Below are 48,954 nucleotides of genomic sequence, written 5' to 3' on the forward strand. Positions count from 1 at the left end.
GGGCGCGGTCGACGAGCGAGCGCAGGTCCCTGATGCCGGGCTCGATGCGCTGTTCCCCGGTCTCGTCCCCGTGGGCGGTGAACGCGTCCCAACGGCCCTCCGCCAGCTCGACCGTGCTCGGCAGCACGGCACGCGAGCGGTCGTGCCCGGTGGGCGTGAGCGGCAGCCGCATGACGTCCGCGGCCGTCTTCCCGCCGCGCCGCCGCAGTACGAGCACCGCGCCGGGCGACGCGTCACCCACGATGTCGAAGGTGACGCCGCCCGCGGAGTCCGCGATGCAGTCGGCGCGGGGCGGCTCCGTGCGGGTCGAGGTGCTGGTCATGCGGTCTGCCCTTTCCGGAGCACGGAGGCGGCCTTGTAGCGGAGGGAGTACGCCCCGTCGAAGACCGCTCCCCGTGAGCGGTACAGCGCGTTCTGGACCCGGCTGCGCGAGCGGCTGTTGGCGCCGCGCGAGAGGAGTCCGGTGAACAGCGCCTCATGGCGCTCGGCGATGTGCCCCGGATCGAAGCGGGCCGAGCTGTCGAGCGCGGCCGCTCCCATGGCGCGCCGCAGCTCGTCGTCGTTGATCAGCCCGAGGAGGGCGTCGGCGACCGCGTCGGAGTCCCCCACCGGTACCAGCCGCCCGTCGGATCCCTCATCGATGATCTCGCGCGGCCCGTGCGGGCAGTCCGTGGAGACCACCGGCAGCCCCGAGCGCATCGCTTCGACGATGGTCATGCCGAAGGACTCGTGGCTGGAGGTGACCGCCGCTATCGAGCCCTTGACCCACTCGGGCTCGATGGGGTTGGCCGGTCCCATCAGGAAGACGTGGTTGTGCAGCCCGAGTTCGCTGATGAGGGCGTGCAGGGCCTTCTTCTCGTTGCCGCTCGCGTCGCCGCTGCCGTATATGCGCAGCCGCCAGTCGGGGCGGGCGGCGACGACCTTCGCGAAGGCCTCGATCAGCAGGTCGTACCGCTTGACCTTGGTGAGCCGGCCGGCCGCGACGACCCATTTGGCGCTGGAGTCGGCCGGCGCGATGAGGGGCGCGGGCACGCTGTTCGGCACAGCCTCGACGCGTACACCGGGCAGCTTGAGCCGGGTTCGGTAGTCCTGGGCGTCGGCCTCGGTGACGGTGGTGATGGCATCGAGCAGGCCGTAACGGTGGCTCAGTTCGCGGCGCAGCCGGTAGCCGTGCCCGGCGAGGGTGAGGTGCTCCTGGCCGACTCGCACGGGGCCGCGCCTGGTCTGCCGGGTGATGTGCACGTTGAGTCCGGGGCGGGTGCCGACGACGACGTCCGCCTCCGTGGACTTCAGGTGCGTGGCGATACGGGCGTCGGTGAGCCGGCTGTACTGCTTGTGGCGCCCGTCGCCGACCGGGAACACCTTTGCCGGCTGCGTGAACCGCTCGTCGTCGCCGTCGTATCCGTGACTCTTCTTGCGCAGGTCGACCAGATAGTCCAGCCGTACCCCGGCGGGGGCGCCCATCGCGGGCTCGTCACGGTGGCGGAAGGCCGAGACGATCTCGACGTCGTGCTGCTCGGCCAGCGCCTGGGCGAGGTTGAAGGTCGTACGGATCGTGCCGCCGATGCCGTACGCGTTGTGGAGCAGGAAAGAGATGTGCATACGCCGACGCGACCCCCAGATCTTCCGCGGACGTGGTCTCTGTCCGCTTGCTTTCAGAAATGGACTGTACTGGTCGCAAACCGATCACCCCGGCTCGCATCGAATCGTTCCAATACGGTTGTGACATCGATAGCGCGAGCGGAGCAACCAAACTGCCGTTCTACGCATCAGGGCCGGTAGGGAAGTTGCGGAACGGTGAAGCAGTTGCCGTTCATGTCCCCGCCCTGCGTCACCCACCCCGCCCCGTCCCGCCACCGCGCCACCGACAGGCACGTGCGCCTGGTCTCGGGCGGCTCGGCCAGTCGCCTGAACGACACGGGAAGCAGCAGTCCGCGTGCGGTGTACGGCTCTTCGCGGTTCAGGTACGCCTCGACGCACGCGCGCGTGAGCTGCCGCCCGCACGACTTCGCCGCGTCCGCGAACCACATGGCGGCCGCCCAGCCCTCCAACTGCCACTGGGACAGCGGCCGGTCCTTGTTCTTCTCCCCCATCGCCTCCCGGAACTCCCGTACGGCCGGATGGCCTGCGTCCTCGTAGTTGCGGCTGGCCCCGGTGACCCACAGGGCGTTGCGGCAGCGTGGCGCGTTCCTGAAGTCCCGCGGAACGGCGGACGACCAGTTCTGCACATTGGTGACCTTCGCGGTGACCTCCACGCCCACGGCGTCCATCGCCTCGCACAGCTGGGCGTTGCCGTGCGTGTCCATCGCGTCGAAGACCAGGTCGACCCCCTGGTCCTTGAGGTCCGCCGCCACCGCCCGGAAGTTGGGCAGCGCGAAGTCCACCTGTTCGGTGACGACCCGGTAGCCCTCGTCCTTCAGCCCCTTGATGATCAGCCGGGCGTACGCCGCCGACGAGGCCTGGTTGTAGGCGACCACGGCGGCGGTGCGCGCGCCCTGCTCGCGCTTGAAGTAGCGGTAGACCTCGGTGCCGCCGTAGAGCGTGCCGTTCCAGCCCGGCTTCCCGCCGGTGCGCGGGGCATCACTGCCGTAGATCCCGTACAGGTGCGGGTAGGTGTCGTACGCCGGACCGATCGGCTGGCCACCGATGTCGGGGACGCCCGCGGCGGCGACCCGGGGCGCGCCCGCGTACTCCAGGGCGGTCGTCGCGACCAGCGCGAAGACCTTCCGCTCGTCGAGGAGCTTGTGCACGCAGTCGTTGTTGCCGACGCCGCTGCCGCCGTCGTCGCAGGTGAACACCTCGACCTTGCGGCCGTCGATGCCGCCGTCCGCGTTGAGTGCGTCGAAGTACGCCCGGGCGCCCTCCCCGGGCCCGCTGAAGGCCGAGCCGCCGACCGGGCTGGTGGCACTGCTGATGATGCCGATACGTACCGGCTCGGCCTCCCGTGCGGGCGGCGGGGCGCTCCGGCGGCCCTCGAAGTCACTCTCGGGCAGCCGGCTGCCGCAGGCGGCGCTCAGCAGGAGGAACGCCGCGAGCAGCAGGCTTTCAGCAGCCCGGCACAGCCGGCGCATTGCCGCTGAGCTGGACCAGCGCACACAGGGTCTTGACGGAGACCTTCCACACGTCGTCCTGGAGGACCGAGGTGCCCTTGCTGTTGGGCACGGCCGGCTGTCCGCCGACGAGCAGGTCGTACGTCACATCCGCCTCGGTGGCGGAGGTGAACTTCACGTCGGTGACTTTCGCGGAGGACCTGGCGGCGTTCGGGTCATTGGCGAAGGCCGTCAGCACGCGCCGCATCTGCTCGCCGTTCTGGAGCACCCTGACCTTGTCGTCCGTCGACGCCTTGGGGTCGAAGAACGTCCTCCAGTTCTTCTCGACCGCCGACCTGGCCGCGGTGAGGTCGCTGGGCTGGTTCTTGTCCGGGGTCACCGGAGGGCTGGTGGCCGGGGAACGCGCCGGCGCCTCTGGCGCGCCGTTGTCGTCACCGCAGGCCGCGGCGGCCGGTACCAGTATCAGCACTGCGGCGGCCGCCCATGCCGCAGTACGAGGGTGTCTGCCGAGGACCATCTGGCTCACCACCGGGTGTCCGACCGGGCCGTTCGCCCGATGCTTCCAGGGTCTGTCGCTTCAGGGCATAGTGCAACGTATCCGCCGCCAAGGACAGGCTCGTACCGACCCGTGAAGTCCTCGAGGGGGTCCCCGTGCCAAGGACGCGACCGCGCGACAGGCCACTGCTGTGGGCCGGCCTGACGGCCCTGGTCTGCGGTGCGGTGCTCTGCGTGATCGGCTGGTACGCGATCTCCGGCGAGCGCTTCGCCGAACGGCAGCTCCCGTACATCGCCTCCTGCACGGTGCCCGGCGCGGCGCTGATCGTCGCCGGCGCGGTGCTCCTCGCACGCGGCGACCGGGAGCCGGCGCCCACGGAGGAGGACACCGGCGGGGCGGAGCCGGTGGAAGTGTCCACGCCGCCGTCCCCGTCCGCCGAGGGCCCGCTGCTCCGAGTTCCCGGCGGGACACTCCTCCACCGGCCCGACTGCCCGCTCGTCACCGGCAAACCGGACGCCGCGCCACCGGAAGACCCGTCCGGCCTGAACCCCTGCCCCGTCTGCGAACCCCCTGCCCCCGAACCCCCCGCCGCCGAGGCCTGACACCGTGTCGTCTCTCACGTACGACCTCACGCTGGCGGGGCTCGCCGCCGGCAGCGCGGCGGCGCTCACCGGCATCGGACTGATCGTCACCTACCGGGCGACCGGCGTACTGAACCTGGCGCACGGCGCGATCGCCATGGTGTGCGCGTACGTGCTGCGCCAACTGGCGGTGGAATGGCACTGGCCGCTGCCCCTGGCGGCCGCCGTGACGCTGGTGGTCGTGGCACCCGGCCTCGGACTGCTCCTCGACCGGGCGGTGTTCCGGCCCCTGGCGGTCCTCGGCAGCGGTCCGGCGCAGACCCTGGTCGCGTCCATCGGCGTGTTCGTCCTGCTCGTCGGGGGCGCGGCGCTGGTGTGGGGCACCGGAGCCCGCGCGGACGCGCCCGTGCTGCTGGCCGGCGATCCCTGGGCGCAGCTGGCGACGGTAGTGGTACTGGCGGCCCTGGTGGACGCGGTGACCCGGTGGACGCGCTTCGGGCGCGAGCTGCGGGCGGTCGTCGACAACCGTCCGCTGGCCGCGCTGGGCGGGACGAACACGGACCGGGTCGCGGCGGCGGGCTGGGCGTTCGGCTCGTTCACGGCGGGCCTGACGGGCGTACTCCTGGCCCCGTACGTACGCCTGGACCCGTACGGTCTCCCCCTGCTCGTCGTCGAAGTGATCGCGGTGGCGGTGGTGGCGCGCATGCGGAGCCTGCCCGTCGCGGTGGGCGCGGCACTGGCGATCGGTGTCGCGCAGGCGCAACTGACGCGGGTGCACCCGCCGGCCGCCTGGGCCGAGCCGCTCGTCCAGGCGATCGGCGCGAACCTCTTCGTGGTGGCCCTGCTGATCGCGGCCCTGGCGGTGCCCACCACGGACGCCCGCGACGCGCTCCCCCGCCCTCCGGTGCCCGTCCTGCCGGCCGCACCGCCGGTCGCGTGGCTGGTGGCGGGGGTCCTCTTCCTCCTCCCTCTCGGCTTCGCGGGCTCGGATCTCCACACGTCCATCCAGGTCCCCGCACTGGCGGTGATCCTCCTCTCGCTGGTGGTCGTGACGGGCCGGGGCGGCCAGATCTCGCTGGGCCAGGCGGCGTACGCGGGCCTCGGCGCCCTCTTCACCGCCCTCCTGGCGGCGGGCCGCTTCCCCGGCCTGCCCGCCATGCCGGAACTCCCGGCCCTGGCCGTGGCGGTGGTGCTGGTGGCCCCGCTGGGCGTACTCCTCGGCTGGCCTGCGATCGGCCGCCGGGGCCTCGCACTGGCCCTGACCACACTGGCGTTCGGCGTCGCGGTGAGCCGCTTCGTCTTCGCGCAGCCGTACGCGACGTCCGGCCTCGGCCTGGCCCGCCCGGCCGGCTTCCATTCCGACCGCGTGTACTACGCCCTGGAACTGGCCCTGCTGGCCACCGCCCTGCTGGCCGTGGCCGCGCTGCGCCGGGGCCGCGCGGGCCGCGCGCTGGCGGCGATGCGCGACCACGAGACGGGCGCCTCGGCGGCGGGCGTTCCCGTCCCCACCCTGAAGCTCCTCACCTTCGTCACGGGCGCGGCGCTGGCCGCGCTGGGCGGCGGCATGCTGGGGATGGGCCTGCGCGCGTTCGACCCGGCGGCGTACGACCCGGTGCGCGCACTGCTGTGGTTCGCGGCGGTAGTGGTCCTGGGCGCCGACAACCTCCTGGGCGCGTGCGCGGCGGCGGCGCTGCTGGTGGGCCTGGACGCGGGGGCGCGGGGCGGCGCGGCGGCGGCGGTGATCGGCGTACTGGCGGTACTGCTGGGCCGCTATCCGCCGGCGGCAAGGCTTCCCGCAACGCGCCACCTTCCAGCCCCTCCGGCGTTTGAGGAGCGGGGTCTGGGGCGGAGCCCCAGTTCGGGAAGGGGCGGGTCGGGGAAAGTCCCGCGCAGCGGCACCAGAGCGGCCGCACCCCTCACCGCCCACGCCCTACGCCTCACCTACGGCGCGTACACCGCCCTGGACGGCGTAGACATCACCATCGAACCCGGCAGGGTGACCGCACTGATCGGCCCCAACGGAGCCGGCAAGAGCACCCTCTTCCACTGCCTGGCCGGCACCCTCCGCCCGGACTCCGGCCGCGTGGAGCTGAACGGCGCGGACATCACCCACACACCCCCGCACACCCGCACCCGCCTCGGCATCGCCCGTACCTTGCAGGACCTCGCCGTCTTCCCCTCCCTCACCGTCGAGGAGAACATCGCGCTCGGCGCCGAACAGGGCCACGTACGGACCGACCCCACCGCCCTGGAGTCCGTACTGCGCCTCCTGGACCTCGCGGGCCCCGTCCGCCACCACCCCGCAGCCGCCCTCCCCACCGGAACCCTGCGCCGCGTAGAGCTGGGCAGGGCGCTCGCGGGCCGCCCGCACACCCTCCTGCTCGACGAGCCCGCCGCCGGGCTCGACACGGCAGAGGCACAGCGACTGGCCCGGATCATGGCCGCGCTCGCGGCCGACGGCATGGCCGTGCTCGTCGTCGAGCACGACCTCGACCTGGTCGCGGACATCGCCCACACCGTGCACACCATGACGGCCGGACGCATCGAGGCAGCGGCCCCATGACCAACGCCATGGAACTGCGCCGCGCCCGCGTCCGCTACGGCCCCCTGGAGGCCCTCCACGGAGTGGACCTCCCCGTACCGGCGGGCGGCTCCCCGACCGTCCTCCTCGGCCGCAACGGCTCCGGCCGTACGACCGTCCTGCGCGCCCTCGCCGGAACCGTGCCCCTGGCCTCGGGCCAGGTCCTCTGGTACGGCAGGGACATCACCCGCCTGCGCCCCCACGACCGCGCCCGCCACGGCCTGTGCTTCGTACCGGACAGGCACGCCGTGTACGCGTCCCTCACCGTCGCGGAGAACCTGGAACTGGCGCTCCCTTCACCCGAAGGGGACATCGCACCGGCCCTCACCGCCTACCCGGCCCTGCGCGCCCTGCTCCCCCACCGCGCGGGCACCCTCTCCGGCGGCGAGCAGCGCATGCTGGCGGTCTCCCGCGCCTTCCTGTCCCGCGCCCGCGTGGTGCTCCTCGACGAACCCACCCAGGGCATGTCCCGGCCCGTGGCGGCCCGTACGTACGAACTGCTCGCCGCACTGGCACCGGCCACCACAGTCGTGACGGCGGAACAGAGAATGCCGCCCGCCCTGCTGAGCCGGACGACGACAGGCCCCGTCTTCGTGCATGAACTGCGCCGCGGCGCGGTGGTCTTCAGCGGAGAGGCATCAGAACTGCACCACGGCCCTACCCCTTCTTCGCAGCCGGAAGGACCAGCATGACGCCGGTGCGGATCCGGTCCGGGTCGCGGCCGATCACCAACGCGTTGGCCCGGTGGAGCGCCTTCCAGCCGCCCTTGACGCGATAGCGGCGGGCGATCGAGGCGAGCGTGTCCCCGGATTTCACGAAGTGGACCCGGCCGAAGAGCTTGTAGCGCTTGGAGCAGACGGGCCACGCCTTCCATCCCTGGGTGGCGAGCACCCTCTCCGCGACCTTGATCTGCTGCGCCCGGGTGGCGAGGTCGGCGCGCGGGGCGTACGCGAGCCCGCCGTGCTCCGCCCACGTCGCCTGCCAGAACTGCAGTCCGCCGTAGTAGCCGTTGCCGGTGTTGATGTGCCAGTCGCCGCTGCTCTCGCACTCGGCGAGGCAGTTCCAGGGCCACTCGGTGGCCGCGCAAGCACCGGCCGGCGGCGGTGGCGTGGCCCGCGCGCCCGCCGGACACAGAGCCAGCAGTACGGCGAGCAGGGCGACCGGCACGTAACGGGACCGACGGGATCGCGGCAGCGTGGGCATCGCGCCACGCTAGGCAGGCGCCCGGGCATCGGCTCACCTGCCGCGCGGCGGACCGGAAGAGCCCCACCCGGTCGGCCGACGGGGCAACGCCTGGGTCGCCCGTGCCGTTCGGTTCGATTCCGTTCCCTTCTTCGCGTGACCCCGGCCGCAGATCACCCGTTGTCTTCTTGACGAGCCGGGAACCACCCGGCACCCGCACCGAGTCCGAGGAGTCCCCCGTGCCGCGCATGCTCGACGTCAGCGACGACGTACGCGCCGAGATCGGCAACGAAGAAGCCGACCGGCTGCTCGCCGGCGAGAACGCCCCGGGCAGCTACGACTGCACCTCCTGCCGTACCCAGGGCGACTCAGAACTGGAACGCACGAGCACCGTGCTGTTCGTCGGAGACGAAACCGCTGTGCTCGCGTTCGCCCATGCCACCTGCATCCCCTCGCAGGTCGTCCGCGTGGCCGAGGAACAGCTCCAGGGCGCCGTACGCAGCATCACCGGCGGAGCCTCCGACCTCCCCGGTGCCGAGGAGTACGGCGGCTCGCCCGGCCAGGCCGTGCTCGGGATCACCAGCGGCCTCGTACTGATCGACGGCGAGCTGCACCCTGCCCTGGTCGTCGAGCCGACCGGGCCCGTGACCCGCCCCGGCTCCGACGGCACCACCGACGAGTTCCTGCCGCTCGTCACCGAGCAGGGCTTCCAGCCGGTCAAGGACATGGACGAGGTGCCCGCCGCGCTGCCCGGCTGGTCTGTCCTGCTCGCCATGGGCCAGCTGCACGCCGTACTCCAGCCCGGCACCAGCGGCGGAAACCCGGTCTCCTGGTGGCAGGCCCACCAGCCGCTCCAGGTCACCGACGGCTGGCGGACGGCGGCCAACAAGTCGAGCACCGTCCTCGTCTACACCGCGCCCGCCGGCTCGATCGGCCAGCAGCCGCGCGAGGACCTGCTGCGCAACGCGCTGGAGCGGGCCGCCACCCGTGGCGTTCTGGCGGCCGCCGCCATGCCGCTGGCCGGCACCTGACGGGCACGGGCCCGCACGACCGGTCCATGCGCGCCGCTTACCCCGGCCGAGCAGGGAATTCCCTGCTCGGCCCGCATCCGTCGGGCGCTGGGGTCGTTGGCACATACGTGCACTCATACGACCCCTCACGCCATCAGCCGTACCAGAGCCCGATCCCCGCGATGCGCCCCTCGCGGGAATCCAGGGCCGAGCCCTCGCACACGCCGATCTACGACGCGCTCTACTCGGAGTACCGCAGGTCCTTCCGGGCACTGCCCGGCGACCGCACCGGCGAGGAGGAACTGGGGTTCACGGGCTTCGCCCAGGGGGCGCGCCACAGCGAGGGTCCCGGCCACACGAGTCACACCGGCCACGGAACGCACGGCTCGCACACCGGCTTCTGGCGCGTCACGAGCAGCGACAGCGACAGCGCCACGAACAGCAACGGGCGGCAGCACACCGGGAATCACTTCCCGGCCGCGCTGCCGCCCGCTCCCCGTCAGGGGTTCTAGGCCCGCTTACAGGCCCGTCCGGCGTTACTTCTTGCGGCCGCGCTTCTCGCGCACCCGCACCGAGATGTGGATCGGCGTGCCCTCGAAGCCGAACTCCTCGCGGAGACGACGCTCGATGAAGCGCCGGTAGCCGGCCTCCAGGAAGCCGGAGGCGAAGAGCACGAACCGCGGCGGCTTGGCCCCCGCCTGCGTCCCGAAGAGGATGCGGGGCTGCTTGCCGCCGCGGACCGGGTGCGGGTGGGAGGCGACGATCTCGCCGAGGAAGGCGTTGAGCCTGCCGGTCGGGATGCGCGTCTCCCAGCCCGCGATCGCCGTCTCGATCGCCGGGACCAGCTTCTCCATGTGGCGGCCGGTCTGCGCCGAGACGTTCACCCGCGGCGCCCACGCGACCTGGGCCAGTTCGGTCTCGATCTCGCGCTCCAGGTAGTAGCGGCGCTCCTCGTCGAGGGTGTCCCACTTGTTGTACGCGATGACCAGCGCGCGGCCCGCCTCGACGGCCATCGTGATGATCCGCTGGTCCTGCACGCTGATGGACTCGCTGGCGTCGATCAGTACGACCGCGACTTCGGCCTTCTCGACGGCGGCAGCGGTACGCAGGGAGGCGTAGTAGTCCGCGCCCTCCTGGAGGTGGACGCGGCGGCGGATGCCGGCCGTGTCGATGAACTTCCAGGTGATGCCGCCGAGCTCGATCAGCTCGTCGACCGGGTCGCGCGTGGTGCCCGCGACCTCGTTGACGACGACGCGGTCCTCGTTCGCCACCCGGTTGAGGAGGGACGACTTGCCGACGTTCGGACGGCCGATGAGCGCGATACGGCGCGGGCCGCCGGTGGCCAGACCGAAGGACTGGGCCGGGGCCTCCGGCAGGGCCTCCAGGATGGCGTCCAGCATGTCGCCGGTGCCACGGCCGTGCAGCGAGGAGACCGGGTGCGGCTGGCCGAGGCCCAGCGACCACAGCGCGGTCGCGTCCGCCTCGCCGCTCAGGCCGTCGACCTTGTTGGCGCACAGGACCACGGGCTTGCCGGCCTTGCGGAGCAGCCTGACGACGGCCTCGTCGGTGTCGGTCGCGCCGACCGTGGAGTCGACGACGAAGACGACCGCGTCGGCGGCCTCGATCGCGTACTCCGCCTGGGCGGCGACGGACGCGTCGATGCCGAGGACGTCCTGCTCCCAGCCGCCGGTGTCGACGATCTTGAAGCGGCGGCCCGCCCACTCGGCCTCGTACGTGACACGGTCACGGGTGACGCCCGGCTTGTCCTCGACGACGGCCTCGCGGCGGCCGATGATGCGGTTCACCAGGGTCGACTTGCCGACATTGGGGCGGCCGACGACGGCGAGGACGGGCAGCGGGCCGTGACCGGCTTCGCCGATCGCGCCTTCGACGTCTTCGGGGTCGAAGCCCTCCTGCGCGGCGAGCTCCATGAACTCCGCGTACTCGGCGTCGCCAAGTGCTCCGTGCTCGTCGCCGGAGTGATTCTGGTCGTTCATGAAGTCCGTTCCTCGTTCATCATCATCGATGGACCACCCGGTCTCGCGCGGTCCACTACTCAAGTACTCAAGTCTCGCTCAGCGCCCGGTGAAACGCCGGGCACCTTCCAGGTGGGCGGTCAGCCGCTCCTGTATCCGTACGGTCGCCTCGTCCAGCGCCTTGCGCGTACGCCGTCCGCTGCCGTCGCCGGCCTCGAAGGAGTCACCGAAGACCACGTCCACGCGGCTGCGCAGCGGCGGCAGCCCCCGTATCAGCCGGCCACGGCGCTCCGTACTGCCGAGCACCGCCACCGGGACGATCGGCGCCCCGCTGCGTACGGCGAAGTACGAAAGCCCGGCGCGCAGCGAGGCGAAGTCGCCCTGGCCCCTGGTGCCCTCCGGGAAGATCCCGAGGACCCCGCCGTCCGTCAGCACGCCCAGCGCGTTCGAGATCGCCGTACGGTCGGCTGTCGTACGGTCCACCTTCAGCTGCCCGATTCCGCGCAGGAACGGGTCGAGGGGGCCGACGAACGCCTCTTTCTTGATCAGGAAGTGCACCGGCCGGGGCGCGGTGCCCATCAGCATGGGGCCGTCGATCATGTGCGAGTGGTTCACGGCCAGGATCACCGGACCGCTCATGGGCACCCGCCAGGCACCCAGGACGCGGGGCTTCCACAGCCCGTACATCAGGCCGATGCCGATGCCGCGTCCTACCGCCGCACCACGCGGTGTGGGTGCGGTCACTTCGCGGCCCGCTTCCCCTCGACCAGGGTAACGACACACTCGATGACCTGCTGCAGCGTGAGGTCGCTGGTGTCGACCTCGACGGCGTCGTCCGCCTTGGCGAGCGGCGAGGTCTTGCGGCTGGAGTCGGCCGCGTCCCGCTTCAGCAGAGCCTCGCGGGTCGCGGAGACGTCCGCGCCCTTCAGCTCGCCGCTGCGGCGGGCGGCGCGCGCCTCGGGAGAGGCGGTCAGGAAGATCTTGAGGTCCGCGTCCGGCAGCACGGTCGTACCGATGTCACGGCCCTCGACGACGATGCCCAGCTCGGCACCCTTCGCGATGGACCGCTGCAGCTCGGTGATGAGCGTGCGCACCTCGGGCACGGCGCTCACGGCGCTCACCTTGGCGGTGACCTCCTGGGTGCGGATCGGACCGGAGGCGTCGACTCCGTCCACCGTGATCGTGGGGGCGGCCGGGTCGGTGCCGGAGACGATCACGGGCTTGATCGCGGCGTCCGCGATGGCGACGGGGTCCGTGACGTCGATGCCGTTGTTCAGCATCCACCAGGTGATCGCCCGGTACTGGGCACCGGTGTCCAGGTAGCTCAGCCCGAGCTTGGCCGCGACGGCCTTGGAGGTGCTGGACTTGCCCGTGCCGGAGGGGCCGTCGATGGCGACAATCACTGCTGCCGGGGCGGTCCGGGCGGCGGTTTCCACGGTGTAGGACACCTTCCTGGTACACGGGCTTGGGCATGCGGGGACCCGACGGGCCCCACACAAGGTTACCGAGTCCCCGGCCCCGCCCTCGACGCCCCTGCTAAGCCGCCGCAAACCGGACATCGCCCTGCCTTGGGCCGCGAGCGCCGCTACGGGCGGATCGACCAGCCACGCTCCCGCAGCGACGTGCTCAGTCCCGGTGCGGCCGCCGGCTCGACCATCAGCTGGACGAGGCCCGCCTCCTGCCCCGTCGCGTGCTCGATGCGTACGTCCTCGATGTTGACGCCCGCCCGCCCGGCGTCCGCGAAGATCCTGGCCAGCTCGCCGGGGCGGTCGCTGATGAGGACAGCGACGATCTCGTACGCCGTCGGGGCGGCCCCGTGCTTGCCCGGCACCCGCTCGCGGCCCGCGTTGCCGCGCCGCAGCACGTCCTCGATGCCCTCGGCGCCGCCCGCGCGCTTGTCGTCGTCGGCGGACTGGAGGGCGCGCAGCGCCTGCACGGTCTCCTCCAGGTCGGCGGCGACGCCAGTGAGCACATCCGCGACGGGGCCGGGGTTGGCGGAGAGAATCTCGACCCACATCCGAGGATCCGAGGCGGCGATGCGGGTGACGTCCCGGATGCCCTGACCGCACAGCCGTACCGCCGTCTCGTCCGCGTCCGCCAGCCGCGCCGCGACCATCGAGGAGACGAGCTGCGGGGTGTGCGAGACGAGCGCGACCGCGCGGTCGTGGGCGTCGGCGTCCATCACCACCGGAACGGCCCGGCACAGGGCGACCAGCTCCAGCGCGAGGTTCAGCACCTCGGTGTCGGTGTCCCGAGTGGGGGTGAGGACCCAGGGGCGGCCCTCGAAGAGGTCGGCGGTCGCGGCGAGCGGGCCCGAACGTTCCTTGCCGGACATGGGGTGCGTACCGATGTACGACGTGAGGTCGCAGCCCAGCGCCTCCAGCTCGCGGCGCGGTCCGCCCTTGACGCTGGCGACGTCGATGTACGCGCGGGCGATCCCGCGCCGCATGGCGTCGGCCAGCGTCGCGGCCACGTGCGCGGGCGGGACGGCGACGATGGCCAGATCGACGGGGCCTTCGGGCGCCTCGTCGGTGCCCGCCCCGAGCGCGGCGGCGGTGTGTGCCTGCGCCGGGTCGTGGTCCGTGAGGTGGACGGTGATGCCGCGCCCGGCGAGGGCGAGGGCGGCGGAGGTGCCGATGAGGCCGGTTCCGATGACGAGGGCGGTTCTCACTGGGCGATGTCCTTGCGGAGGGCGGCGGCTGCGCCGAGGTAGATGTGCGAGACCGAGGACTTGGGCAGGTCCGACTCGACGTGCGCGAGGATCCGTACGACACGGGGCATGGCGCCCGCTATGTCCAGTTCCTGGGCGCAGATCAGCGGTACGTCGACAATGCCGAGCTTGCGGGCCGCGGCGGCCGGGAAATCGCTGTGGAGGTCGGGGGTGGCGGTGAACCAGATGCTGATGAGGTCGTCGGGGGTGAGCCCGTTGCGCTCCAGGATGGCCGAGAGCAGCTCGCCGACCTGCTCGTTCATGTGCTCGGCCTGGTCCCGCTCCAGCTGAACGGCCCCACGCACTGCTCGTACTGCCACGTCGTACTCCTCGCTCCACACCGCGGATTGCCCGTGCAGGATTCAGCGTAGTTGGGACGGAGGCCCGCACGGACTGGGCTGTCAGAAGCCCGGGGCCGGCTGACCTCCGCGCTCCGCACCCACCGGGGCCGCACAGTGGAAAGTGGTTCGATCCGGCTCCCCCGGCTGCGGCACAATCCGGAGCATGATCCCGACCGCCGTGCCCGGAGACCTCGTACGCGACCACACCGTCTACTCCTGCGTGATGGGCTCGCGCGCCTTCGGCCTGGCCACGGACGGCAGCGACACGGACCGCCGCGGCGTCTTCGTCGCGCCGACGCCGCTGTACTGGCGCTTCGAGAAGCCGCCGACGCATGTCGAGGGCCCGGCGGACGAGCAGTTCTCCTGGGAGCTGGAACGTTTCTGCGAGCTGGCCCTGCGCGCCAATCCCAACATCCTGGAGTGCCTGCACTCCCCGCTGGTCGAGCACGTCGACGCCACCGGCCACGAGCTGCTCGCCCTGCGCGACGCGTTCCTCTCCCGCCGGGCCCACCAGACCTTCGCCCGGTACGCGGCCGGCCAGCGCAAGAAGCTGGAGGCGGACGTACGGCAGCACGGCGCCCCGCGCTGGAAGCACGCCATGCACCTGCTGCGGCTGCTGGGCAGCTGCCGCGATCTGCTGCGTACGGGCGAGCTGGTGATCGACGTCGGCGAGGACCGCGACCAGCTGCTCGCGGTCAAGCGCGGTGAGGTGACGTGGCGGGAGGTCGACCGCCGTATGAACGTTCTCGCGGCGGAGGCCGAAGCCGCCGCGGCGAAGAGCCCCCTACCGCCGGAGCCGGACCGCCCCCGGGTGGAGGACTTCCTGCTCCGCACGCGCCGCGCTTCAGCCCGCTGACGCGGTGGTCGGCGGGCCTCGTTTGGTCAAGCGTCCCAGAGCGCACCCAGGCCCAGCAGCTCACTCTTGTACTCGATGCGCTCCGCCCACTCGGCCGGCCACGCGCCCGCTCCCAGGTGCGCTCCCGCGAACGCTCCCGCCAGGCACGCGATGGAGTCCGAGTCGCCCTTCGTGCAGGCGGCGCGGCGCAGGGCGGTGACCGGCTCTCCGGGGAAGAGCAGGAAGCACAGCAGCGCGGTCGCGAGCGCCTCCTCGGCGATCCAGCCGTCACCTGTCGCCAGGCACGGATCGGTCTCGGGGGACGGCGAGCGCAGTGCCTCGGCGAGCCGTTCCAGTACGGCCAGGCACTCGTCCCAGCCACGGGCGATGAAAACCTCCGGCGAGGCGTCGTGAGCGTGCGTCCACAGGTCGCCCAGCCAGCGCTCGTGGTACCGGGTGCGGTTCTCGTAGGCGTACGAACGGAGCAGCCCCACCAGACCGGTCGGCTCCGCCCCCTGCGCGAGCAGATACACCGCGTGCGCCGTCAGATCGCTCGCCGCCAGCGCCGTCGGATGCCCGTGCGTGAGCGCCGACTGCAACTGCGCCGCCCCGGCGCGCTGTTCCCCGCTCAGCCCCGGCACGAGCCCGACCGGCGCGACGCGCATGTTGGCCCCGCACCCCTTGGAGCCCACCTGACTGGCCTGCTGCCAGGGCAGGTCACTGTCGAGCAGCCGGCAGGCGACCATGCAGGTGCGGCCGGGGGCCCGGTTGTTCTCGGGCGAGTGGTACCAGTCCACGAATTCCTCGCGCACCGGCCGCGCCAGCCGCGGCGGCCCGAGCACCCCGCGGTCCATGGCCGTCCGTATCCCTCGACCCAGCGCGAGCGTCATCTGGGTGTCGTCCGTGACGATCGCGGGCGCGGGCAGCTCCATCTCCCGCCACGGCCCGCATTTCGCGAGGATCGAAGGTACGTCGTTGAACTCGGTCGGGAAGCCGAGAGCGTCCCCCAGCGCAAGTCCCACGAGGGCACCGGTTGCCGGCTGCTTCATTCGGACCGTTCTCCTTCGGATCGTCGTTCGGGGCGCAGAAGTGGTGGGTGGAGAGTGGTGGCGTTCCCCGCGCGGTGGAGGGCGGCGGGTTTCCCCCGTCCTCCGGTACGCCGGGGCGCCCCTTCCACCGGCTCCACGAAGCCGGGCGAGGCGAGCACCTTGCGCCGGAAGTTGGGCCGGTCGAGGGCGACGCCCCAGACCGTCTCGTACACCTGCTGGAGCTCGCCCAGCGTGAACTCGGGCGGGCAGAAAGCCGTGGCCAGGCAGGTGTATTCGAGCTTGGCGCGGACGCGCTCCTGTGCGTCGGTGATGATCCGCGCGTGGTCGAAGGCGAGGGCGGGCACGCCGCCGACGGGCATCCACTGGGCGTGCGCGGCGTCGCCGCCACCGCGCGGCTCCGGCAGTCCGGGCACGAGCGCGGTGTACGCGACGGAGACGACGCGCATCCGTGGATCGCGGTCGGGTTCGCTGTACGTACGCAGCTGCTCCAGGTGGAGCGCGGCGGCGGACTCCTGCGACAGGCCGGTCTCCTCGGCCAGTTCGCGCCGGGCGGCGGTTTCCGCGGACTCGCGGGGCAGTATGAAGCCGCCGGGCAGTGCCCACGCCCCCGCGTAGGGGTCCTGTCCGCGCCGGATCAGCAGAACGTGCAGGCGGCTCTCGCGCACGGTGAAGACGGCGAGATCGACGGTGACGGCGAACGGCTCGAAGTCACGCGGGTTGTAGAGGGTCTCTTCCTCTTCGTTCATCGCTTCTCCGGAAGGGGGTATGTCCGCGAGACTCACGCGCGCACCTTTATAGTCATGGTGACTATAAAGGGCCGGAGGCCCGCTCCACAAGCGGCAAAAAGCCCCGGCCGGTTCCTGTACGTACAGGAACCGGCCGGGGCTTGGGTCAAAAAGGGGCGTCGGTTACAGGCCGACTTCCTTCATCAGCATGCCGACCTCGGTGTTGGTGAGGCGGCGCAGCCAGCCGGACTTCTGGTCGCCCAGCGGGATCGGCCCGAAGGAGGTGCGCACGAGCCGCTCGACCGGGAAGCCGGCCTCGGCCAGCATGCGGCGCACGATGTGCTTGCGGCCCTCGTGGAGGGTCACCTCGACCAGGTAGTTCTTTCCGGTGTTCTCGACGACGCGGAAGTGGTCGGCGCGGGCGTACCCGTCCTCCAGCGCGATGCCGTCCTTGAGCCGCTTGCCGAGGTCGCGCGGGAGCGGTCCCTGGATCGCGGCGAGGTAGGTCTTCTTCACGCCGTACTTGGGGTGGGTGAGACGGTGGGCCAGCTCGCCGTGGTTGGTGAGCAGGATGATGCCCTCGGTCTCGGTGTCCAGCCGGCCCACGTGGAAGAGGCGCGTCTCACGGTTGTTCACGTAGTCGTTGAGGTTCTGGCGGCCGTCAGGGTCGCCCATGGTGGCGACTACACCGGCCGGCTTGTTGAGCGCGAAGAAGAGGTGCGACTGGGTGGCGACCGTCAGGCCGTCGACCTTCACCTCGTCCTTGTGCACGTCGACGCGCCTGCCCTGCTCGGTCACGATCTCACCGTTGACCTCGACCCGGGCCTGCTCGATCAGCTCTTCGCACGCACGCCGCGAACCCATGCCCGCGCGGGCGAGGACCTTCTGCAGGCGCTCACCCTCCTGCTCGGCACCGGGGAACGTCTTGGGCGTCGTCACCTGGGGCTTGCTGTGCCGCTCACGTACGCGCTCCTCGAGCTTGGCGTCGAGCTCGCGCGGCCGGGAGGGGGCACTCTGCGGGCCACGGCGCAGACCGGGGGTCCGGAAGCCGCCCTGCGGGGCCTTGGGGCCGCCCTTGGCGCCACCGCGCGCGGACGCGCCACGGCTGCCGGTGCTCGAAGAGCCTCCGGCGCTGCTGCCGCCACGTCCCGCACCCGCACCACCACGGCCGCCGCCGGCGCTCGCGCCACCGCGTCCCGCACCCGCGCCACCGCGTCCAGCGCCCGCACCGCTTCCACCGCGCCCTGCGCCGGCGCCGCCGCCGCCGCGTCCCGCGCCACTGCCACTACTGCCGCCGCCGCGGGCGCCAGGGGCGTCACGGCCGACGTCGTAACGGCGCTCTTCCGGACGGGGACGGTCGGGACGCTCGGTGCGCTTCTTGTCGTCGCGCTCGCGCCCCTTGCCCGCGCCCGCGCCCCGCTGGTTCCGGTCGTTACCGCTTCCGCTGTTCCTGCCGCTGCTGCTTCGCATCAAAATTCCGTCTTGTCGTCTGCGTCGGTGTCCGGGGCGTCCGGATCGAACGACGGCACACCCTCTAGCGTCTCAGCCTCGATCGCGTCCGCCTCCGGGAGGAATGGCGCGAGCTCCGGGAGCTCGTCCAGGCCACGCAGGCCCATCCGCTCCAGAAAGTAGTTCGTCGTCCTGTACAGGATCGCACCTGTTTCAGGTTCCGTGCCCGCCTCCCCGACCAGACCGCGCTGGAGGAGGGTCCGCATCACGCCGTCGCAGTTCACGCCACGTACGGCCGAGACCCGTGACCGGCTCACCGGCTGGCGGTACGCGACGACCGCCAGGGTCTCCAGGGCGGCCTGCGTGAGACGGGCCTGCTGTCCGTCCAGTACGAAGCTCTCGACCGCCGCCGCGTACTGGGGCCGCGTGTAGAAGCGCCATCCCCCCGCGACCAGCCTGAGCTCGAATCCGCGCCCCTGTGCGGCGTACTCGTCGGAAAGTTCCCGCAGCGCGTCCGCGACGGCTCTGCGGGGCCGCTCCAGCACCTTCGCGAGGTGTTCCTCGGTGGCGGGCTCGTCGACGACCATGAGGACCGCCTCCAGGGCGGGCTTGAGCCCGAGGTCCGCGACCGCAGGGGACTCACTCACTTCGTCTCCCTTTCCACCACTTGATCGAACTCATCCGTGACGAGGGGCTGCGCCCCTTCCCCGCCGGTCCACCGCACCATGAGCTCCCCCAGGGCCTCCTCCTGGTCCAGCACGACAACCTTCTCGCGATAGAGCTCGAGCAGGGCGAGGAACCGTGCGACAACGGTGAGCGTGTCCGTGACATCCTCCGTCAGCGCCTGAAAAGTCGCCTCCCCCACCTCCCGCAGCCGCGCGACGACCACCTCGGCCTGTTCCCGTACGGACACCAGGGGCGCATGGATGTGATCGACGTACACCTGGGGCTCGGCCCTGGGCTGCATGGCCTTCACGGCGAGCTTGGCGAAGCCGTCGGGGCCGATGCTGATGACGACCTCGGGCAGCAGCGCGGCGTGCTGCGGCTCAAGACCGACCGTACGCGGGTAGCGCCGGGCCTCCGCGTCCAGCCGCTCGCTGAAGATGTCGGCGATCTGCTTGTACGCGCGGTACTGCAACAGCCGCGCGAACAGCATGTCCCTGGCCTCCAGCAGCGCGAGGTCCCCCTCGTCCTCCACCTCGGCGGCGGGCAGCAGCCGCGCGGCCTTGAGATCGAGGAGTGTGGCGGCCACCACAAGGAACTCCGTGGTCTGGTCAAGATCCCAGTCGGCCCCCATGGCGCGGATGTGCGCCATGAACTCGTCGGTGACCTTGGAGAGGGCGACCTCGGTGACGTCGAGCTTGTGCTTCGAGATGAGCTGAAGCAACAGGTCGAAGGGCCCCTCGAAATTGACGAGCCGAACGGTGAACCGCCCGTCCCCCGCCGCAACGGCTACTTCACCAAGCCCGCCCGCGTCGACCCCCGGCACACCTTCCGGCGTCGGCACCGCAACGCCCTCGGCCCCGGACTCATCGGCCGGCCGCGGCACCCCCGGCCCGCGCCCCAGGCGACGGCGAGGGGCAGCGGCGGAGTCGTCAGGGCGCGGCGGCATCGTGGTGGTCCAGTGTGCGGGAACAAGGGCAGGAGCAGCGCAGGCTACCCTCCGGCCCGGTCAGCGCCCGCGCAGGCGCCGTACGAGAATGCTCGCGTCGCCGCGCGACTCCAGGTCCGCGAGTACGACGGCGACCGCTTCCCGCACGATCCGCCCCCGGTCGACAGCGAGCCCGTGCTCACCGCGCAGCACCAGCCGCGCGTGCTCGAGGTCCATCAGTTCCTCGGCCGAGACGTAGACCGTGATCTTCTCGTCGTGCCGTTCGCGGCCGCTGGGACGACGGTTCGCCCCGCGCCCGCCCCGGCGCCGCGGCTGGGCCCCCGTCGCCGGGCCCGCAGGACGCTGCTGGGCGGCCGACTGGGAGGACGGCTGACTCTCCGGCACCCGGCGCGCCCTGGCGGCCGCAGCGGCCGCCTGGTCGCCTTCAGCGGCCCGGCTGCGATGCCCGCCGGCCTCCGCGTCGGCGGCCGCCGAATGCTCCGGCCCCGCACCCGCGGAGGACGACGAGGACGCCGCTCCCTCGGACTGGGGCTGCTCACCCGCCGCAGCCCCGGAATCGCTCTCCCCCGCCGGCCCCGGCACCCGCGCCTCGCCGTTGGCGGGACTGGCGGGATTCGCGGGCGACGGCGGGCGACGCGGGGACGACGACTGCAGCGCCATTCCCCCGGTCGTGCGGAACAGTTCGTCGGCCCCCGGCAGACTCACTCGGCGTGACACCGGGCGAGCACCTCCCTGGCGAGCTGGCGATAAGCGGCCGCACCGACCGAGTTGGAGGCGTACGTCGTGATCGGCTCACCGGCGACCGTGGTCTCCGGGAAGCGCACGGTCCGTCCGATCACCGTGTGGTAGACGTGCTCGTCGAAGGCCTCGACGACCCTCGCCAGCACCTCACGGCTGTGCACCGTACGGGAGTCGTACATCGTGGCGAGGATGCCGTCGAGCTCCAGGTCGGGGTTGAGCCGCTCCTGGACCTTCTCGATCGTCTCGGTCAGCAGCGCCACACCGCGCAGCGCGAAGAACTCGCACTCGAGCGGCACGATCACCTTGTGAGCCGCCGTCAGGGCGTTCACCGTAAGGAGCCCCAGTGAAGGCTGACAGTCGATCACGATGTAGTCGTAGTCGGCCATCAGCGGCTTGAGCGCCCGCTGAAGTGTCGACTCGCGCGCGACCTCGCTGACCAACTGCACTTCCGCCGCCGACAAGTCGATATTGCTCGGCAGCAGGTCCATGTTGGGGACCGCGGTCTTCAGCAGGACCTCGTCGGCCGACATGCCCCGCTCCATGAGCAGGTTGTAGACCGTCAGGTCGAGTTCCATCGGGTTCACGCCGAGACCGACCGACAGGGCTCCCTGCGGGTCGAAGTCGACGAGCAGGACCCGTCGTCCGTACTCCGCGAGAGCCGCACCCAGATTGATGGTCGACGTCGTCTTGCCGACGCCGCCCTTCTGGTTGCACATGGCGATGATCTTCGCGGGGCCGTGATCGGTCAGCGGACCCGGGATCGGGAAGTACGGCAGCGGCCGTCCGGTCGGGCCGATCCGCTCGCGGCGCTGGCGGGCAGCGTCGGGGGCGAGGGTGGCCGCGTACTCGGGGTCGGGCTCGTACTCGGCATCGGGATCGTAGAAGTGCCCCTCGGGCACCTCGTCGAAGTCGGCGAAGCGGGTGGTGGACTTGTCCCCACTCTGGTCGCCGGCCATGGCGTTCACGTGTAGGCCGTCCATGCTCTGGTGGGCTGTCGTCATGTGCTGATGGGTGGCGAAGGTGCGGACAGCGACGGAGCCGACAGCCTCGAGCCCCGATGGGCCCTGGCCCCGTGCAGGCATTCCTGGTTGACCACCCCCGGGAGTAAATGTCGACTCATTCACAAGTCGTCTTACCTCCTTGGACGTGACCAGGAAACTTATCGATAGGTCAGCGTGGCACCATGCCGACGGTTGGCGACTCTATGGCGTGTCACCGGTCCGCAGCAACACAATCCGCCGGACCCGGCCCGATGTGTCGGCAATGGAACACCCCTGTGTCAAGGGTGCGCGGGCGGCAAACCGGGGCACGGACCGCGCGTTTCGCAGGGTCGCGAAACGGCTAAAGGGTTACGTTCGTGGCGAGTTGAACGAGTCCGCGCAAGTGGTCGGATACGCGTCCGGCCGGACCTTGTTCGACAAGGTCCGGCCCGATGCGTGAGGTTGACGAGTTTCGTTGACGCGTCAGCCGAGAAGGGTGCCCAGCTCGACGTGCGGCAGCTCGTGAGCCTCGGCCACCTCGCGGTAAACGACCTGGCCGTCATGGGTGTTGAGGCCCTTGGCAAGGGCGGCGTCGCGGCGCAGCGCCTCGACCCAGCCGCGGTTCGCGAGCTCCACGATGTACGGCAGCGTGGCGTTCGTCAGCGCGTACGTCGAGGTGTTCGGAACGGCGCCCGGCATGTTGGCGACGCAGTAGAAGACCGAGTTGTGGACGTTGAACGTCGGCTCGGCGTGCGTCGTCGCGTGCGAGTCCTCGAAGCAGCCACCCTGATCGATCGCAATGTCGACAAGGACACTTCCGGGCTTCATCTTGGCGACGAGCTCGTTCGTGACGAGCTTCGGGGCCTTGGCGCCGGGGATCAGCACCGCGCCGATGACGAGGTCGGCCTCGACGACGGCCTTCTCCAGCTCGAAGGCGTTGGAGACGATCGTCTTGACCTTGGTGCCGAAGACCTTGTCGGCCTCGCGCAGCTTGTTGATGTCACGGTCGAGCAGGGTCACGTGGAAGCCCATGCCGACGGCGATCTGCGTGGCGTTCCAGCCGGAGACGCCGCCACCGATGACGACGGCCTCGCCGGCCGCCGTACCCGGGACGCCGCCCGGCAGCACGCCGCGGCCGCCGACCGAGCGCATCAGGTGGTACGCGCCGACCTGCGGGGCCAGCCGGCCCGCGACCTCGGACATGGGGGCGAGCAGCGGCAGGGCGCGGTTCGCGGTCTCCACCGTCTCGTACGCGATCGCCGTGGTGCCGGACTCCAGCAGGGCGTCCGTGCACTCGCGGGAAGCGGCCAGGTGCAGGTAGGTGAAGAGGGTCTGGTCCTTGCGGAGGCGGTGGTACTCCTCAGCAATGGGCTCCTTGACCTTAAGCAGCAGGTCAGCGGTGGCCCAGACCTCGTCGGCGGTGGCCAGGATCTGCGCCCCGGCGGCGACGTACTCACCGTCCGTGATCGAAGAGCCGACGCCGGCGTTCTGCTCGACGAAAACCTGGTGGCCGTGGCGCACCAGCTCGTGCACGCCTGCGGGGGTGATGGCCACCCGGAACTCGTTGTTCTTGACCTCGCGGGGGATGCCGACCTTCACGTGGATCACGGTCCTTGGCTCAGGGGAATAAATGGGTTAATGCCATACATACCCAGGTACGCAGGGCACACCCGGGGAACACCGCAGTATGACGCGGCAGAGCCAGTCTAATGAAGGATTTCCCGCTGTCTAGCCTTACAAAGCATCAATCTCTCGGCGAAGTACTGCGGATTTCGTAGGCAGAACCCTCATCTCCCAGCAGTCTTTCCGCAGCGCTCCTGTGCAGACGGGCAGCCGCCGGGTCTCCCAGCCGGTCGAGGGTGTCCGCGAGCCGCAACTCCAGCGCCGCGTGCAGCCGTACGTCCCCGGCCTGCCGCGCCCGTTCCACGGCCTCGTGACACGTCCGCAGCGATTCCTCGGGCCGGCCCGCGTACTCCTGCACCCTCGCCACTTCGCTCAACGCCCGTGCGTGGCCCGGCAGATCACCGACCCGCCGGTAGCCGGCCGCCGAAGCCCGCCAGTTGCGCAGCGCCTCGCCGTAACGCCCGGCATAGGTGTGCACGGCCCCGAGCCGCCCGTACAGCCGCGCCGCGTCCGCCCGTTCGCCCCGTGTCAGCCGCTGTTCCAGCGCCCGTCCGTACCAGTCGGAGGCGCGCTGCCAGTCGCCCAGTTCCTGATATGTGCCGCCTACGGATTCCATCGCGCGGCCTGTCGCGTACGGGTCACCAGCTGCCCGGCCGGCGTCCAGCGCGGCCCGGTAGCGCGTCAGCGCCTCCTCACTGCGCCCGGTCCGGGCGTCCAGGTCGGCGAGATTCAGCAGCGCGGCGGCCCTTTCACGGTGCAGACCGCACCGCTCGGCCACGTCGAGTACGAGCCGGTGCAGCCCGTAGAGCTCGGGAGCCGCCGCTTCGGTGCCCCGGTGCGCCGCCAGCGCCCGTACCAGCGCGGCCACCAGCCGCCTCGCCAGGGTGTCGAGCTCCCCGTCCTCGACCGCGATACGGGCCGAGGCGAGCAGCGCGGGCTGCCGGATCCGCAGCCACTCGCCGGCGGCCGGGATGTTCGGGAAGCGCAGCGCGCGCGGCAGCCCCGCCAGCTTTTTGCGCGCCGGGGAGCCGTCGGGCTCGGTGATCGCCCGGCAGGACTGGAGCTGCCGTACGGTCCGCTCCAGCATCCGGGCGCGGGCCAGCTGCACCTCTGCCGGCCGGTCCCGCTCCTCCAGCTGCGCCTTCATCATCGGCGCGAGGCAGCCGGGCACCTCGTACCGCCGGCCGTCGGCCCTTCGCAGCAGGCCGAGCGCGGCGAAGTCGTCCAGTGCGGTCTGGGCCCCGGAGACCGAGCAGCCGGCCAGGGCGGAGGCGGTGTGCGCGTCCACGACACCGGCGGGCGCGAGGGCGAGCAGCCGCAGCATCCGCGCCGTGGGATGCGGCAGCGACTCGTACACGAAACGGAAGGTGCGGGCGAGCGGCCTGCCGCCCGTGGGCTGCTTGGGGTCGACGGGCATGTCGTGCAGTCGTTTCGCCACATCGGCGACCGAGGCCTTGGGGCTGGCGGCGAGCCAGCCGCCGATGAGCGTCAGCGCGGCGGGCTGCCCCCCGCACTCCTCGGCCAGTGACTCGGCTGCCGTGGGGTCGACGGTGATCCTGACCGCGCCCGTGGAGCGGGCGAGCAGTTCGACGGCGGATCCGGTGTCCAGGCCGCCGATGGTGCAGGGCCGGACGCCGGGGATGCCGGTGAGCGGGCCGCGGGCGGTGGCCACGACCAGGCAGTCCGGGTTGTCGGGCAGTAGCGGATCGACCTGCTCGGCGTCGGCGGCGTCGTCGAGGAGGAGCAGCATGCGGCGTACGGAGAGCGCGTCGCGCACCATCTCGGACAGCTCGTCGTCGCCGGCTCCCGGCGGGACAGGGACCCCGAGGTCGTCGAGCAGTGCGCGGGCGGTGCGCTCGGTGGGTACGCGTTCGCCGCCGGGGTCGGTGAGCCGGGCACGGAGCGTGCCGTCGGGGTAGTCACCGGCGAGGCTCGCGGCGAGTTCGGCGGCGAGGGCGGTGCGGCCGGAGCCCGGGCGTCCGGCGATCAGCAGCACGCGGGCCCGGGGCGCCTTGCGGCCGGCGAGGGTGTCGAGTCCGGCCCGCTCGATGTCGTCCCGCAGCTCCTTCAACTCGCGCGCTCTGCCGAAGAACTCGCCCGTTGTCCGCCCTGCCGCGGAACCCGCCGCCGTGCCGCTGGTGTCCACCGCCTGATCCGTCACGGGCCACGCTCCCGTCCGCCTGCGCACAAGCCCGCCCGCGACTGCGGTCGGGAACTTCGAGCGTAGTTCACGCTCTGCTACGAACTGTGCGGAGCGCGGCGGGGGCATCCCCCGATCGGATCAGCAGTTTTTCATCCCCGCCCCGCCCCTTCCCGAACTGTGGCAAGCCCCAGACCCGTGACGCCCTGCGGGCGTGTCCTCAATCGCCGGACGGGCTGCATTTGCCAACTTCAGCCCCTCCGGCGTTTGAGGAGCGGGGTCTGGGGCGGAGCCCCACGCGGCGGAGCCGCGAAGTGTCGCAGCGGGAAAGGACCGGGGGAAAGAGCTCCGCAGGGGGAAGGCCTAGGCCTCGAAAGGGCGGGCCGGCCACGGCGCGTCGGCCGGGCGCAGGGCCTCGATGCCGTCGCCCGCCAGCGCGGCCGTCAGCGCGAGGACGCCCACCGCCAGGCACGTGTTGTGCAGCTCCCCGGCGAGCACGCCCCGCACGAGCTCCGGAAGGGGAACCCGCGCGTGCTCCATATCGGCCTCCTCCTCCTCGACCTCGAAGCGCTCGCCCTCGACCGCCGACAAGTCCCGCGCGAAGAAGATCCGTACGGCCTCGTCGCAGCCCCCCGGCGTCGGGTAGACGTCGGCCAGTACGTGCCACTCCTCCGCCTTGACGTGCGCCTCCTCGTACAGCTCCCGTTGAGCCGCGCTCAGCGGGTTCTCACCGGGTACGTCGAGCAGGCCGGCCGGGATCTCCCACAGCTTCTGGCGCACGGGGTGCCGGTACTGACGGATGACCAGCACACGGTCGTTCTCGTCCAGGGCCAGGACCGCCACGGAACCGGGGTGCACCTGGTAGTCGCGGCGCACCACACTGCCGTTGGGCATGACCACGTCGTCCGTACGGACACTCGTCTTGTTGCCCGTGAAGGGAACCGCGGTCGCGGTGACCTGCCACTCCTCGGGCGCGTCCTTGATGGTCATGAAAGCCGTCCTCCCTCGTGCAAAGAAAACCGGGGCACGTGCCCTGATCAGGCCCGTACCCCGGTCAACCGTATCGCGTACCGCTAGCGCGTCACTTGCCCGTCTTGCGCTGCACAGCCGCCTTCACCAGACCGGCGAAGAGCGGGTGCGGCCGGGTCGGACGCGACCGCAGCTCCGGGTGCGCCTGGGTGGCGACCAGGTAGGGGTGCACCTCGCGCGGGTACTCGACGTACTCGACGAGCTTGTTGTCCGGGGACGTGCCGGAGAAGACCAGACCGGCCTTCTTCTCCAGCTCCGCGCGGTAGGCGTTGTTGACCTCGTAGCGGTGGCGGTGGCGCTCGTCGACGTACGGCTGGTCGTCGTAGACCTCACGCACGATCGAGCCCTCGGCGAGCTTCGCCGGGTACAGGCCGAGGCGCATGGTGCCGCCCAGGTCGCCCGCCCCTTCGACGTACGCCAGCTGCTCCTCCATGGTGGAGATCACCGGGTGGGCGGTCGCCGCGTCGAACTCGGTGGAGTTGGCGTCCTCGATGCCGGCGAGGTTGCGCGCGGCCTCGACGACGATGCACTGCAGGCCGAGGCACAGGCCCAGCAGCGGGATCTTGTTCTCGCGGGCGTACTGGATGGCGCCGACCTTGCCGTTGACGCCGCGCTCGCCGAATCCGCCCGGGATGACGATCGCGTCGACGTCACCGAGCTGCTTCTGGGCGCCCGCCTGCGTCTTGCAGTCGTCGGAGGTGACCCACTTGACCTTGACGCGGGCCTTGTTGGCGAAGCCGCCGGCGCGCATGGCCTCGGTCACCGAGAGGTACGCGTCGGGCAGGTCGATGTACTTGCCGACGAGCGCGACCGTGACCTCGTGGTCGGGGTTGTGGACGCGGTCCAGCAGGTCCTCCCACTGGGTCCAGTTCACATCGCGGAACGGCAGGTCCAGCTTGCGGACGACGTACGCGTCCAGACCCTCGGTGTGCAGCACCTTCGGGATGTCGTAGATCGACTTGGCGTCGATCGCGGCGACCACCGCGCCCTCGTCGACGTCGCACATCAACGAGATCTTGCGCTTGATCGACAGCGGCACCTCACGGTCGGCGCGCAGCACGATGGCGTCCGGCTGGATACCGATGCTGCGCAGCGCCGCGACCGAGTGCTGGGTCGGCTTGGTCTTCAGCTCACCGGACGGGCCGATGTAGGGCAGCAGCGAGATGTGCACGACGAAGACGTTGTCGCGGCCGACCTCGTGGCGGACCTGGCGGACCGTCTCCAGGAAGGGCAGCGACTCGATGTCACCGACCGTGCCGCCGACCTCGGTGATGACGACGTCGACGTCGTCGGTCGCCATGCGCCGGATGCGGTGCTTGATCTCGTTGGTGATGTGCGGGATGACCTGCACGGTGTCGCCCAGGTACTCGCCGCGGCGCTCCTTGGCGATGACCGTGGAGTAGACCTGGCCGGTGGTGACGTTGGCCGAGCCGTCGAGGTCGACGTCGAGGAAGCGCTCGTAGTGGCCGACGTCCAGGTCGGTCTCGGCGCCGTCGTTGGTGACGAACACCTCTCCGTGCTGGAAGGGGTTCATCGTGCCGGGGTCGACGTTGAGGTACGGGTCGAGCTTCTGCATCGTGACCCGCAGGCCCCGCGCCTTGAGCAGCGCACCCAGGCTGGAGGCCGTCAGGCCCTTACCGAGGGAGGAGGCGACACCCCCGGTGACGAAGATGTGCTTGGTCGTCATGGATTTGGGCGGCATCGCCAAGAGGGGGCTCCCGTGGTCGCGTAGTGAGGTGCGTACCGGCTGCCGGACCGGAATCCGGGTGGCGCCGTCGCTGCGGTTTCGGGGCGCCTGATCGTCACAGACTGGCCACCGGTCCACGGGGTACCAGGGTATCAGCGACGGGACGGGGCTGCTTCCGGCCGCGCGCCGCGTCTCGTGCTCGCCAGTGCTCGCGAATCCCTCGCGAACGCCCGCGAGCGCTCGCCGGCAGCCATCGTCTGCCACCTGCGACACCTGGGTCTCACACAAAGCTCACCCACAACTCACCCTTGGCTCACTCGTTCGGCGCACTCCTGTTGCCGGTACCGTCGCGCAGAGCACTTGGCTGGGACGTATCCTGCTCGGATACATCGCTGCGAGCCGGCCGGCGAAGGCACCATCACCGCCCGCTCCCGGGACCAAGAGCTCGTCGAAAATCCCCTGACCGCAAGTGCCCCAATGGGGCGGACGTGGCCGTTCGACTGGAGATTGCAACGTGGCCGGGCGCATCGAGGACTACGCACTTATCGGAGACATGCAGACCGCGGCACTGGTCTGCAGGGACGGCACGGTCGACTGGCTGTGCCTTCCCCGCTTCGACTCACACGCCGTTTTTGCCGGACTGCTCGGCACCGAGGAACACGGATTCTGGCGGATCGGGCCCGCGCACACGGCCGACGCCGGACCACCGGCGGCAAACCGCCGCCGTTACCGCGGGGACTCTCTGATCCTCGAATCCGAGTGGGACACCCCCCGCGGCACCGTCAGGGTGACCGATTTCATGCCGCCGCGCGACGGGGCGCCCCAGCTGATCCGGATCGTCGAAGGCGTCAGCGGCCGCGTGCGCATGCGCTCCGCGCTGCGGATGCGTTTCAGTTACGGGCGGGTGGTGCCCTGGGTCCACAAGGTCGACACGCGCACGGTCGCCGTCGCCGGACCCGACTCGGTCTGGCTCGACGCCGACGCCGACACGTACGGCAAAAACCTGACGACGTACTCCGATTTCACCGTCGCGCCCGGTGACCGGATCACGTTCACCATCAGCTGGCAGCCCTCGCACAAGGCGGAGCCGCCGCTGCCGGAGCCCGAGGCCTCGCTGGAGGCGACCGCCGAATTCTGGAGCGACTGGGTCGAGCAGTGCACGTACCACGGCCCCTACCGCGAGGCCGTGATCCGCTCGCTGATCACCCTCAAGGCGCTGACGTACGCCCCGACCGGCGGCATCGTCGCCGCGCCGACGACGTCGCTGCCGGAGGAGATCGGCGGCGTACGCAACTGGGACTACCGCTACACCTGGCTGCGGGACGCGGCGATCACGCTGTCTTCGCTCCTGCGCACCGGCTACCGCGAAGAGGCGCGGGCGTGGCGTGAGTGGCTGCTGCGGGCGGTCGCGGGCGATCCGGAGAACCTGCAGATCATGTACGGGATCGCGGGCGAGCGTGAGCTGGGCGAGGCGGAGCTGGACTGGCTTCCCGGCTACGAGAATTCGACGCCTGTACGGGTCGGCAACGGCGCGGCGCACCAGTTGCAGCTGGACGTCTACGGCGAGGTCACCGAGGCTCTGCACCTGGCCCATATGACGGGCCTGACGCGCAACGACTACGCCTCGCTGCTCCAGCTGAAGCTGATCCGCTACCTGGAGGATCACTGGAACGAGAAGGACGAGGGCATCTGGGAGGTGCGCGGCCCGCGCCGCCACTTCGTGCACTCCAAGGTGATGGCCTGGGTCGCCGTCGACCGGACGATCAAGCTGATCGAGATGGGCGACGCGGACGGCCCGGTCGAGAAGTGGCGCGAACTGCGCGACGAGATCCACCGCGATGTGTGTGAGAAGGGCTACGACCCGGAGCGCAACACCTTCACGCAGTCGTACGGGTCGAAGGAGCTGGACGCCTCCCTGCTGCTCATTCCGCAGATGGGTTTCCTGCCGCCCGACGACAAGCGGGTCATCGGCACGATCGAGGCGATCCAGCGCGAGCTGTCCACGGAGGACGGTTTCGTCCTGCGCTACCCGACCGCCGGCGACAACGAGGGCCTGGACGGCCTGGCGGGCGACGAGGGCGCGTTCCTGGCGTGCTCGTTCTGGCTGGCCGACGACCTGGCGATGATCGGGCGGGTCGACGAGGCTCGGAAGCTCTTCGAGAAGCTGCTGGGGCTGCGGAACGACCTGGGGCTGCTCGCCGAGGAGTGGGACTCCAGGCTGCAGCGCCAGGTCGGCAACTTCCCGCAGGCCTTCAGCCACGTGCCGCTGATCGACACGGCACTGCGGCTGACGGCGAGTGGTGCGTACGGCGGCTGACTCGGCCGGCTCGCCTGTCTAGGCCAGCTTGTCGATCACCTGACGGGCGGCGCGTTCCCCTTCGGTCGCGCCGCCCTCCATGAAGCCCTGGAAGTCGTAACTGCAGTGCTCGCCGCCGATGTGGATGTTCCCCTGTGGGGTCCCTTCGTAGCCGGCGTACCGGTGCAGATAGCCGATGGGCCAGTAGGAGTACGCACCGAGCGCGTACGGGTTGCGGTGCCAGGCCGACAACTGGGCCTTCCCGGTCCACGTTTTCGACGTTCCCGGGAAGAACGCGTCCACTTCACGGGAACGGCGCGCCGCGAGGTCGCGTACGTACGGATCCGATTCGGTGGCGAAGGGCGTGCCGGGGGTGAGTGCCTTGGCGAGCCGCCCGCTGCCGTACTGGATGAGGATGCCGCCGGTCCCGGGCTGGAGCTTGGTGGTGTCCCAGGTCTGCTGTACGTCGATGTCGGTGAAGCAGTCGCCCGCCGACACCCCGGGCCAGGCGCCCTCGCCGCGCCATGGACGCGCCGAGAACTGCATGTTGAGCTTGGTGCAGTTGCCCATGCGGGCATCGCGCACCAGGTTCGTCATGAGCGGATCGAACCGGGCAGCCGACAGGTCCAGTCGCTGGAGAACGGGCAGCGGCACGCACAGGATCGTGTGGTCCGCGGTGACGGTGGTCGTCGTTCCCGCGTCGGTGAATGTAAGGGTCTGAGTGCCATTGTCGTTGGCCCTTACCGCCGTGAGCCGTTTGCCCATCTGGATCGTGCCGGCCGGCAGTGCCTTCGCGATGGCGTGCGGGAGCTGATCGTTGCCGCCGGTGATGTGGTACCGCTCGTTGGACAGCCCCCAGACGTTGAAGTGACCCGGGTTCGGCTGGTAGCCCATCAGCAGCACCAGCGCGAGCGCCGACTGTTCGCTCGTTTCGGCGCCGTATTCGACGTTGTAGGCGACGTCGATGAAGAGCCCGAGCGGCGAGGAGTGCCCACCGGGAACACGCGATTCGATCCACTCGTAGATCGACATGTTGTCGAGGGCGGTGCCGGCCGGGGTGGTCTGGTTCCACTTCACCTCGCCCGCTTCCTGGAGGTCGCGGTGCAGCGCCTGGAAGACGTCCTTGAAGTCCTCGTCGGCCTGCTCACGCGGGTAGTACGCCCCGTTGAACCAGAGCACCTCCTCGGCGCCGATCGGCCCACCACCCAGGAAGTCCTCCGTCGGCAGGTTGAAACGGCGGCACAGTTCGAGGATCTTCTTGTGGCTGGTGTCGATCAGCTCCCCGCCGATCTCGGAGGTCTGCCCGTACGCCCAGTGGCCCCGCTGGGTCCACATGCGGCCGCCGACCCGGTCGGGGTTCGCCTCGTACAGCGTGCAGCCGAGGCCCGCGTCCTTGAGGGTCAGGGCCGCGGTGAGGCCGGCTATGCCCGCGCCGACCACGGCGATTCTGGGCGCCCCCGCGCCCTGTGCGGCAGCCTGGACCGGCGCGGCCTGGGCGGCCTGGGCGGCGGTGACCGCAGGCCCGGCCAGGACCGTACCGAGGCCGAGGGCGGCGGCCCGCCCGAGCAGTTCGCGGCGGCTGGAGCCGCGGACCTCGGCGGCGGGCATCCGAAGCCTGCGGGCGGCGGCGTGCTCCGCGGCGAGTTGTCGAAGTGCGTGCATGACGTGCGTACGGGACATGGGAGAGCTCCTCAGACGGTCGCGGCTGGCTGACTGGTTTCGCTGTCTTCCGTGCGCTCGGCCGCGTCCTCGAGGACGATCCGGCCGATGATCGCGTAGCGGTCGGGCTGCTTGGCCTTGAGATAGAAACCGAGTCCGAGGCCGCCGAAGAAGACCAGGCCGACGATCCACGGGATCAGCTTGAAGAAGAGGGAGTCGGCGGCGAGTCCGGCCGCGGTCTCCATGTTGATCACGAGCAGTACGACGACGGCGATCATGCCGATGCCGCCGAGCAGCGGGGCGGTGAAGGTCTTGAACCAGTGCCGGTCCTCCGGGTGGTTCTTGCGGAAGTAGCCGATCACCGCGAACGAACAGAGCGTCTGGACGATGAGGATCGCCATCGTGCCGAGGATCGCGAGCAGCGTGTACAGGTGGATGTACGGGTCCTCACCGGCGAGCCAGAAGGCGCCCACGAGCAGGGTGGCGATGCCGGACTGGACGTACGACGCGATGTAGGGCGATCCGTGCGAGCGGTGCGTACGCCCAAGAGCCGGGTGCAGGAAGCCCTCGCGGCCGATCGCGTACAGATAGCGCGACGCGCACTGGTGGAACGCCATGCCGCAGGCGAACGAACCCGTGAGCAGCAGCCACTGGAACGCGTCGACGGCCCACGCGCCGATGAAGGCCTCCGTCGGGTCGAAGAAGAGATCGAGTGGGGAGGCGGAGGACGAGACCTTGACCGAGCCCTCCAGCCCGTTGCCAGCGATCGTCATCCAGGAGACGTAGATGTAGAAGAGCCCCACTCCGACCACCGAGATCAGGGTCGCGCGCGGGATGACGCGCTTCGGGTCGCGGGACTCCTCGCCGTACATCGCCGTCGACTCGAAGCCGACCCACGACCAGAAGGCGAAGAAGAGACCGAGCCCCGCCGACGTGCCCGTGAAGGCGTTCACGGGGTTGATGGGTTCCATAGGGATGCCGTCCGGACCGCCGCCCGCGAGCAGCACGGCGGTGGCCACCGCGAAAAGAACGGCGATCTCGGCGACGAGCATGATGCCGAGGGCCTTGGCGGTGATGTTGATGTCGAAGTACGCGAGAACGCCGGTCACGGCGAGCATCCCGGCGGCGTACACGATCCACGGAATGTCGACACCGAGCTGGTCGGCGACCGTCGTCTGGCCGAAGTAGGCGAAGATCCCGACGATCGAGGCCTCGAAGACGATGTACGCGAGGACGGCGAGCATCCCGGACGCCATGCCCGCGATGCGGCCCAGGCCGTGCGAGATGTAGCCGTAGAAGGCGCCGGCGGCGGTGATGCGCTTCGCCATGGCGACGTATCCGACCGAGAAGACGGTCAGGACGAGCGTGGCGAAGAGATAACCGGCGGGAGCACCCGTCCCATTGCCGAAGCCCACGGCGATGGGGAGATTTCCGGTCATCGCGGTGATCGGCGCCGCGGTGGCGACCGCCATGAAGACCACACCGACCAGTCCGACGGAATTCGCCTTGAGCCGCTGGACTTCACGTGCGGGTTTGTCAGACATGCCGCGCCCTCTCTCTATGTACGGGGGCGACAGTCTTGGCCCGGGTGACGCACACCACAATCGACACGGGGTCACTCAAAAGCTGCGCAGGGGCGACGACTTGTCGGCCCACGGGACCACGCGATGTGTCTCGTAACCGCAGGGTGATGTTCCTGGAACAGCCACGCGGGTAGCGTCCACCGAATGCGGTGCCTTCCTGGGGCACGGCAGGAACAACGTCACGAGGTACATCGCAGTGGAAACGCAAGGCGGCATCACCGTGCAGCGGGCGCTGGAGCTGCCGGGGCTGCGCAGCGGACTTCCCGAGGTTGTCGCCTGCGCCGACCGGCTGAACCGCACGGTGCGCTGGGTGCACGCGGGCGAGGTACCGAACATCGCGTCACTGCTCAAGGGCGGCGAACTGCTCCTGACGACCGGCCTCGGCCTCGGTACGCGCCCCGCCGAACAGCGCGCGTTCGTACGCCGCCTCGCGGACCGGGGGATCGCCGCTCTGGTCGTCGAACTCGGCCCGCGCTTCAGCCGTCTCCCTTCGACGATCGTGGACACCGCGCGGGCGGCCGGGCTGCCGCTCGTACAGCTGCACCGCGAGGTGCCGTTCGTATCGGTGACCGAAGAGGTCCACACCGAGATCGTCAACGGCCACTACACACTCCTGCGGCGCGCCGAGGAGGTGCACCGGCGCTGTACGCAGGCGCTGCTCGGCGGCGGCGGGATTCCCCAGGTCCTCGGCATCCTCGCGGACTTCACCGCCAACCCGGTCTTCCTGGAGACGGCGGACGGACAGCTCCTCTACGCGGCCGCGCCCGAGGCGGGCGAGGCCTGCGCCGACCCCCTCCAGGTCTGGGAGGGCCTGCGCGGCCAGCGCGAGGCGCGCGAGGAGGGCCCGCCCGCGAACGGAGTGATCGTGGACGTACCGGGCGGCGGCCACGGCGCCGGCGCGGTACGGGCCAGGATCGCCCTCCTGGCCGTCTCCGCCCCCCTCCTCCCCGTCCACCGGATCGCGGCCGAGCGGGCGGCCGGAATCCTCGCGGTGGTCCTGATGCAGGCCCGCCAGGAAGAAGAGCTCGCCGCACGCGGCCGCGGCGACTTCCTCACCGACCTCGCGGAGGGCCGCATCGCGGCCGAGGACGCCCCCGCGCAGGCCAGAGTCCTCGGCTTCAAGCCGGGCGAAGGCCCGCTGCTGCCCGTCGTGATGCGGCTGGCGGCCGAGCTGGCCCCGGCGGGCAACTGGGCCGTCCTGGCGCGGGCCGTGCTGGAGGAGCTCTCCGCAGTCGGCGTACCGGTCCTCCTGGGCGTACGCCCCGTAGAAGGCCGCGTACCGCTCCTCCTGGGCCTGCGCTCCGAATCGGAACGCACAGCAGTCGCCGACCGCGTGGCAGCGGCCCTGCGCGCCGGGGTGGAACGGGCCGGCCTGGAACGCGCGGGCGTCCATCCGCCCATAGTGGTCGTCGGCGTAGCCGGCAGCTGGACAGCGGCATCGGCGGGCCTGCGCCACGCGGCGGAGACAGCCACAGCGGCTCAGGGCCTGTCCGACCGCCCCTGGTACGACGCCCGCCGCCTCGACATCGACCTGCTCCTGTGGCGCCTGCGCGAGCACCCGGACCTGGCGGCCTTCGTGGACCGTGCGATCGGCCCCCTCCGCGACCACGACCGCACGTCCCGCCCGCCGCTCCTCCCAACCCTCCAGACCTACCTCGCACACGCGGGCCGCAAGGCGGAAACGGCTCGCGAGCTGCACCTGAACCGCCAGACCCTCTACAACCGCCTCGCCCGCATCTCCGAACTCCTCGGCACGGACCTCGACGACCCCCAGACAGTCCTGGCCCTGAGCCTGGCCCTGCGAGCCCGCCGCCACACGACTTAGGCGGGACCCGTCAACTCGTCGTACACGCTGAGCACCTGCGCCACCGTCTCGTCCTCGGTCGGCCAGGTCGCGGCCTGCGCCTTGCCGGCCTCCGCCAGCCAGAGCCGCCGCGCCGGGTCACCCAGCAGCCGGACGACGGCCTCCGACAGCGCCTCACTGTCCCCGTACGGAACAAGCTCAGCCGCGTCGCCGACCAGCTCCGGCACCCCGCCGACCGCCGTGGCCACCAGCGGAACCCCGACCCGCAGCGCCTCCTGAGCCAGCACGGACCGCCCCTCCCACCGGCTGGCGAGCACAGCGACATCGGCGACGGCGAGAAGCTCCCCGATATCCTCACGCCGGCCAATAAGCCGGACAGGCAGGGATTCGGCCTCGATACGCCGCTGAAGGGCGCCCCGCTCACGCCCTTCGCCGGCGACAACCAGCAGCGGCGTGGGAACCAGCTCGCGCCAGGTCCGGGCCGCGTCCAGAAGGACTCCGTATCCCCGGCTCCGTACAAGACTCCCGACCGCCATGACCAGCGGCCGGTCCACCGCACCGAGATCGGCACGCGCCTTGCTCTCGGATACGTTCACGGGCGGAGGCGGCGCCGGCACGGTGACCGGCGCGAGCCGCGCGTCACGCGCCCCCCGCGTACGGGCCCGGTCGACAAGATCGGACGAAGTCCCCAGCACCACGGCGGCCGCCCTGGCCGCCTTCCGCTCCAACAGCCGCACAAGATGCCCGCGCGGCCCCTCGTCGTCCGCGCGGGTGTGCCAGGTGACCACAAGCGGAACCCGCCGCCCCCTGAGCGCCAGCGCGCTGCGCACAGCGGCGTGCAAACCGTGGGCGTGCACGAGATCGGCGTCCGTACAGGCGGCCCGCAACGCCGCCACAGCCGCAGGATCACTGCGCCGGGGTACGGAAACAAACCGTGCCCCGGAACCACCGAAGTCGTACGCCGCCTCAAGCCCCGCAGGGGCACAGACACTCACCCGCAGCCCCCGCGCCACAAGCCCGGCCGCCAACGACCTGACATGCGCGCTGCTGCCCGCGCTGCCGCCACCGAGGACTTGGACGACACTCAGCGGCGACTGGCCGTACGGCGGGACCGGGGTGCTGCTCACGTCGGGTCGGAGCTCCTGAGTCGGCGTCGAACGGCGGACGAAGTGCGTCGCCCAGAATGCCAGCCCGCACGCGCGTTCCGGCACCACGAAAGGGTCGAACCCCTGGTCCCGCCTCACCGCCATCACCCACACGGGTGATCAACGATCCCCGCCCACCACCGGCACCGAGACCCATACACCTCACCCTACGAACAGCGGCGGAAGCGACCACTCACGGGAGGGTGCGGGACGCGCAGGGGGTGGTGTTCGGAACGTAAAGCGTGATTTGTGGGCAGGACGCCGGTTACGTCAACAGGTCCCCGCAACCGCACCCCGCGCAAGCCCTACGCATCGCTCCGCGCCGCCGCCAACAACTCCTCCGCATGCGCCCGAGCGGTCTCCGAGTCCTCCTGCCCCGCCAGCATCCGCGAAAGCTCCCGCACCCGGTCCTCGCCCTCCAGCACAGTGACCCCACTCCTGGTCACCGCACCGTCCACCGTCTTCTCCACCAGCAACTGCCGATCGGCGAACGCCGCGACCTGCGGCAAGTGCGTCACCACGACAACCTGCGCCGACTTCGCCAGCTTCGCCAGCCGCCGCCCGACCTCGACCGCCGCCTTGCCGCCCACACCCGCGTCGACCTCGTCGAACAAATACGTGGGCACCGGATCGGACCCGGCAAAAACGACCTCGACGGCCAGCATCACCCGCGAGAGTTCACCCCCGGATGCCCCCTTGGCGATCGGCCGCGGCTGCGCGCCCGGGTGCGGCGCGAGCAGCAGCTCGACCTCATCAACCCCGGACGCCCCATAAGCCACCAGCCGTCCACCGACCTCAACCCCATCAGAATCCTCGGTCTGCCGCACATCAATCGTGACCCGCGCATGCGGCATGGCGAGCGACGCCAATTCACCAGTAACGGCGTCGGCAAACCTCTCCGCCGCCTCCGTACGCGCATCGGTCAACGCCTGCGCCAGCCCCGCCAGTTCGTCCCGCAACGCATCCCGCTCGGCGGTCAGCTCACCGATCCGGTCGTCGTCGCCCTCCAGCTCGGTCAGCCGCGCGACCCCGTCCTCGGCCCACGCGAGCACCGCCCCGACATCCTCGCCGTACTTGCGCGTGAGCTGAGTAAGCGCGGCCCGCCGCTCCTCCACCGCGGCCAGCCGCAGCGGATCGGCGTCAAGATTGTCGGCGTACCCCGCCAGCTCCCCCGCCACATCCCCCAGCAGGATCCCGATCTCACCGATCCGCTCAGCGAGCACAGCCAGCGCCGGATCGTGCGCCCGCACCGCATCCAGCGCCCGATGCGCCCCGGCGACCAAGGTGCTCGCGTCGAGAGACTCCGGATCCTCCGGATTCCCCGCAAGAGCCGCATGCGCGACAGACGCGGCCGACGCCAGCGCCTCCGCATGCCCCAGCCGCTCCGCCTCGGCCGCAAGCTCGACGTCCTCACCGGCCCGCGGCTCGACCGCCGCGATCTCGTCGAGCCCGAAGCGCAGCAGATCCGCCTCCTGCGCCCGCTCACGCGCCCGCGTCGTCAGCTCGTCCAGCTCCACCACCACCGTACGCAGCCGCCGGTACGCGGCCGCGTACTTCGCATGGGGTACGGCGACGGCGTCACCGGCGTACCGGTCGAGCGCCTGCCGCTGCCGGGCCGGCCGCAGCAAGCCCTGTTGATCGGTCTGCCCGTGTACGGCGACGAGGTCGTCGGCCAGCTCCGCGAGGAGCCCGACCGGTACCGACCGCCCGCCCACATGGGCCCGCGAACGCCCCTCGGCCGAGATGGTCCTGCTGATCAGCAGCGCCCCGTCGTCGAGTTCGGCCCCCGCTTCCTGAGCCCGTACGGCGGCGGGCGCGGCGGCGGGCATGGTGATCCGCCCCTCGACGACCGCGGCCTTGGCCCCGATCCGCACGAGGGCAGGGTCGGCGCGCCCGCCGAGCAACAGCCCGAGGCTTGTGACGACCATGGTCTTGCCCGCGCCGGTCTCACCCGTCACCGCGGTGAACCCGGGTGACAGCTCGACGACGGCGTCATCAATGACGCCCAGCGACCGTATCCGCATCTCCTCCAGCACGGACACGACCTTACGAGGTTCCGGCCCCCCTGTGCGACGCCCCCCGCACCGACACCCCCGGCCGCGCCCCCCGCACTCCTGCTCCCAGCCCCCTGAGCACCCCGTGAAAAACCGCGGCCGGCGGCCAGTACGTCAGTGCGGCGCCCCGCGCCACCCCGACACCGGAAGGGCGAACTTCGCGACGAGCCGGTCGGTGAACGACGCATGGTGCAACCGCGCCAGCCGCACCGGCACGGCACCCCGCCGCACCTCCACCCGCGCACCGGCGGGCAGTTCGACCGTCCTGCGGCCGTCGCACCACAGCACGCCGTGCGGCGTGTGCTGCTGCACCTCCACCGCGAGCACCGAATTCGGCGACGTCACCAGCGGCTTGGCGAACAGCGCGTGCGCGCTGATCGGCACCATCAGCAGCGCCTCCACCTCGGGCCAGACCACGGGCCCGCCCGCCGAGAAGGCGTACGCCGTGGAGCCGGTCGGGGTGGCGCAGACGATGCCGTCGCAGCCGAACCCCGTCACCGGTCGCCCGTCGATCTCCAGGACCACCTCGAGCATCCGCTCGGGCGAAACCTTCTGCACGGCGGCCTCGTTGAGTGCCCAGTCCGCGTACATGACATCGCCGTTGTTGCGCACGAGGACGTCGAGGGTCATACGCTCCTCGACCTCGTACGCACGCGTGACGACCCGGTCGACGACCTTGTCGAGATCGTCCCGCTCGGCCTCCGCGAGGAAGCCGACGCGGCCGAGGTTGACGCCGAGCATCGGCACCCCGGAGGCGCGCGCGAACTCGGCGCCGCGCAGCAGCGTCCCGTCTCCCCCTAGGACGATCAGCAGCTCACAGCCGTCGAGTACGGCGGGCGAGGCTTCCGTCACCGTCTCGACGGACGGCGGCAGCGGCAGATCGGCCGCCTCCGCCGCCAGCACGCGCACCCCGATGCCGTTGCGCAGCAGCCCTTGTACGACCAGTTCCGCGCTGCGGATCGCCGCGGGGCGTCCGGTGTGCGCGAGCAGGAATACGGTGCGGGCTCCCCCAGGAGGCTCAGCAGATCTGTCTGTCGTCGTCTCGGTCGTCGCTGTCGTCGTTGTCAACTCGGCCCCTCCGCCACTGCACGGTCAACATCCGCCGGGTCGAGCTCGGGAGCTCCGGCCCGGAGCCACAGAAAGTACTCGACATTCCCCGAAGGCCCAGGCAGCGGACTGGCGGTGACGCCCCGTACGCCCAGCCCGAGCTCCCACGCCTGCCGCGCCACGGCCCGCACCGTTTCGGCCCTCAGCTCGGGGCTGCGCACGACGCCCCCACTCCCCAGCCGGTCCTTGCCGACCTCGAACTGCGGCTTCACCATCATCACGAGATCGGCGTCGGGCGCGGCACACCGCACCAGCGCCGGCAGCACCAGCCCCAGCGGAATGAAAGACAGATCACCGACGATCAAGTCGACCGCCTCCCCGTCAATCGTGTCGAGTGTCATTTCCCGCACGTTGGTACGGTCCTTGACACGCACGCGTTCATCGGACTGCAGCGACCACGCGAGCTGGCCGTACCCCACATCAACGGCGACGACCTCCCGGGCCCCCGCCCGCAGCAGCACATCGGTGAATCCGCCGGTCGACGCCCCGGCGTCCAGCGCCCGCCGCCCCTCGACCTTCAGCCCCTGCGGTACGAACGCCTCCAGCGCGCCGGCCAGCTTGTGCCCGCCCCGCGAGACGTAGTCGGGGTCGTTGTCGTCCTTGAGCACCACGACGGCGGCGCTGGTCTCGACCTGCGTGGCGGCCTTGGTCGCGACGGCGCCGCCCACCTTCACCCGCCCTGCGGCGATCAGCTGGCTCGCGTGCTCCCGTGAGCGTGCGAGTTTCCGGCGGACCAGCTCGGCGTCGAGGCGGCGGCGCGCGACTCCTGCCACGTTCGGTTCAGCTCCTGATGTCGTACGGGGAAAGGGGCGCCGGGGGTCCCGGTCGTGCGTCCAGCGCGGTCAGCGCCTCACGCAGCCCCCGGTGTACATCCTCGTACACCTCGATGTGCCCGTCCGCCGCGAGGTGGTCCGCGTCGCCCAGACGTTCGAGCAGCGCGTCGACGTCGGCGTGCCCGGTGGGGGTGCGCCCGACCCCGAGGGGCGCCGGAGCGGCCGGGTCGTACACCGTGGCGGCAGCGGCGGCCCCCGCCACCTCACCCTTGTCGTCGACCTCGTCGTTCATGCCCCGACGCTACCCCGAAGCGCTGGGGTACCGTCGATCCCGATGGCAACGACGGAGGAGTGCCGCAGCGCACTCGACAAACTTTCGGACAATCTGGCTCAGGCCGACGACGGCGTACGCAGCGCGGCAGCGCTCGACCGTTCCCTGAGCTGTCACATCACGGATCTGGACATCACGTTCACCGGCCGCCTCACGGGCGGCCGGATCGACGTACGGGACACCTTCGACGGTCCCCCGCGCGAGCGCGCCGGGATCCGCCTGGCCATGGCCGGTGACGACCTGGTCGCCATGGTCGGGGGAGAACTGAACTTCGCGAGGGCCTGGGCGTCGGGCCGGGTCAGGCTCGAAGCCGGTTTCCGCGACCTGATCCGCCTCAGGAAGCTGCTGTAGCCACTTCGGCCCCGGCGGCCACAGCACCCCGGCCGCCACGCGCCTTCCGCCCCGCCGGCACCACCAGCGGCGTCCCGGTCTGCGGGTCGTCGATGACCTGGCAGCTCAGCCCGAAGACCCGCTCCACCAGCTCCGCCGTAACCACCTCGGCAGGCGGCCCCTGCGCGACGATCTCACCGTCCCGCATGGCGATCAGGTGCGTGGCGTAACGCGCGGCGTGGTTCAGGTCGTGCAGTACGGCGACCAGCGTGCGCCCCTGTGTCTCGTGCAGCTCCGCACACAGATCCAGCACGTCGATCTGGTGCTGGATGTCGAGGAAGGTCGTCGGCTCGTCGAGCAGCAGCAGCGGCGTCTGCTGGGCCAGGGCCATCGCGATCCAGACGCGCTGCCGCTGCCCGCCGGACAGCTCGTCGACGTACCGGTCGGCCAGCTCGCCGACGCCCGTCGCGTCCATCGACTCCTCGACGATCCGCTCGTCCTGCGGCGACCACTGCCGCAGCAGGCCCTGGTGCGGGTAGCGCCCGCGCGCCACCAGATCCGCGACCGTGATCCCGTCCGGTGCGACGGACGACTGCGGCAGCAGCCCCAGCGTCCTGGCGACCTTCTTGGCGGGCATGGACCCGATGGCGTTACCGTCCAGCAGCACCCGCCCCTGGGTGGGCTTTAGCATCCGTGAAAGCGCCCGCAGGAGCGTCGACTTACCGCACGCGTTGGGCCCGACAATGACCGTAAAGGAATGGTCGGGTATCTCGACGGAGAGGTCTTCGGCGATGACCCGCTGGTCGTAGGCGAGGGTCACCGATTCCGCACTGAGGCGCTGACGCTGCACTGGAATGCTCCTGAGGTTCTTCTCGATCGTCATATACGTCCCGCCTTACGCTCGGTCACCAGCAGCCACAGCAGATAACAGCCGCCGAGCACCCCGGTCACCACACCCACCGGCAGCTGGGTCTCTCCGAAGCCCTGCTGGGCCGCCCAGTCGGCGACGACGAGCAGCGTGGCGCCCATGGAGACCGAGGCCCCGAGATTGGGCCCCGGCGAGCGCGTCAGCCGACGGGCGAGCTGCGGCGCACTCAGCGCCACGAAGGCGATGGGGCCGGCGGCGGCCGTGGCCACCGCGATGAGGAGTACGGCGGACAGCATCAGCACCAGCCGCCCTCGCTCCACGCTCACTCCGAGGGCGTACGCCGCGTCGTCGCCCATCTCCGTCATGCGCAGCGACCGCCCGTGCCCCAGCACCAGCGGAACGAGTACGGCGCAGACACCCAACAGCGGCCACGCCTGCTCCCACCCACGCCCGTCGAGCGATCCGGTCATCCACACCGTGGCGCGGGTCGCGTCGACGATGCTGGCCTTGGTGATCAGGTAGTGGTTGAGCGCCGTGAGCATGGCGGCCGCCCCGATCCCGACAAGCACCAGCCGGAATCCGTGCACGCCGCGCTTCCAGGCGAGGAAGTAGACGGCGGCTCCCGTCAGCAGACAGCCGACGAGCGCGCCGCCCGTCACCGCGAAGGCGTTGCCCTTGAACAGCACAATCACGACCAGCGCGCCGGCCGTAGCACCCTGCCCGAAGCCGATGACATCCGGACTGCCCAGCGGATTGCGCGAGATGGACTGGAAGACGGCGCCCGACAGCCCGAGCGCCGCACCGACGAGCAGCGCGACGACGACCCGCGGCATGCGCAGCTCGGTGACGATGAATTCCTGCGAAGAGGTGCCGTTTCCGAGGAGCGTACGTACGACATCACCGGGTGGCATCGGGAAGTCGCCACTGCCGATGAGCACGACGCCCATGGCCAGCGCAGCGGCGGTGAGCAGCAGCGTGGCGAGGAGCGCCCTGGGCTCGACCCGGAAGGAGAACCCGCCGCGGGTGCGTATCGCGCGGGAGGACCGCGTCCGCGAAGGGGAGCTGACAGTCACAGTTGAGCCATCTTCCGGCGGCGTACGAGATGGATGAAGACGGGCCCGCCGACCAGCGCGGTCACGATGCCGACCTGGAGTTCGGAGGGCCGGGCGACGACCCGCCCGATGACGTCCGAGCCCAGCAGCAGCACCGGCGAAAGCACCGCGGCGTACGGCAGGATCCAGCGCATGTCGGGCCCGGTGATGGTCCGGACGAGGTGCGGCACCATCAGCCCGATGAAGACGATCGGCCCGCAAGCGGCGGTGGCGGCACCGCACAGCAGCGTCACGGCGACCATCGCGAGTACGCGCGTACGGGTCAGATGCGCACCCAGCGCCCTCGCGGTGTCCTCGCCCATCTCCATGGCATTGAGCGGCCGCGCGATCAGCAGCGCCAGGACCACACCGACGGCGATGAACGGCCAGACCTTGCCGATGATCTCCATGTCGGCGGAGGCCAGCGACCCGACGGTCCAGAAGCGGATCTGCTCCAGCGCCGCCGAGTCCATCAGCTGTACGGCGTTGACGTAGCCGTACAGCGCGGCGGTCATGGCCGTGCCGGCGAGTGCGAGCCGTACCGGTGTGGCGCCGCGGCTGCCGCCCAGGATGTACACCAGCACGGAGACAACTCCCGCGCCGGCGAACGAGAACCAGACATATCCGCTCAGGGAGGTGACCCCGAGGAAGCTGATGGCGGATACGACGGCGGCCGCGGCCCCCGCGTTCACCCCGAGGATTCCCGGTTCGGCGAGCGGGTTACGGGTGAGCCCCTGCATGACCGCCCCCGACAGCCCGAGCGCCGCACCGACGAGCACACCCAGGATGGTGCGGGGCACCCGCACGTCCTGGATGATCACGTCGTTGCCGGTGCCGGAAGCATGGAACAGCCCGTGCCACACGTCGCCCAGCGCCAGAGGTTTCGCGCCAATCGCGATACTCGCGACGACGACCAACAGCAGCACACCGAGGGAGACAAACAGCCCCCCGGCACGTACGGCATTGCGTTTGGGTGACGCGGGGGCCTGCACCGCGCTCTGCTTCGGAGGACTCTCAACCAACACGGAGTTAGGTTAGCCTACCCTCGCATGGAGCTCAGTTGGAGCCGCCCGGCGTTTGCGGAGCGGGGTCTGGGACAGCGCCCCACCTCAGGCCCCTAAAGCCCCACCCCGCCCAGCGCCTTGCCCCCGTCCAGCTCACACACCCCGTCCCCCGCATACGTCCAAGCCGCCGCACACAGCGCTCGCAACCCGTCCACCGCCGCACCCTCGCCCTCAACCACGAGCTCGCCGCCCCGCGCAGAAGCAGTCCACCCACCACACACGAACCCGCCACCAGCCTCGGCCACTTCGGGCTGCCCGCTGAGCAACCCCCGCAGATCCGCATCCACATAAGTCGGCCGGTACTTCGGCGCAGCCGCCAACAACTGCGCCCCGTCCGTAACGCCAGTCAGCACGAGCAGCGAGTCCACGCCCCCCACGTTCGCGCCCTCGATGTCCGTATCCAGCCGGTCCCCGACCACCAGCGGCCGCTCCGCCCCGGTCCGCAGAATCGTCTCCCGGTGCATCGGCGGCAACGGCTTGCCCGCCACCTGCGGCGGCTCCGCACCAGTGGCGATCCGTACGACTTCCACCGCCGCACCGTTGCCCGGCGCGATCCCCCGCGCACTGGGAATCGTCAGATCCGTGTTGGACGCGAACCACGGCACACCCCGCGCCACCGCATACGACGCCTCCGCGAACCTCCCCCACGCCAGATCGGGCCCGCCGTACCCCTGCACCACAGCAACCGGATCATCGTCGGCAGACTCCACAGGCACCAGCCCGCGCTCACGCAGCGCGACCCGCAGCCCCTCACCACCCACGACCAAAACCCGCGAGCCACCAGGAACCTGATCCGCGATCAGCCGAGCCACCGCCTGGGCCGACGTAATGACATCGGAAGCCTCCGCAGGCACCCCGAGCTCCGTGAGGTGCTCCGCCACCGCCTCAGGCGTCCGAAACGCATTGTTGGTCACATACGCGAGATGCATCCCGCCGGCCCGGGCGACCGCGAGCGCGTCCACCGCGTGCGCGATGGCCTCACCGCCCGCGTAGACGACACCGTCCAGATCCAGCAGAGCCGTGTCGTACGCCTCGCTCAGCGCACGCGCGCACGCGTCGGGCCGGGTCCTGGTCTGCTGGCTCATTCCGTACCACTCCTAGCTCGGTGCCTGTCCCCCGATCATCGCCCATAGGACGACCCCACTTACGATGCACCAATGAGTACACTTGGTCGGCCCGAGGAGGACCGCGGCCTGCGCCTGGCCCCGTTCCGTGGACTGCGCTACGTCCCCGAGCGAGTGAGCAGCCTGGCCGCTGTCACGTCCCCGCCGTACGACGTGGTGGTACGCCCCGACGGCCTGCATCACCTCGAATCGGCCGACCCGTACAACATCGTCCGGCTGATCCTCCCGCAGGCCGCCACGCCCGCCACCCGTAACAAGCAGGCCGCGGAAACCCTGCACCGCTGGCTGTCCGAAGGTGTACTCGCCCCGGACCCCGAGCCGGCCCTCTACGTGTACGAGCAGCGCAGCGGCGACCTGCTCCAGCGTGGCGTCATCGGCGCGCTCACCCTCACGCCACCGGCGGAGGGCATCGTCCTCCCCCACGAGGACGTCATGCCGCACGTCGTCGCCGACCGCGCGGCCCTCATGCGCGCGACGGCCGCCAACCTGGAACCGCTCCTGCTGACCTACCGCAGCGGCGGCAACGCCACCGGCGCGACCGCCGTCATCGAACGCACCATCGTTCGCTCCCCGCTCCTGTCCACCACCACTGAGGACGGTTTCAGCCATCGCCTGTGGTCCATCACGGACCCGGGCGAACTGGCCGAGGTCACGGCGGACCTGTCCCACCGCCAGGCCCTCATCGCCGACGGCCACCACCGCTGGGCGATGTACCTCCGCCTCCAGGCGGAACACCCGGCCACCGGCACCTGGGATTCCGGCCTGGTCCTGCTCATCGACACGGCCCGCTACCCGCTCCAGGTCCGCGCCATCCACCGCCTGCTGCACCGCCTCCCGGTGGCAGACGCCCTGGCGGCCGTCGCCGACACGTTCCGCATCCGCGAAGTCGCGGGCCCGCTCCCCCACGCCCTGGACGCCCTCGCGGAGGCGGCCACCGCCGGAAACGCGTTCCTCCTTGCGGGAGACGGCACGTACCACCTGATCGACCACCCCGACGAGGCCCTGCTGTCCCGTACGATCCCGGCCGACCGCCCCGCGGCCTGGCGGACCCTGGACGCGACGGTCCTGCACGCCACGCTGCTCGATCACGTGTGGCAGATTCCCGACGCCCCCGAGGACATCGCGTACATCCACGGCACGGAGGCGGCCGTCACCCAGGCGGAACGCCACGGAGGCACGGCCGTCCTGATGCATCCGGTACGCGAAGAAGTCGTCCGGGACCTGGCCCGTCAAGGCGTCATGATGCCCCGCAAGTCCACGTCGTTCGGCCCGAAGCCGGCGACGGGCCTGGTCCTGCGCAGCCTCGACCTGAGCTGAATCCCCGGAAACGCGAAAGGGCGGCACCCACAGGGGGTGCCGCCCTTTCCTGCTAACGCGGACTCAGTCAGTCCTTGTCGCCCTCAACAGGCTTCACGCCACTGGAGTCCTCGTCCGCAACGTCGACATCGTCCTTCACGACAGTCTCAGCCTCGGCCGCCGGCTCACCGGACTCCTCGCGCTCCTCGCCCTCCTCATCGAGGGCATCGACGAAGTCGACACCGTCGAGCTGAGCAAGCCGGTCGGAAGCGTCCGTCAATCCGTCCTTGTCGGCCTCGATCGCCTTGGCGAACCACTCACGCGCCTCGGCTTCGCGCCCGGCGGTCAGCAGCGCATCGGCGTACGCGTACCGCAGTCGCGCGGTCCACGGCTGCACCGAATTCGACGCAAGCTCGGGCCCCTGGAGGGTCACGATGGCCGCGTCGATCTGTCCCATGTCCCGCCGCGCACCGGCCGCGACCATGCGCATCTCGACCTGGCCGGCCTTGTCGAGCTTCAGCACTTCCGGCTCACCGGCCATCGCCATTGCCCGCTCCGGCCGCCCGAGCCCGCGCTCGCAGTCCGCCATGACGGGCCACAGCTCCACGCTGCCGGTCATACGGCGGGCCGCGCGGAACTCCGCGAGCGCCTCCGTGTACCGCTGAGTCGCGTACGCCGCGAAGCCCGCGGCCTCACGCACCGCAGCCACTCGCGAGGCGAGCCTCAGGGCGATACGCGAGTACGCGTACGCCTCCTCGGGCTCGTCGTCGATGAGGTTCGCGACCATGACGAGGTTCTTGGCGACATCCTCGGCGAGGGTCTTCGGCAGGCTCTGGAGCTCCTGCCGAACGTCCTTGTCGATCTCGTGACCTGTGACGTCATCGGGAATGGGAAGCCGCTTGATGGGCTCACGCTCCCGGTCGTCACGCTGCCCGCGGTACCCCTCGCGGTCACCGCCGCGGTCGTCACGACGGGGCGCACGGTCGTCGCGGCCGCCGCGGTAGCCACCACGGTCGTCGTCCCGACGCGGCCCACTGCTCGGCCGGTCGTCGCGACGCTCATAGCCGCCACCACCGCTGGGACGCCCGCCCCGGCTGTCGTCACGACGCTGGTAACCACCGCCACCACTGCTGGGACGGTCATCCCGGCGCTGGAACCCACCACCACCGCTGGGACGGTCGTCCCGACGGGGCGCACGGTCATCACGACCGCCACGGAACCCACCGCCACGCTCGTCATCACGACGCGGCGCACTGCTCGGCCGATCGTCACGACGCTGGAACCCGCCACCACCACCGCTCGGACGGTCATCCCGGCGCTGGAACCCACCACCACCGCTGGGACGGTCGTCCCGGCGCGGCGCACGGTCATCACGACCGCCACGGAACCCACCGCCACGCTCGTCATCACGACGCGGCGCACTGCTCGGCCGATCGTCACGACGCTGGAACCCGCCACCACCACCGCTCGGACGGTCATCCCGGCGCTGGAACCCACCGCCACCACTGGGACGCTCTTCACGACCCTGGTAGCCACCGCCACCACCGCTCGGACGGTCATCGCGACGCTGGTAACCGCCACCACCACTGCTGGGACGGTCGTCCCGGCGCGGCGCACGGTCATCACGACCGCCACGGAACCCACCACGGTCATCGTCACGACGGGGTCCACGGTCATCGCGGCCACCACGGAACCCGCCACCGCCGCCACTCGGGCGGTCGTCGCGACGCTGGTAACCGCCACCACCACTGGGACGCTCTTCACGCCCCTGGTAGCCACCGCCACCACCGCTCGGACGGTCGTCACGACGCTGGTAACCGCCACCACCACTGCTGGGACGGTCGTCCCGGCGAGGCGCACGGTCATCACGACCGCCACGGAACCCACCGCCACGCTCGTCATCACGACGCGGCGCACTGCTCGGCCGGTCATCACGACGCTGGAACCCACCGCCACCGCCACCGCCGCCGGCCGGACGGCCGCCTCGGCTGTCGTCACGGCGAGGGCCGCTGCTTGACCGGTCGTCACGACGCTGGTAGCCACCACCGCCACCGCTAGGACGCCCGCCTCGGTCGTCATCACGGCGGGGACCACTCGGGCGGTCGTCACGACCACCGCGGGGCGCTCCACCGGTGGGGCGGTCGTCACGACGGAACCCACCGCGATCGTTGTCCTGGCGCGGTGCACGGTCGTCACGACCGCCGCGGTATCCGCCCCTGTCATCGCCGTCTCGCCGGCGCGGCTCGCGCTCCGGACGATCGTCGGAAGAGTTGGTGGACATCGGTTGGCTCCTGTCTCGGGGTAACGCAGTCATTCTCGCGCAGTCGGCCATCCGACGCGCTTCGGAAAAACAAAAAAAGACCCTTGGTCCAGCATGAACGCTGGACCAAGGGTCCTGAAAGATTGTTCGGCGGCGTCCTACTCTCCCACAGGGTCCCCCCTGCAGTACCATCGGCGCTGAAAGGCTTAGCTTCCGGGTTCGGAATGTAACCGGGCGTTTCCCTAACGCTATGACCACCGAAACACTATCGGGCTTAGCGAACAAGCACACTCTTCAATTAAGTAAGTGGATCTGTTCAACCGGTGCGATAACTGTTCGCAACCCGGGAACAACACAGTGGACGCGAGCAAC

The 48,954-nt window shown here is 70.8% G+C and carries 44 protein-coding genes and 1 rRNA gene (1 of these 45 cut by a window edge); 11 read left to right on the forward strand and 34 right to left on the reverse strand.

Annotated features, from left to right (window positions below):
- From J7E96_RS17880 to J7E96_RS17895, 4 genes are all read right to left on the reverse strand, one after another.
- A protein-coding gene (locus J7E96_RS17880; protein ID WP_215132621.1) for a hypothetical protein crosses the window boundary here: on the reverse strand, positions 1-322 show its start. Its footprint begins 530 nt before the window's first position; 322 of the gene's 852 nt are visible here — the first part of the coding sequence; the start codon lies at positions 320-322; the stop codon falls past the left edge of the window.
- Positions 319-1,602, reverse strand: a complete 1,284-nt coding sequence (locus J7E96_RS17885) for a glycosyltransferase family 4 protein (RefSeq protein ID WP_215132622.1) — start codon at positions 1,600-1,602, stop codon at positions 319-321. The genes J7E96_RS17880 and J7E96_RS17885 overlap by 4 nt, the downstream gene beginning before the upstream one ends.
- Positions 1,603-1,769: 167 nt before the next feature.
- Complete coding sequence (locus J7E96_RS17890) at positions 1,770-3,071, reverse strand: ABC transporter substrate-binding protein (RefSeq protein WP_215132623.1); 1,302 nt, start codon at positions 3,069-3,071, stop codon at positions 1,770-1,772.
- Positions 3,046-3,567: a hypothetical protein gene (locus tag J7E96_RS17895; protein WP_251070030.1), complete on the reverse strand. Its 522-nt coding sequence runs from the start codon at positions 3,565-3,567 to the stop codon at positions 3,046-3,048. Before J7E96_RS17895 ends, J7E96_RS17890 begins: the two co-directional genes overlap by 26 nt.
- 134 nt (positions 3,568-3,701) lie before the next feature.
- On the opposite strand from J7E96_RS17895, the gene J7E96_RS17900 reads away from it, so the two are divergent.
- From J7E96_RS17900 to J7E96_RS17910, 3 genes are read left to right on the forward strand one after another with little or no spacing between them, the layout of a single operon-like run.
- Positions 3,702-4,148, forward strand: coding sequence for a hypothetical protein (locus J7E96_RS17900; protein ID WP_215132625.1), 447 nt, complete (start codon positions 3,702-3,704; stop codon positions 4,146-4,148).
- A 4-nt stretch (positions 4,149-4,152) separates the two neighbouring features.
- Positions 4,153-6,690 carry an ATP-binding cassette domain-containing protein gene (locus tag J7E96_RS17905; protein ID WP_215132626.1) on the forward strand — a complete coding sequence of 846 codons (2,538 nt, stop codon included), beginning with the start codon at positions 4,153-4,155 and terminating at the stop codon, positions 6,688-6,690.
- Complete coding sequence (locus J7E96_RS17910; RefSeq protein WP_215132627.1) at positions 6,687-7,400, forward strand: ATP-binding cassette domain-containing protein; 714 nt, start codon at positions 6,687-6,689, stop codon at positions 7,398-7,400. Before J7E96_RS17905 ends, J7E96_RS17910 begins: the two co-directional genes overlap by 4 nt.
- Here J7E96_RS17910 and J7E96_RS17915 read toward each other — a convergent pair.
- Positions 7,366-7,911 carry a transglycosylase family protein gene (locus J7E96_RS17915; protein ID WP_215132628.1) on the reverse strand — a complete coding sequence of 182 codons (546 nt, stop codon included), beginning with the start codon at positions 7,909-7,911 and terminating at the stop codon, positions 7,366-7,368. The genes J7E96_RS17910 and J7E96_RS17915 overlap by 35 nt on opposite strands.
- Positions 7,912-8,129: 218 nt before the next feature.
- Here J7E96_RS17915 and J7E96_RS17920 point away from each other — a divergent pair, with 218 nt between their 5' ends.
- Together J7E96_RS17920 and J7E96_RS17925 are read left to right on the forward strand one after the other, a co-directional pair.
- A complete protein-coding gene (locus J7E96_RS17920) occupies positions 8,130-8,921 on the forward strand; it encodes a hypothetical protein (RefSeq protein ID WP_215132629.1) in 792 nt (263 codons plus the stop codon).
- A gap of 161 nt (positions 8,922-9,082) precedes the next feature.
- A complete protein-coding gene (locus J7E96_RS17925) occupies positions 9,083-9,412 on the forward strand; it encodes a hypothetical protein (RefSeq protein ID WP_251070031.1) in 330 nt (109 codons plus the stop codon).
- Positions 9,413-9,436: 24 nt separating this feature from the next.
- On the opposite strand, the gene der is transcribed toward J7E96_RS17925, so the two are convergent.
- The 5 genes from der to aroH all read right to left on the reverse strand — a co-directional run bounded on the left by der (position 9,437) and on the right by aroH (position 13,906).
- Positions 9,437-10,897, reverse strand: coding sequence for a ribosome biogenesis GTPase Der (der, locus tag J7E96_RS17930; protein WP_215132631.1), 1,461 nt, complete (start codon positions 10,895-10,897; stop codon positions 9,437-9,439).
- A gap of 78 nt (positions 10,898-10,975) precedes the next feature.
- A complete protein-coding gene (locus tag J7E96_RS17935) occupies positions 10,976-11,563 on the reverse strand; it encodes a 1-acyl-sn-glycerol-3-phosphate acyltransferase (protein WP_215132673.1) in 588 nt (195 codons plus the stop codon).
- 53 nt (positions 11,564-11,616) lie between these two features.
- On the reverse strand, positions 11,617-12,324 hold the full coding sequence (gene cmk, locus J7E96_RS17940; RefSeq protein WP_215132632.1) for a (d)CMP kinase: 708 nt from the start codon (positions 12,322-12,324) through the stop codon (positions 11,617-11,619).
- 137 nt (positions 12,325-12,461) lie between these two features.
- Positions 12,462-13,547: a prephenate dehydrogenase gene (locus J7E96_RS17945; RefSeq protein WP_215132633.1), complete on the reverse strand. Its 1,086-nt coding sequence runs from the start codon at positions 13,545-13,547 to the stop codon at positions 12,462-12,464.
- Complete coding sequence (aroH, locus tag J7E96_RS17950; protein ID WP_215132634.1) at positions 13,544-13,906, reverse strand: chorismate mutase; 363 nt, start codon at positions 13,904-13,906, stop codon at positions 13,544-13,546. The genes J7E96_RS17945 and aroH overlap by 4 nt, the downstream gene beginning before the upstream one ends.
- A gap of 184 nt (positions 13,907-14,090) precedes the next feature.
- Between aroH and J7E96_RS17955 the strand changes: the two genes are divergently transcribed.
- Positions 14,091-14,783 (forward strand): DNA polymerase beta superfamily protein, encoded by a 693-nt coding sequence (locus J7E96_RS17955; protein ID WP_215132635.1) that lies wholly within the window; start codon positions 14,091-14,093, stop codon positions 14,781-14,783.
- Positions 14,784-14,809: 26 nt separating this feature from the next.
- On the opposite strand, the gene J7E96_RS17960 is transcribed toward J7E96_RS17955, so the two are convergent.
- From J7E96_RS17960 to J7E96_RS18010, 11 genes are all read right to left on the reverse strand, one after another.
- On the reverse strand, positions 14,810-15,811 hold the full coding sequence (locus J7E96_RS17960; protein WP_215132636.1) for an ADP-ribosylglycohydrolase family protein: 1,002 nt from the start codon (positions 15,809-15,811) through the stop codon (positions 14,810-14,812).
- Positions 15,808-16,557, reverse strand: coding sequence for an NUDIX domain-containing protein (locus tag J7E96_RS17965; RefSeq protein ID WP_215132637.1), 750 nt, complete (start codon positions 16,555-16,557; stop codon positions 15,808-15,810). Before J7E96_RS17965 ends, J7E96_RS17960 begins: the two co-directional genes overlap by 4 nt.
- A 162-nt stretch (positions 16,558-16,719) precedes the next feature.
- Entirely contained in the window at positions 16,720-18,006 is a 1,287-nt protein-coding gene (locus J7E96_RS17970) for a pseudouridine synthase (RefSeq protein ID WP_215132638.1), read from the reverse strand.
- Complete coding sequence (scpB, locus tag J7E96_RS17975) at positions 18,006-18,632, reverse strand: SMC-Scp complex subunit ScpB (RefSeq protein WP_215132639.1); 627 nt, start codon at positions 18,630-18,632, stop codon at positions 18,006-18,008. The genes J7E96_RS17970 and scpB overlap by 1 nt, the downstream gene beginning before the upstream one ends.
- Positions 18,629-19,597, reverse strand: coding sequence for a ScpA family protein (locus J7E96_RS17980; RefSeq protein ID WP_215132640.1), 969 nt, complete (start codon positions 19,595-19,597; stop codon positions 18,629-18,631). Before J7E96_RS17980 ends, scpB begins: the two co-directional genes overlap by 4 nt.
- Positions 19,598-19,657: 60 nt before the next feature.
- Positions 19,658-20,302 carry a hypothetical protein gene (locus tag J7E96_RS17985; protein WP_215132674.1) on the reverse strand — a complete coding sequence of 215 codons (645 nt, stop codon included), beginning with the start codon at positions 20,300-20,302 and terminating at the stop codon, positions 19,658-19,660.
- Entirely contained in the window at positions 20,299-21,420 is a 1,122-nt protein-coding gene (locus J7E96_RS17990; RefSeq protein WP_215132641.1) for a ParA family protein, read from the reverse strand. Before J7E96_RS17990 ends, J7E96_RS17985 begins: the two co-directional genes overlap by 4 nt.
- Positions 21,421-21,801: 381 nt before the next feature.
- A complete protein-coding gene (gene ald / locus J7E96_RS17995; RefSeq protein WP_215132675.1) occupies positions 21,802-22,917 on the reverse strand; it encodes an alanine dehydrogenase in 1,116 nt (371 codons plus the stop codon).
- Positions 22,918-23,062: 145 nt separating this feature from the next.
- Positions 23,063-25,102 carry a tetratricopeptide repeat protein gene (locus J7E96_RS18000; RefSeq protein ID WP_215132642.1) on the reverse strand — a complete coding sequence of 680 codons (2,040 nt, stop codon included), beginning with the start codon at positions 25,100-25,102 and terminating at the stop codon, positions 23,063-23,065.
- A 342-nt stretch (positions 25,103-25,444) separates the two neighbouring features.
- Positions 25,445-26,071 carry an NUDIX domain-containing protein gene (locus tag J7E96_RS18005; protein WP_215132643.1) on the reverse strand — a complete coding sequence of 209 codons (627 nt, stop codon included), beginning with the start codon at positions 26,069-26,071 and terminating at the stop codon, positions 25,445-25,447.
- Positions 26,072-26,162: 91 nt separating this feature from the next.
- Entirely contained in the window at positions 26,163-27,812 is a 1,650-nt protein-coding gene (locus tag J7E96_RS18010; RefSeq protein ID WP_215132644.1) for a CTP synthase, read from the reverse strand.
- 499 nt (positions 27,813-28,311) lie between these two features.
- Between J7E96_RS18010 and J7E96_RS18015 the strand changes: the two genes are divergently transcribed.
- Positions 28,312-30,114, forward strand: a complete 1,803-nt coding sequence (locus J7E96_RS18015; RefSeq protein WP_215132645.1) for a glycoside hydrolase family 15 protein — start codon at positions 28,312-28,314, stop codon at positions 30,112-30,114.
- Between the two features lie 18 nt (positions 30,115-30,132).
- Here the strand turns inward: J7E96_RS18015 and J7E96_RS18020 are convergent, their stop codons facing one another.
- Entirely contained in the window at positions 30,133-31,773 is a 1,641-nt protein-coding gene (locus J7E96_RS18020; protein ID WP_215132646.1) for an NAD(P)/FAD-dependent oxidoreductase, read from the reverse strand.
- A gap of 11 nt (positions 31,774-31,784) precedes the next feature.
- On the reverse strand, positions 31,785-33,296 hold the full coding sequence (locus J7E96_RS18025) for an APC family permease (protein WP_215132647.1): 1,512 nt from the start codon (positions 33,294-33,296) through the stop codon (positions 31,785-31,787).
- 235 nt (positions 33,297-33,531) lie between these two features.
- On the opposite strand from J7E96_RS18025, the gene J7E96_RS18030 reads away from it, so the two are divergent.
- Positions 33,532-35,160 (forward strand): PucR family transcriptional regulator, encoded by a 1,629-nt coding sequence (locus J7E96_RS18030; protein WP_215132648.1) that lies wholly within the window; start codon positions 33,532-33,534, stop codon positions 35,158-35,160.
- On the opposite strand, the gene J7E96_RS18035 is transcribed toward J7E96_RS18030, so the two are convergent.
- From J7E96_RS18035 to J7E96_RS18055, 5 genes are all read right to left on the reverse strand, one after another.
- Positions 35,157-36,266 (reverse strand): glycosyltransferase family 4 protein, encoded by a 1,110-nt coding sequence (locus J7E96_RS18035; RefSeq protein WP_308296011.1) that lies wholly within the window; start codon positions 36,264-36,266, stop codon positions 35,157-35,159. The genes J7E96_RS18030 and J7E96_RS18035 overlap by 4 nt on opposite strands.
- A 323-nt stretch (positions 36,267-36,589) precedes the next feature.
- On the reverse strand, positions 36,590-38,308 hold the full coding sequence (gene recN / locus J7E96_RS18040; RefSeq protein ID WP_215132676.1) for a DNA repair protein RecN: 1,719 nt from the start codon (positions 38,306-38,308) through the stop codon (positions 36,590-36,592).
- Between the two features lie 144 nt (positions 38,309-38,452).
- A complete protein-coding gene (locus J7E96_RS18045; protein WP_285439473.1) occupies positions 38,453-39,406 on the reverse strand; it encodes an NAD kinase in 954 nt (317 codons plus the stop codon).
- Positions 39,403-40,218: a TlyA family RNA methyltransferase gene (locus J7E96_RS18050; protein ID WP_215132650.1), complete on the reverse strand. Its 816-nt coding sequence runs from the start codon at positions 40,216-40,218 to the stop codon at positions 39,403-39,405. The genes J7E96_RS18045 and J7E96_RS18050 overlap by 4 nt, the downstream gene beginning before the upstream one ends.
- 7 nt (positions 40,219-40,225) lie before the next feature.
- Positions 40,226-40,510 (reverse strand): hypothetical protein, encoded by a 285-nt coding sequence (locus J7E96_RS18055; RefSeq protein ID WP_215132651.1) that lies wholly within the window; start codon positions 40,508-40,510, stop codon positions 40,226-40,228.
- A gap of 42 nt (positions 40,511-40,552) precedes the next feature.
- On the opposite strand from J7E96_RS18055, the gene J7E96_RS18060 reads away from it, so the two are divergent.
- Positions 40,553-40,900: an SCP2 sterol-binding domain-containing protein gene (locus J7E96_RS18060; RefSeq protein ID WP_215132652.1), complete on the forward strand. Its 348-nt coding sequence runs from the start codon at positions 40,553-40,555 to the stop codon at positions 40,898-40,900.
- On the opposite strand, the gene J7E96_RS18065 is transcribed toward J7E96_RS18060, so the two are convergent.
- From J7E96_RS18065 to J7E96_RS18080, 4 genes are all read right to left on the reverse strand, one after another.
- On the reverse strand, positions 40,884-41,762 hold the full coding sequence (locus tag J7E96_RS18065; RefSeq protein WP_215132653.1) for an ABC transporter ATP-binding protein: 879 nt from the start codon (positions 41,760-41,762) through the stop codon (positions 40,884-40,886). The two genes, J7E96_RS18060 and J7E96_RS18065, sit on opposite strands and share 17 nt — an antisense overlap.
- Complete coding sequence (locus J7E96_RS18070) at positions 41,759-42,820, reverse strand: iron chelate uptake ABC transporter family permease subunit (RefSeq protein ID WP_215132654.1); 1,062 nt, start codon at positions 42,818-42,820, stop codon at positions 41,759-41,761. Before J7E96_RS18070 ends, J7E96_RS18065 begins: the two co-directional genes overlap by 4 nt.
- On the reverse strand, positions 42,817-43,860 hold the full coding sequence (locus tag J7E96_RS18075; protein WP_251070087.1) for an iron chelate uptake ABC transporter family permease subunit: 1,044 nt from the start codon (positions 43,858-43,860) through the stop codon (positions 42,817-42,819). The genes J7E96_RS18070 and J7E96_RS18075 overlap by 4 nt, the downstream gene beginning before the upstream one ends.
- A gap of 95 nt (positions 43,861-43,955) precedes the next feature.
- Entirely contained in the window at positions 43,956-44,987 is a 1,032-nt protein-coding gene (locus J7E96_RS18080; RefSeq protein WP_215132656.1) for an HAD-IIA family hydrolase, read from the reverse strand.
- 72 nt (positions 44,988-45,059) lie between these two features.
- Between J7E96_RS18080 and J7E96_RS18085 the strand changes: the two genes are divergently transcribed.
- Complete coding sequence (locus tag J7E96_RS18085; protein WP_215132657.1) at positions 45,060-46,343, forward strand: DUF1015 family protein; 1,284 nt, start codon at positions 45,060-45,062, stop codon at positions 46,341-46,343.
- Positions 46,344-46,410: 67 nt separating this feature from the next.
- Here J7E96_RS18085 and J7E96_RS18090 read toward each other — a convergent pair whose 3' ends face one another.
- On the reverse strand, positions 46,411-47,226 hold the full coding sequence (locus J7E96_RS18090; protein ID WP_215132678.1) for a tetratricopeptide repeat protein: 816 nt from the start codon (positions 47,224-47,226) through the stop codon (positions 46,411-46,413).
- Here J7E96_RS18090 and J7E96_RS38840 point away from each other — a divergent pair.
- Positions 47,188-48,339, forward strand: coding sequence for a hypothetical protein (locus J7E96_RS38840; RefSeq protein ID WP_215132679.1), 1,152 nt, complete (start codon positions 47,188-47,190; stop codon positions 48,337-48,339). The genes J7E96_RS18090 and J7E96_RS38840 overlap by 39 nt on opposite strands.
- Positions 48,340-48,727: 388 nt before the next feature.
- Here J7E96_RS38840 and rrf read toward each other — a convergent pair.
- Positions 48,728-48,844, reverse strand: a 5S ribosomal RNA gene (rrf, locus tag J7E96_RS18100).
- Positions 48,845-48,954: the final 110 nt, after the last annotated feature.

It is taken from the genome of Streptomyces sp. ISL-96 (genome assembly GCF_018614035.1).
GTDB lineage: Bacteria > Actinomycetota > Actinomycetes > Streptomycetales > Streptomycetaceae > Streptomyces.

Coding starts and splice junctions, on each gene's coding strand:
- J7E96_RS17970 (WP_215132638.1), bottom strand. CDS start 18,006: ATGCGAAGCAGCAGCGGCAGGAACAGCGGAAGCGGTAACGACCGGAAC.
- J7E96_RS17890 (WP_215132623.1), bottom strand. CDS start 3,071: ATGCGCCGGCTGTGCCGGGCTGCTGAAAGCCTGCTGCTCGCGGCGTTC.
- J7E96_RS17885 (WP_215132622.1), bottom strand. CDS start 1,602: ATGCACATCTCTTTCCTGCTCCACAACGCGTACGGCATCGGCGGCACG.
- J7E96_RS17990 (WP_215132641.1), bottom strand. CDS start 21,420: ATGCCTGCACGGGGCCAGGGCCCATCGGGGCTCGAGGCTGTCGGCTCC.
- J7E96_RS18065 (WP_215132653.1), bottom strand. CDS start 41,762: ATGACGATCGAGAAGAACCTCAGGAGCATTCCAGTGCAGCGTCAGCGC.
- J7E96_RS18055 (WP_215132651.1), bottom strand. CDS start 40,510: ATGAACGACGAGGTCGACGACAAGGGTGAGGTGGCGGGGGCCGCCGCT.
- J7E96_RS18010 (WP_215132644.1), bottom strand. CDS start 27,812: ATGCCGCCCAAATCCATGACGACCAAGCACATCTTCGTCACCGGGGGT.
- J7E96_RS17980 (WP_215132640.1), bottom strand. CDS start 19,597: ATGCCGCCGCGCCCTGACGACTCCGCCGCTGCCCCTCGCCGTCGCCTG.
- J7E96_RS18080 (WP_215132656.1), bottom strand. CDS start 44,987: ATGAGCCAGCAGACCAGGACCCGGCCCGACGCGTGCGCGCGTGCGCTG.
- J7E96_RS18025 (WP_215132647.1), bottom strand. CDS start 33,296: ATGTCTGACAAACCCGCACGTGAAGTCCAGCGGCTCAAGGCGAATTCC.
- J7E96_RS18005 (WP_215132643.1), bottom strand. CDS start 26,071: ATGACCATCAAGGACGCGCCCGAGGAGTGGCAGGTCACCGCGACCGCG.
- der (WP_215132631.1), bottom strand. CDS start 10,897: ATGAACGACCAGAATCACTCCGGCGACGAGCACGGAGCACTTGGCGAC.
- J7E96_RS17925 (WP_251070031.1), top strand. CDS start 9,083: ATGCGCCCCTCGCGGGAATCCAGGGCCGAGCCCTCGCACACGCCGATC.
- J7E96_RS17955 (WP_215132635.1), top strand. CDS start 14,091: ATGATCCCGACCGCCGTGCCCGGAGACCTCGTACGCGACCACACCGTC.
- J7E96_RS17960 (WP_215132636.1), bottom strand. CDS start 15,811: ATGAAGCAGCCGGCAACCGGTGCCCTCGTGGGACTTGCGCTGGGGGAC.
- J7E96_RS17915 (WP_215132628.1), bottom strand. CDS start 7,911: ATGCCCACGCTGCCGCGATCCCGTCGGTCCCGTTACGTGCCGGTCGCC.
- recN (WP_215132676.1), bottom strand. CDS start 38,308: ATGCGGATACGGTCGCTGGGCGTCATTGATGACGCCGTCGTCGAGCTG.
- J7E96_RS17910 (WP_215132627.1), top strand. CDS start 6,687: ATGACCAACGCCATGGAACTGCGCCGCGCCCGCGTCCGCTACGGCCCC.
- J7E96_RS18020 (WP_215132646.1), bottom strand. CDS start 31,773: ATGTCCCGTACGCACGTCATGCACGCACTTCGACAACTCGCCGCGGAG.
- J7E96_RS17935 (WP_215132673.1), bottom strand. CDS start 11,563: ATGTACGGGCTGTGGAAGCCCCGCGTCCTGGGTGCCTGGCGGGTGCCC.
- J7E96_RS17965 (WP_215132637.1), bottom strand. CDS start 16,557: ATGAACGAAGAGGAAGAGACCCTCTACAACCCGCGTGACTTCGAGCCG.
- J7E96_RS17895 (WP_251070030.1), bottom strand. CDS start 3,567: ATGGTCCTCGGCAGACACCCTCGTACTGCGGCATGGGCGGCCGCCGCA.
- J7E96_RS18060 (WP_215132652.1), top strand. CDS start 40,553: ATGGCAACGACGGAGGAGTGCCGCAGCGCACTCGACAAACTTTCGGAC.
- J7E96_RS18085 (WP_215132657.1), top strand. CDS start 45,060: ATGAGTACACTTGGTCGGCCCGAGGAGGACCGCGGCCTGCGCCTGGCC.